At 66.9% G+C, this 53,907-nt stretch carries 55 protein-coding genes, 2 tRNA genes and 2 pseudogenes (2 of these 59 cut by a window edge); 23 read left to right on the top strand and 36 right to left on the bottom strand.

Going from position 1 to position 53,907, the window contains the following annotated elements:
* Nucleotides 1–116, top strand: partial view of an ArsC family reductase gene (locus ACXAGF_RS01345; RefSeq protein WP_475013903.1) — the end only. 235 nt of this gene lie to the left of the window's left edge; only the last 116 of its 351 coding nucleotides appear in the window; its start codon lies off the left edge, out of view; its stop codon occupies nucleotides 114–116.
* A gap of 14 nt (nucleotides 117–130) precedes the next feature.
* On the opposite strand, the gene ACXAGF_RS01340 is transcribed toward ACXAGF_RS01345, so the two are convergent.
* The 10 genes from ACXAGF_RS01340 to pcaD all read right to left on the bottom strand — a co-directional run bounded on the left by ACXAGF_RS01340 (nucleotide 131) and on the right by pcaD (nucleotide 8,825).
* Nucleotides 131–847, bottom strand: coding sequence for an ABC transporter ATP-binding protein (locus ACXAGF_RS01340; RefSeq protein ID WP_475013901.1), 717 nt, complete (start codon nucleotides 845–847; stop codon nucleotides 131–133).
* Nucleotides 828–1,592, bottom strand: coding sequence for an ABC transporter ATP-binding protein (locus ACXAGF_RS01335; RefSeq protein WP_475013900.1), 765 nt, complete (start codon nucleotides 1,590–1,592; stop codon nucleotides 828–830). The genes ACXAGF_RS01340 and ACXAGF_RS01335 overlap by 20 nt, the downstream gene beginning before the upstream one ends.
* Nucleotides 1,589–2,596, bottom strand: a complete 1,008-nt coding sequence (locus ACXAGF_RS01330; RefSeq protein WP_475013899.1) for a branched-chain amino acid ABC transporter permease — start codon at nucleotides 2,594–2,596, stop codon at nucleotides 1,589–1,591. Before ACXAGF_RS01330 ends, ACXAGF_RS01335 begins: the two co-directional genes overlap by 4 nt.
* The gene (locus ACXAGF_RS01325; RefSeq protein ID WP_475013898.1) at nucleotides 2,597–3,460 is read right to left on the bottom strand and encodes a branched-chain amino acid ABC transporter permease; all 864 of its coding nucleotides are present in this window, start codon (nucleotides 3,458–3,460) and stop codon (nucleotides 2,597–2,599) included.
* A 160-nt stretch (nucleotides 3,461–3,620) separates the two neighbouring features.
* The gene (locus ACXAGF_RS01320; protein WP_475013896.1) at nucleotides 3,621–4,793 is read right to left on the bottom strand and encodes an ABC transporter substrate-binding protein; all 1,173 of its coding nucleotides are present in this window, start codon (nucleotides 4,791–4,793) and stop codon (nucleotides 3,621–3,623) included.
* A gap of 217 nt (nucleotides 4,794–5,010) precedes the next feature.
* Complete coding sequence (locus tag ACXAGF_RS01315; RefSeq protein WP_475013895.1) at nucleotides 5,011–6,072, bottom strand: 3-carboxy-cis,cis-muconate cycloisomerase; 1,062 nt, start codon at nucleotides 6,070–6,072, stop codon at nucleotides 5,011–5,013.
* Between the two features lie 146 nt (nucleotides 6,073–6,218).
* A complete protein-coding gene (gene pcaG, locus ACXAGF_RS01310; RefSeq protein ID WP_475013893.1) occupies nucleotides 6,219–6,833 on the bottom strand; it encodes a protocatechuate 3,4-dioxygenase subunit alpha in 615 nt (204 codons plus the stop codon).
* Nucleotide 6,834: 1 nt separating this feature from the next.
* Complete coding sequence (gene pcaH / locus ACXAGF_RS01305) at nucleotides 6,835–7,584, bottom strand: protocatechuate 3,4-dioxygenase subunit beta (protein ID WP_475013891.1); 750 nt, start codon at nucleotides 7,582–7,584, stop codon at nucleotides 6,835–6,837.
* Between the two features lie 31 nt (nucleotides 7,585–7,615).
* Nucleotides 7,616–8,020, bottom strand: a complete 405-nt coding sequence (gene pcaC / locus ACXAGF_RS01300) for a 4-carboxymuconolactone decarboxylase (RefSeq protein ID WP_475013889.1) — start codon at nucleotides 8,018–8,020, stop codon at nucleotides 7,616–7,618.
* Nucleotides 8,013–8,825, bottom strand: a complete 813-nt coding sequence (pcaD, locus tag ACXAGF_RS01295) for a 3-oxoadipate enol-lactonase (protein WP_475013888.1) — start codon at nucleotides 8,823–8,825, stop codon at nucleotides 8,013–8,015. Before pcaD ends, pcaC begins: the two co-directional genes overlap by 8 nt.
* A 114-nt stretch (nucleotides 8,826–8,939) precedes the next feature.
* Between pcaD and pcaQ the strand changes: the two genes are divergently transcribed.
* Nucleotides 8,940–9,866 carry a pca operon transcription factor PcaQ gene (gene pcaQ, locus ACXAGF_RS01290; RefSeq protein WP_475013886.1) on the top strand — a complete coding sequence of 309 codons (927 nt, stop codon included), beginning with the start codon at nucleotides 8,940–8,942 and terminating at the stop codon, nucleotides 9,864–9,866.
* Nucleotides 9,867–9,873: 7 nt separating this feature from the next.
* Here pcaQ and pobA read toward each other — a convergent pair whose 3' ends face one another.
* Nucleotides 9,874–11,046, bottom strand: coding sequence for a 4-hydroxybenzoate 3-monooxygenase (gene pobA / locus ACXAGF_RS01285; RefSeq protein WP_475013884.1), 1,173 nt, complete (start codon nucleotides 11,044–11,046; stop codon nucleotides 9,874–9,876).
* 119 nt (nucleotides 11,047–11,165) lie between these two features.
* Between pobA and ACXAGF_RS01280 the strand changes: the two genes are divergently transcribed.
* On the top strand, nucleotides 11,166–12,056 hold the full coding sequence (locus ACXAGF_RS01280; RefSeq protein WP_475013883.1) for a helix-turn-helix domain-containing protein: 891 nt from the start codon (nucleotides 11,166–11,168) through the stop codon (nucleotides 12,054–12,056).
* A gap of 72 nt (nucleotides 12,057–12,128) precedes the next feature.
* On the opposite strand, the gene ACXAGF_RS01275 is transcribed toward ACXAGF_RS01280, so the two are convergent.
* Nucleotides 12,129–12,884, bottom strand: coding sequence for an IclR family transcriptional regulator domain-containing protein (locus tag ACXAGF_RS01275; protein WP_475013881.1), 756 nt, complete (start codon nucleotides 12,882–12,884; stop codon nucleotides 12,129–12,131).
* A 159-nt stretch (nucleotides 12,885–13,043) separates the two neighbouring features.
* Between ACXAGF_RS01275 and ACXAGF_RS01270 the strand changes: the two genes are divergently transcribed.
* Genes ACXAGF_RS01270 through pcaF form a run of 3 tightly spaced genes read left to right on the top strand, consistent with a single transcriptional unit; the run spans nucleotide 13,044 to nucleotide 15,909 of the window.
* Nucleotides 13,044–13,901: a CoA transferase subunit A gene (locus ACXAGF_RS01270; RefSeq protein WP_475013879.1), complete on the top strand. Its 858-nt coding sequence runs from the start codon at nucleotides 13,044–13,046 to the stop codon at nucleotides 13,899–13,901.
* Between the two features lie 12 nt (nucleotides 13,902–13,913).
* Complete coding sequence (locus ACXAGF_RS01265; protein ID WP_475013878.1) at nucleotides 13,914–14,702, top strand: CoA-transferase subunit beta; 789 nt, start codon at nucleotides 13,914–13,916, stop codon at nucleotides 14,700–14,702.
* Between the two features lies 1 nt (nucleotide 14,703).
* A complete protein-coding gene (pcaF, locus tag ACXAGF_RS01260) occupies nucleotides 14,704–15,909 on the top strand; it encodes a 3-oxoadipyl-CoA thiolase (protein ID WP_475013876.1) in 1,206 nt (401 codons plus the stop codon).
* A 78-nt stretch (nucleotides 15,910–15,987) separates the two neighbouring features.
* Here the strand turns inward: pcaF and ACXAGF_RS01255 are convergent, their stop codons facing one another.
* Complete coding sequence (locus ACXAGF_RS01255; RefSeq protein ID WP_475013874.1) at nucleotides 15,988–16,896, bottom strand: ribokinase; 909 nt, start codon at nucleotides 16,894–16,896, stop codon at nucleotides 15,988–15,990.
* A 43-nt stretch (nucleotides 16,897–16,939) separates the two neighbouring features.
* Complete coding sequence (locus ACXAGF_RS01250; protein WP_475013872.1) at nucleotides 16,940–18,133, bottom strand: DNA recombination protein RmuC; 1,194 nt, start codon at nucleotides 18,131–18,133, stop codon at nucleotides 16,940–16,942.
* 143 nt (nucleotides 18,134–18,276) lie between these two features.
* Here ACXAGF_RS01250 and def point away from each other — a divergent pair, with 143 nt between their 5' ends.
* From def to truA, 3 genes are all read left to right on the top strand, one after another.
* Entirely contained in the window at nucleotides 18,277–18,801 is a 525-nt protein-coding gene (def, locus tag ACXAGF_RS01245; protein WP_475013871.1) for a peptide deformylase, read from the top strand.
* An 84-nt stretch (nucleotides 18,802–18,885) separates the two neighbouring features.
* Nucleotides 18,886–19,824 carry a methionyl-tRNA formyltransferase gene (gene fmt / locus ACXAGF_RS01240; protein ID WP_475013869.1) on the top strand — a complete coding sequence of 313 codons (939 nt, stop codon included), beginning with the start codon at nucleotides 18,886–18,888 and terminating at the stop codon, nucleotides 19,822–19,824.
* Nucleotides 19,824–20,567, top strand: a complete 744-nt coding sequence (gene truA / locus ACXAGF_RS01235; RefSeq protein WP_475013867.1) for a tRNA pseudouridine(38-40) synthase TruA — start codon at nucleotides 19,824–19,826, stop codon at nucleotides 20,565–20,567. The genes fmt and truA overlap by 1 nt, the downstream gene beginning before the upstream one ends.
* A 17-nt stretch (nucleotides 20,568–20,584) precedes the next feature.
* Here the strand turns inward: truA and ACXAGF_RS01230 are convergent, their stop codons facing one another.
* From ACXAGF_RS01230 to dapD, 4 genes are all read right to left on the bottom strand, one after another.
* Complete coding sequence (locus ACXAGF_RS01230; RefSeq protein WP_475013866.1) at nucleotides 20,585–21,181, bottom strand: hypothetical protein; 597 nt, start codon at nucleotides 21,179–21,181, stop codon at nucleotides 20,585–20,587.
* Nucleotides 21,168–22,361, bottom strand: coding sequence for a succinyl-diaminopimelate desuccinylase (gene dapE / locus ACXAGF_RS01225; RefSeq protein WP_475013864.1), 1,194 nt, complete (start codon nucleotides 22,359–22,361; stop codon nucleotides 21,168–21,170). Before dapE ends, ACXAGF_RS01230 begins: the two co-directional genes overlap by 14 nt.
* Before the next feature lie 123 nt (nucleotides 22,362–22,484).
* On the bottom strand, nucleotides 22,485–22,868 hold the full coding sequence (locus tag ACXAGF_RS01220) for a DUF805 domain-containing protein (protein ID WP_475013862.1): 384 nt from the start codon (nucleotides 22,866–22,868) through the stop codon (nucleotides 22,485–22,487).
* A gap of 3 nt (nucleotides 22,869–22,871) precedes the next feature.
* Nucleotides 22,872–23,729: a 2,3,4,5-tetrahydropyridine-2,6-dicarboxylate N-succinyltransferase gene (gene dapD, locus ACXAGF_RS01215; protein ID WP_475013860.1), complete on the bottom strand. Its 858-nt coding sequence runs from the start codon at nucleotides 23,727–23,729 to the stop codon at nucleotides 22,872–22,874.
* Nucleotides 23,730–23,961: 232 nt separating this feature from the next.
* Here dapD and ACXAGF_RS01210 point away from each other — a divergent pair, with 232 nt between their 5' ends.
* Complete coding sequence (locus ACXAGF_RS01210) at nucleotides 23,962–24,855, top strand: LOG family protein (protein WP_475013858.1); 894 nt, start codon at nucleotides 23,962–23,964, stop codon at nucleotides 24,853–24,855.
* Between the two features lie 57 nt (nucleotides 24,856–24,912).
* Here ACXAGF_RS01210 and ACXAGF_RS01205 read toward each other — a convergent pair whose 3' ends face one another.
* Entirely contained in the window at nucleotides 24,913–25,623 is a 711-nt protein-coding gene (locus ACXAGF_RS01205; protein WP_475013857.1) for a pyrimidine 5'-nucleotidase, read from the bottom strand.
* Nucleotides 25,624–25,721: 98 nt separating this feature from the next.
* Here ACXAGF_RS01205 and ACXAGF_RS01200 point away from each other — a divergent pair, with 98 nt between their 5' ends.
* From ACXAGF_RS01200 to ACXAGF_RS01190, 3 genes and pseudogenes are all read left to right on the top strand, one after another.
* Entirely contained in the window at nucleotides 25,722–26,627 is a 906-nt protein-coding gene (locus tag ACXAGF_RS01200; RefSeq protein ID WP_475013856.1) for an EamA family transporter, read from the top strand.
* Nucleotides 26,628–26,874: 247 nt separating this feature from the next.
* A pseudogene (locus tag ACXAGF_RS01195) lies at nucleotides 26,875–27,276 on the top strand (methylated-DNA--[protein]-cysteine S-methyltransferase); the annotation flags it as partial.
* Nucleotides 27,261–28,031 carry an isocitrate lyase/PEP mutase family protein gene (locus ACXAGF_RS01190; RefSeq protein ID WP_475013854.1) on the top strand — a complete coding sequence of 257 codons (771 nt, stop codon included), beginning with the start codon at nucleotides 27,261–27,263 and terminating at the stop codon, nucleotides 28,029–28,031. The pseudogene ACXAGF_RS01195 and the gene ACXAGF_RS01190, both read left to right, overlap by 16 nt.
* Before the next feature lie 32 nt (nucleotides 28,032–28,063).
* On the opposite strand, the gene argB is transcribed toward ACXAGF_RS01190, so the two are convergent.
* A complete protein-coding gene (argB, locus tag ACXAGF_RS01185; RefSeq protein WP_475013853.1) occupies nucleotides 28,064–28,954 on the bottom strand; it encodes an acetylglutamate kinase in 891 nt (296 codons plus the stop codon).
* Between the two features lie 249 nt (nucleotides 28,955–29,203).
* Here argB and ACXAGF_RS01180 point away from each other — a divergent pair, with 249 nt between their 5' ends.
* Nucleotides 29,204–29,914, top strand: a complete 711-nt coding sequence (locus ACXAGF_RS01180) for an anti-sigma factor (RefSeq protein WP_475013851.1) — start codon at nucleotides 29,204–29,206, stop codon at nucleotides 29,912–29,914.
* Nucleotides 29,915–30,051: 137 nt separating this feature from the next.
* On the opposite strand, the gene ACXAGF_RS01175 is transcribed toward ACXAGF_RS01180, so the two are convergent.
* From ACXAGF_RS01175 to rpmH, 6 genes are all read right to left on the bottom strand, one after another.
* A complete protein-coding gene (locus ACXAGF_RS01175; RefSeq protein ID WP_475013849.1) occupies nucleotides 30,052–30,591 on the bottom strand; it encodes a DUF1269 domain-containing protein in 540 nt (179 codons plus the stop codon).
* A 197-nt stretch (nucleotides 30,592–30,788) separates the two neighbouring features.
* Entirely contained in the window at nucleotides 30,789–31,442 is a 654-nt protein-coding gene (yihA, locus tag ACXAGF_RS01170; RefSeq protein ID WP_475013847.1) for a ribosome biogenesis GTP-binding protein YihA/YsxC, read from the bottom strand.
* 75 nt (nucleotides 31,443–31,517) lie between these two features.
* Complete coding sequence (locus ACXAGF_RS01165) at nucleotides 31,518–32,426, bottom strand: DMT family transporter (protein ID WP_475013845.1); 909 nt, start codon at nucleotides 32,424–32,426, stop codon at nucleotides 31,518–31,520.
* Between the two features lie 143 nt (nucleotides 32,427–32,569).
* A complete protein-coding gene (gene yidC / locus ACXAGF_RS01160; RefSeq protein WP_475013843.1) occupies nucleotides 32,570–34,354 on the bottom strand; it encodes a membrane protein insertase YidC in 1,785 nt (594 codons plus the stop codon).
* Nucleotides 34,354–34,743, bottom strand: coding sequence for a ribonuclease P protein component (gene rnpA, locus ACXAGF_RS01155; protein WP_475013842.1), 390 nt, complete (start codon nucleotides 34,741–34,743; stop codon nucleotides 34,354–34,356). Before rnpA ends, yidC begins: the two co-directional genes overlap by 1 nt.
* Nucleotides 34,744–34,776: 33 nt before the next feature.
* Complete coding sequence (gene rpmH, locus ACXAGF_RS01150) at nucleotides 34,777–34,914, bottom strand: 50S ribosomal protein L34 (protein ID WP_475013840.1); 138 nt, start codon at nucleotides 34,912–34,914, stop codon at nucleotides 34,777–34,779.
* A 360-nt stretch (nucleotides 34,915–35,274) separates the two neighbouring features.
* On the opposite strand from rpmH, the gene ACXAGF_RS01145 reads away from it, so the two are divergent.
* From ACXAGF_RS01145 to ACXAGF_RS01135, 3 genes are all read left to right on the top strand, one after another.
* A complete protein-coding gene (locus tag ACXAGF_RS01145; RefSeq protein WP_475013839.1) occupies nucleotides 35,275–37,278 on the top strand; it encodes a methyl-accepting chemotaxis protein in 2,004 nt (667 codons plus the stop codon).
* Nucleotides 37,279–37,521: 243 nt separating this feature from the next.
* Nucleotides 37,522–38,988: a sensor histidine kinase gene (locus tag ACXAGF_RS01140; protein WP_475013837.1), complete on the top strand. Its 1,467-nt coding sequence runs from the start codon at nucleotides 37,522–37,524 to the stop codon at nucleotides 38,986–38,988.
* Nucleotides 38,989–39,093: 105 nt separating this feature from the next.
* Nucleotides 39,094–39,170: transfer RNA gene (locus ACXAGF_RS01135), tRNA-Arg, on the top strand.
* A gap of 412 nt (nucleotides 39,171–39,582) precedes the next feature.
* On the opposite strand, the gene ACXAGF_RS01130 is transcribed toward ACXAGF_RS01135, so the two are convergent.
* From ACXAGF_RS01130 to ACXAGF_RS01115, 4 genes and pseudogenes are all read right to left on the bottom strand, one after another.
* Nucleotides 39,583–40,152 carry a hypothetical protein gene (locus ACXAGF_RS01130; RefSeq protein ID WP_475013835.1) on the bottom strand — a complete coding sequence of 190 codons (570 nt, stop codon included), beginning with the start codon at nucleotides 40,150–40,152 and terminating at the stop codon, nucleotides 39,583–39,585.
* A gap of 158 nt (nucleotides 40,153–40,310) precedes the next feature.
* Nucleotides 40,311–40,933: pseudogene (locus ACXAGF_RS01125) on the bottom strand (recombinase family protein).
* Between the two features lie 291 nt (nucleotides 40,934–41,224).
* Nucleotides 41,225–41,300 (bottom strand) — tRNA-Ala (locus ACXAGF_RS01120).
* A gap of 146 nt (nucleotides 41,301–41,446) precedes the next feature.
* On the bottom strand, nucleotides 41,447–41,836 hold the full coding sequence (locus ACXAGF_RS01115; RefSeq protein ID WP_475013833.1) for a TIGR02300 family protein: 390 nt from the start codon (nucleotides 41,834–41,836) through the stop codon (nucleotides 41,447–41,449).
* A gap of 311 nt (nucleotides 41,837–42,147) precedes the next feature.
* On the opposite strand from ACXAGF_RS01115, the gene aroA reads away from it, so the two are divergent.
* The 3 genes from aroA (at nucleotide 42,148) to rpsA (ending at nucleotide 46,054) form a co-directional block, all read left to right on the top strand.
* Entirely contained in the window at nucleotides 42,148–43,506 is a 1,359-nt protein-coding gene (aroA, locus tag ACXAGF_RS01110) for a 3-phosphoshikimate 1-carboxyvinyltransferase (RefSeq protein ID WP_475013831.1), read from the top strand.
* Between the two features lie 95 nt (nucleotides 43,507–43,601).
* Nucleotides 43,602–44,231, top strand: coding sequence for a (d)CMP kinase (gene cmk, locus ACXAGF_RS01105; RefSeq protein WP_475013829.1), 630 nt, complete (start codon nucleotides 43,602–43,604; stop codon nucleotides 44,229–44,231).
* 116 nt (nucleotides 44,232–44,347) lie between these two features.
* Nucleotides 44,348–46,054, top strand: a complete 1,707-nt coding sequence (gene rpsA, locus ACXAGF_RS01100; RefSeq protein WP_475013827.1) for a 30S ribosomal protein S1 — start codon at nucleotides 44,348–44,350, stop codon at nucleotides 46,052–46,054.
* A 100-nt stretch (nucleotides 46,055–46,154) separates the two neighbouring features.
* Here the strand turns inward: rpsA and ACXAGF_RS01095 are convergent, their stop codons facing one another.
* The gene (locus tag ACXAGF_RS01095; RefSeq protein WP_475013825.1) at nucleotides 46,155–47,726 is read right to left on the bottom strand and encodes a DNA polymerase III subunit gamma/tau domain-containing protein; all 1,572 of its coding nucleotides are present in this window, start codon (nucleotides 47,724–47,726) and stop codon (nucleotides 46,155–46,157) included.
* Between the two features lie 371 nt (nucleotides 47,727–48,097).
* Between ACXAGF_RS01095 and ACXAGF_RS01090 the strand changes: the two genes are divergently transcribed.
* Entirely contained in the window at nucleotides 48,098–48,421 is a 324-nt protein-coding gene (locus ACXAGF_RS01090; protein ID WP_475013823.1) for a DUF6665 family protein, read from the top strand.
* Nucleotides 48,422–48,448: 27 nt separating this feature from the next.
* Here ACXAGF_RS01090 and ACXAGF_RS01085 read toward each other — a convergent pair whose 3' ends face one another.
* Both ACXAGF_RS01085 and ACXAGF_RS01080 read right to left on the bottom strand, forming a co-directional pair.
* Entirely contained in the window at nucleotides 48,449–49,492 is a 1,044-nt protein-coding gene (locus tag ACXAGF_RS01085; protein WP_475013821.1) for a hypothetical protein, read from the bottom strand.
* 94 nt (nucleotides 49,493–49,586) lie between these two features.
* Nucleotides 49,587–50,213, bottom strand: coding sequence for a ribonuclease D (locus ACXAGF_RS01080; RefSeq protein ID WP_475013819.1), 627 nt, complete (start codon nucleotides 50,211–50,213; stop codon nucleotides 49,587–49,589).
* Between the two features lie 123 nt (nucleotides 50,214–50,336).
* Between ACXAGF_RS01080 and ACXAGF_RS01075 the strand changes: the two genes are divergently transcribed.
* Both ACXAGF_RS01075 and ACXAGF_RS01070 read left to right on the top strand, forming a co-directional pair.
* Entirely contained in the window at nucleotides 50,337–50,648 is a 312-nt protein-coding gene (locus ACXAGF_RS01075; protein ID WP_475013817.1) for a hypothetical protein, read from the top strand.
* 66 nt (nucleotides 50,649–50,714) lie between these two features.
* A complete protein-coding gene (locus tag ACXAGF_RS01070; RefSeq protein ID WP_475013815.1) occupies nucleotides 50,715–51,746 on the top strand; it encodes a hydroxyacid dehydrogenase in 1,032 nt (343 codons plus the stop codon).
* 5 nt (nucleotides 51,747–51,751) lie between these two features.
* Here ACXAGF_RS01070 and ACXAGF_RS01065 read toward each other — a convergent pair whose 3' ends face one another.
* The 3 genes from ACXAGF_RS01065 to ACXAGF_RS01055 form a co-directional block, all read right to left on the bottom strand.
* Nucleotides 51,752–52,501 (bottom strand): type 1 glutamine amidotransferase, encoded by a 750-nt coding sequence (locus ACXAGF_RS01065; RefSeq protein WP_475013813.1) that lies wholly within the window; start codon nucleotides 52,499–52,501, stop codon nucleotides 51,752–51,754.
* Between the two features lie 210 nt (nucleotides 52,502–52,711).
* Complete coding sequence (locus ACXAGF_RS01060; protein WP_475013811.1) at nucleotides 52,712–53,140, bottom strand: RbsD/FucU family protein; 429 nt, start codon at nucleotides 53,138–53,140, stop codon at nucleotides 52,712–52,714.
* Nucleotides 53,140–53,907 carry the 3' portion of an ROK family transcriptional regulator gene (locus ACXAGF_RS01055; protein ID WP_475013809.1) on the bottom strand. 459 nt of this gene lie beyond the right edge of the window, so the window shows 768 of its 1,227 coding nt (coding positions 460–1,227); its start codon lies off the right edge, out of view; the stop codon is at nucleotides 53,140–53,142. The genes ACXAGF_RS01060 and ACXAGF_RS01055 overlap by 1 nt, the downstream gene beginning before the upstream one ends.

The following is a 53,907-nucleotide window of genomic DNA, read 5'->3' as shown; positions in this document are numbered from 1 at the left end:
CGACGGCGCTGATGATGGCTCAGCCCTCGATGATCAAGCGGCCGATCCTCGAGTTCGACGGCGGGGTCATGGCCGGCTTCAAGCCCGACCTCTACGCGGCGGCCCTTGCCGCCTGACGGCGGCGCAGGCGCTAGTGCAGGCCGCCGACGCCGAGCAGGGTCTCGACCGCGTGCGGGTCCGCCAAGAGATCATCCGGGGTGCCGGACCAGGCGATGCGACCGCGCTCGAGGATGAGGATCTGATCGGCGAAGTCGAGCGCGCTCTGGATGCGCTGCTCGACCAGCAGGATGGTCATCTCGCCCGAATCCGCCAGCGAGTGGAAGGCGGCCATCAGTTCCTCGCAGATGACCGGCGCCAATCCCTCCAGCGGCTCGTCCAGCAGCAGCACCGACGGCCTGCCGAGGATCGTGCGCATCGTCGTCAGCATCTGCTGCTCGCCGCCGGACAGTTGCGAACCGAGGTTCCGGCGCCGCTCCTTCAGCCGCGGGAACATCGCGTAGGCCTCCTCGATCGCCGCCTTCGGCCGGTCCTTCAGCCCGACGAACAGGTTCTCCTCCACCGTCAGCGTCGGAAAGACGTCGCGCGACTGCGGCACGTAACCCAGACCCTTGCGGGCGCGCGAAGCGCTGTCGAGGGCGGTGACGTCGGCGCCGTCGATGCGGATCGCGCCGCGGTAGCGCCGGGTCTGGCCGGCCAGCGTCGCAAACAGCGTCGACTTGCCCATTCCGTTGCGACCGAGGATGCCGAGTCGCGCACCGGCCGGCGCGACGAGCGAGATCTCCTCCAGCACGCGGGTCTGGCCGTAGCCGGCGCAAAGGTCGGCAACCTCAAGCGACGCTGCTGGCATCGGCGTAGCTCCCAAGATAGGCCTGACGGACGCGGGCGTTGCCGCTGACCTCGGCCGGAAGGCCATCGAAGATGATTTCGCCGGCCGCCAGCACCACGACGCGGCCGGCGAAGCGGAAGATCAGGTCCATATCGTGGTCGATCATCAGCACGGCGAGGTCGGATGGCAGCTCCGCCAGCGCCCGTTCGATGCGGGCGGTGTCGCTCTGCGGCACGCCGGCGGCGGGTTCGTCAAGCAACAGCACCCTCGGCTTCAGCGCCAGCGCCAGCGCGAGCTCGAGCAGGCGCTGCTGACCATAGGCGATCTCGTCTACCGGACGCCGCGCGAGTTCGGACAGGCCAAGGGTGGACAGCAGGTGCCGCGCCTCGGCCATCACCGCCGGCATGGCGCGATGGCTTCCGACCATACGGCCCGATCGCCCTTGGCGCTGCAGGATAGCCAGGGCCAGATGTTCCTCCGGCGTCATTTCCGCAAACAGCCGGGTGACCTGGAAGGAGCGGACAAGGCCGCGCCGGACCCGGTCCGTCGCGTCGAGCGCGGTGACGTCCTCGCCGGCGAGATGAACGCTGCCGGAACTGGGCGTGAGAGCACCGGTGACGAGATTGACGAAGGTGGTCTTGCCGGCACCGTTCGGACCGATCAGGGCGACACGTTCGCCCGGCGCCATCGCGAGCGAAACGTCGTTGGCGACTCGCAGGCCGCCGAAGGTCTTGCCGAGGTTGCGCACTTCGAAGATCGGGCTCATTCCGGTCTCCTCGCACGGCGCTCGAAATGGGAGGCCACGGTGCCATAGAGGCCGCGCGGGGCGAACAGCACGACGGCGATCAGGAGCGCGCCGACGATCGTCAGCCAGTGAAACGGATTGGCGGCCGAGACGACGTCCTCGAACCACATGAAGGACAGCGTGCCGACCAGCGCGCCGGCGAGCGAGCCGGTGCCGCCGAGGACCAGCATGACCAGCGCTTCCGCCGACAACGTGAAGGAAAGGCTGTCGAGGCCGACGACCTGGGTGGCGATCGCGCTGAGCGCGCCGCCCGCCCCGGCGACCGTGCCGGCGATCACGTACATCTTCAGCAGCGTGCGGTTGACGGACGCCCCCATTGCGCGGACCCGGACCGGATCCTGCCGGATACCGCGGCACAGCATGCCGAAGGGCGAGCGCACCAGCTGGCGCAGCAGCACAAAGACCACGAGTAGCAGCACGATGCCGAGCACATAGGCGGTGCGGCCCCACAGGTCGAAGCCGAAGAGGCCAAACACCGGATCGGGGGCAATGCCGGCAAGCCCGTCGCTGCCGCCGGTCCAGCCCGACGCCTTGTTGGCGGCCTCATGAGCGAGGTGGATGATGGCGATCGAGAGGACGAGCTGCGGCAGTCCGTGCGCCCGCAGGATGACCACACCTGAGACGAGACCGGCGGCTGCACCGACGAGAAGGCCGACCCCCAGCATGGCGATCGGATCGGTGATCCCGAAATGGACCGCGGCGATGCCGGCGCCGTAGGCGCCAGCACCGAAGAGTGCGGCATGCCCGAGTGTCGCGACGCCGCAATAGCCGGTCACCAGGTCGAGCGACAGTACAAGCAGCGCGATCGACGTGATCCGCGTCAGGAGCGCGAGGTTGTTGGGGAAGAGGACGTAGCCGGCGACCGCGGCGGCGACGATCACGAGGATGCCGAGCGCGTCGCGTGTCAGGCGCGCGCGCCGGTCGGCGGCCGTGGTGGCGAGGTCAGGATTCATGACGACCGTCATTCACCTGGCCCTCCCGGCAAGGCCGCGCGGGAAAAGGCAGACGATGGCGATCACCGCCAGGTAGAAGAAGAACTCGCCGAACTCGGGCACCAGGTAGCGTCCGGCCGTGTCGATCGTGCCGAGCAGCAGGCAGGCGGCGAGCGCACCGGGAATGGAGCCAGCGCCGCCGACCGAGACGACGACGAGGAAGGTCACCATGTAGCGCAGGGCGTAATAGGGCTCGATCGGCAGCAGTTCGGCGCCGATCACGCCGCCAAGGGAGGCCAGTCCGACGGCGATGGCAAAGCTCACGGCATAGACAATCTGCGTGCGCACGCCGAGGGCGCGGGCCATGGCGGCGTTGTCGACGGCAGCGCGCAGCTTCACGCCGAAGGCGGTGCGCTCGACGAAGATCCACAATCCGAGGGCGACGACGGCCCCGAAGGCGATGGCGAACAGGCGGTGGGCAGCGATGCTGCGGAAGCCAAGACTTACCGATTGCTGCAATTCCGCCGGGAGCGGAATGGTCTTCAGCGTCGGCCCGAAGACATAGTTGGCGATGCCGATGATGCAGAAGGTGATGCCGATCGTCATCAGCACCTGCGTCAGTTCCGGCGCACCGTAGATGCGGCGGAACAGGAGCCGCTCGATCGGGATCGCAATCAGGATCGTGCCGGCGACGGCGAGCAGGACGGCGAGCGCATAGGCCAGGCCCAAGTCCCGCGCCGCGTAGGAAGCGATGTAGCCGCCGATCATTGCGAACGCGCCGTGGGCAAGGTTGACGACACGCATCAGCCCCATCGTCACCGACAGGCCGATGGAGATGACGAACAGCACCATGCCATAGGCAAGCGCGTCGACTGCAATGCTGAAAACCGTCTGCATGATTCCATCCTGGGGGTTTGCTCGAAGCGTACATCCGCGCCGGCGCCCGGCGCCACCGCCTTTCGCGCTTTCGTCCCCCTCATGGGGAAAACCGGGGGCGGCATACCCCTTCTCCCCGCCGCCAAGCGGGGAGAAGGGCAGGCGACCGCGACGAACTGCCTCATTTCGCCGCGGCGAGCCCCGGATCACCCTGGTTTTCGAAGGTCTGGACTTCCTTGTTGTAGTAGGTGCCGTCATCGGCCCTGGCGACCTCGCGCAGATAGATATTCTGCGTCACGTGCCGGCTCTCCGGGTCGATGGCGACGGGACCGCGCGGGCTTTCCCAGGACAGGCCCTTGACCGCCGCGACCGCCTTCTCCGCGTCCTGCTCGCCGCCGGTCGCCTCGATCATCTTGTAGATCACGTGCATGCCGTCATAGGCGCCGACCGCCGGGAAGGAAAGCTCCGCCGGACTGCCGATCGCCTTCGCGGCGGCCTCGACGAATGTCCGGTTCTCGTCGCTGTCGTGCGAAACGGCGTAGTGGAAGGTCGTCTGAAGTCCGAGCGCCGCCTCGCCCAGTGCCGGCAGGTCGGATTCCTGCGTCAGATCTCCGGGCGCGAAGAACTTGATCCCCCCGTCCTTCAGGCCGTTTTCGTTGAAGGATTTGACGAAGCCGAGCGTTGTCGGGCCGGAGGGCAGGAAGGCGAATACGCCATCGGCGCCGGAATCCTTGATGCGCTGCATGATCGGCGAGAAATCGTTCGTCTGCAGCGGCATGCGGATCGTCTCCACGACCTCGCCGCCGGCGACCGTGAACGCCGCCTTGAAGGCGCTTTCGGCATCGACGCCCGGGCCGTAGTCGCTGACCACCGAGATGACTTTCTTCACGCCGGAATCGTAGGCGACCTGGGCGATCGGCGTGGACGTCTGCCAGGTGGTGAAGGAGGTGCGCACCACATAGGGGCTCTTGGTGACGATCGCCGAGGTCGCGGCGTTCATGATGACCATCGGCACGTTGGCCTGCTCCAGCAGCGGCGTCGCCGCCATCGCATCCGGCGTGAAGTAGAAGCCGGCAAGATACTGCACGCCTTCCTTCACCACCAGTTCCTGCGCGAGCGCCTTCGACTGGGCCGGATCGGGCGTCGGAACGTCGCGATAGACGATTTCGACGGTATCCTCGCCGACCGTGTTGCCGTTGAGCGCCATGTAGGCGTCGATGCCGGCCTTGAAGTTCTTGCCCTGCAGCGCAAACGGGCCCGAGAACGGGCCGATCACGCCGACCTTGATCGTGTCGGCATGGGCGACGCCGCCCATCAACACGGCCGCGAAGGCGGCAACCGCAAATTTCCTCATGTTATCCTCCCGTTAAACCAGCTCTTCCGGCCGGTCGTCATCCCGCGACGGCAGCATTGACCGCTGCCAGATTGGCAGAAGAAACGGTAATGTAAAAATGAAAAACTGCCCCATCGCCATAACCGGAAGGTTATGAAAATCACCGGCCGGAACCCGGTCGCGGATGGGGGACGGCGAATCCGGGCGGCAGGCCGCGGCCCCGCTCCGGCGAAATTTCTCAGCCCCGATGCGCGCCAAGGCCGTCGATGGCATGCACCAGACTGCCGGCCAGGCGGGTCGCAGCGCCGGCGGCGACCACGAGTTGCGGCATCAGCATCCACTCCAGCGTCCAGGCGCTTCCCGAACGCTCCTGCTCGTGCACCAGTCCCTGGTGGAGCCCTGCAAGCGCGGTGGCGCTGAAGCGGGCCAGCGTGACCAGCGCCTCGGCGGCAACCGGGTTCTGCTTGTGCGGCATGGCCGAGGAGGTGCCGCCGCCGGACATTGCGATCTCGCTACCGTCCTGCGCCATCAGCGCAATGTCCTGGCCGAACTTGCCGAGGCTTCCGCTGACGAGCGCGAGCGTATCGGCGAAAACGACCAGCCGGTCGCGCTGGCTGTGCCACTGCGGCACGTCGGCGAGCCCCAATGCGTCGGCCAGCAGCGCCCGCAAAGCCGGCCCCTTGTCGCCGAACATCTCCAGCGTGCCGGCGGCCCCGCCGAACTGCAGCGGGAACCGTCGTTCGATCGCCATGTCGAGATCCTCGATCTGGCGCTCGAGCGGCAGCCGCCAGGCGGCGATGCGATCGGAGACGGTGATGGCGATCGCGGCCTGCATGCGGGTGCGCCCCATCAGGGGGCGTTCGCCAAACCGCGCGTCGAGTTCATTCATCGCCTCGACGATCCGGCCGAGGCGATGGACAAGGATGCTGCCGACGCGGGCGAGCCGCACCATCAGGGCGCTGTCGACCACGTCCTGACTGGTGGCGCCGACGTGGACGTGCCCGGCGACGTCGGTACCGACGGCGCGACGCAACTGACGCACGAATTCAGGGACGACGACGCCGTCCCGGGCAACGCCGAGGCGAAGGGCGGCGACATCGGGCGCGAACTGGTGGGCAACGTCGGCGATGGTCGCCGCCGCAGCCAAGGGTATGATGCCCTCGGCGGCCTGCGCACGGGCCAGCGCGACCTCGAAGGCCAGCATCGCCTCCAGCTCGGAGGCGGCGGAAAAGAGGTCGGAGACCTCCTCGTCGCCGAGCAGGCCGGACAGGTAGGGATGGTCGAATGGAGATACGGTCATCGCGCTCGTCCCAGGTTTCGCTGCGGCCGGCATCGGCTTCGCTTGCCGAGTCCCCATCAGGCGGCGCGCGGATCGCGAGGCGCAGTCAGTCGGCTAGGATGGCACAAGCAGGGCCTTCCTCATAGCCCGCCGCCCCCGCCCGGTTGCTAGATGTCGAAGAAGACCGTCTCGTGCTCGCCCTGAAGATGAATGTCGAACCGGTAGGACGTGCCGTCGGCGCGGGCGATCAGGGTCGGAACGCGCACGCGGTGTTCGATGCGTGCCAGCACAGGATCCTCGGCATTCGCCGTTTCCTCGTCGCCGAAATACATCCGCGTGTTGAGACCGAGGTTGATCCCACGGGCGACGATCCAGAAATTGATGTGGGGAGCCATGGGGCGGCCGTCTCCGAAGGGAACGCGGCCGGGCTTGATCGTTTCGAAGCGGTATTCGCCGGTTTCCCCGTCGAGGGCGCTGCGTCCCCAGCCGGAAAAGTCCGGGTCGGCGGTTCCGCGCCGTTCGGACGGACTGTTGTAAAGGCCGGCGGCGTCGGCCTGCCAGATCTCGACCAGCGCATCCTTGAGCGGCGTTCCCGTGCCGTCGAGCACCCGTCCGGTCACGGTGATGCGGCTGCCGCGCGTCTTGGCGTTGACCATCGCCGCACCGAGGTCGGTGGCGTAGACGCCCTCGATGCCGGCGGTGTTCGGGGTGAGACCGATATGGACATAGGGTCCCGCCGTCTGCGAGGGCGTTTCCTTCAACTGGTTCAGCGGCTGCACCATCTCAGTTGCCCTCCCGCCGGTTCTCGAACAGCGTCGAGCGACGACCGCGCAGCACGATGTCGAACCGGTAGGCCCGCGCGTCCATCGGGATCGTGTTGGCCCAGTCGAGCGCGGCGATCAACTGTTCGACCGCATCCCGGTCGGGGATGGTCGCCACGATCGGGCATTTCCAGATCATCAGGTCGCCCTCGAAGTACATCTGCGTGATCAGCCGCTGGGCGAAGCCATGGCCGAAGACGGAGAAGTGGATGTGCGCCGGACGCCAGTCGTTGACGCCGTTCGGCCAGGGATAGGGACCGGGCCGGATCGTGCGAAAGGCATAGCCGCCGTCCGCGTCGGTGATCGCCCGACCGCAACCGCCAAAATTGGGATCGAGCGGGGCGAGATAGGTCTCCTTCCTGTGGCGGTAGCGCCCGCCGGCATTGGCCTGCCAGAACTCGAGCAGGGCGCCGGGAACGGGACGGCCGCGCTCGTCGAGAACACGGCCATGGACGATGATGCGCTCGCCGATCGCGCTCTCGCCCGGCCTTGCGAAGTTATGGATCAGGTCGTTGTCGAGTTCACCGAGGACGGAATGGCCGAAGACCGGGCCGGTGATCTCGGAGAGGGTGCCGTCGAGCGACAGCAGCGCCCGCTGCGGCGAGCGCAGCACCGAGGTCTTGTAGCCCGGCGTGAGCGCTGGCGGATGCCGGCCGCGGTCGCGCGGGAAAAAGGGGCTGGTCTCCGGCTTGCGGCTGAGTCGGTCGGTCATCGCGTGGCGTTGCTCCTTGCTCACTCCTGCCTCAGGCCCCCTGTCCGGCGTCGAGTTCGGCGAACACCTGCTTGGCGATCTTGATCGCGCGGTTGGCGGCCGGAACGCCGGCGTAGATCGCCACGTGCAGCAGCGCCTCGCCGATGTCCTCGCGGCTCGCACCGGTGTTGGCAGTGGCGCGCACGTGCATCGCCACCTCCTCGTCATGGCCGAGGGCGGCCAGGAGCGCGATCGTTACCATCGAGCGCTCGCGCGGCGTCCAGGTGGAGCGCGACCAGACGGTGCCCCAGGCGCCCTCGGTGATCAATTCCTGAAATGGCTGATCGAAGTCGGTCGCCGTCGCCTGGGCGCGGTCGACGTGGGTGTCGCCGAGCACCTTGCGACGCGTGACCATGCCCTGGCGATAGCGATCGGAAAAGGTGTGCGCATCAGCCATGAGGCCTGTCTCCGTGGGCCAGGGGATCGATGAACGCCCGCAGCAGACCGGTCAGGGCCTCGGGCTGCTCGACGCAGGGAATGTGGCCGGCGTCGCGGATGACCTCGTAGCGGGCGCCGGGAATGAGCTTCGCCATCGCCAGTACCAGTTCGGGCGGAGTTGAGCCGTCCTGCTCGCCGACGACGCACAGCGTCGGCACGGCGATCTTCCGCGCCACTTCCGTGAGGTCGGCGTCTCGGATCGCGGCGCAGGTCGCGGCGTAGCCGGTCACCGGTTGGCGCATAAGCATGTTGCGGTAGCCGTGATAGGCGGTGTTCTCCGGTCGCCGGAAAGCGGGCGTGAACCAGAGCTGCATGACGGCATCGACGATGCTCTCGATGCCGTCGCGTTCGACCGTTTCGATGCGGCCGTTCCAGCTTTCTTGCGTGCCGATCCTGTGGGCGGTGTCGCAGAGCACCAGCGCCTTCACCAGGTCCGGGCGAGCGGCATACACCCCCTGCGCGATCAAGCCGCCAACCGAAAGCCCGACAAGCACCGCCTGCCGGACGGCGTAGCGATCGAGCAGGCCGACGAGATCGCTGACGTGGTCGTCCATCGAATAGGGAGCCTGGCCGATATCGGACAGGCCATGGCCGCGCTTGTCGTAGAGGATCACCGCATAGTCACCGGCGAGCCGGACAATCACGTCGCGCCAGATGCGGAAGTCCGTGCCGAGCGAGTTGACGAAGACGAGGACGGGTCGACCCTCCGGTCCGCCGATGAGCTGGTGATGTAGCGCGATGTCATTGACGCGAGCGAACTGCACGGGACGCCTCCTCCTGAACTCGCACAGTGATCTCTTGATTTGGTTAGGTAAAATGATATTTCGTGCAGTTTATCTAACCTCGGAGTTATGAATCCTCCGCCGGAGACCCGTGCCATGGTCGACAGCCGCATCAAGTTCCGCCATCTGCAAACCTTTGTCGAGGTCGCGCGGCAGAAGAGCGTGATGAAGGCGGCCGAACTCCTGCATGTCAGCCAGCCGGCGGTGACGAAGACCATCCGCGAGCTGGAGGAGGTGCTTGGCGTCTGCGTGTTCGAGCGCGATGGGCGCGGCATCAAGATCACCCGCTACGGCGAGGTCTTTTTGCGCCACGCCGGGGCGGCGCTGACGGCGCTAAGGCAGGGCTTCGATTCCATCTCGCAGGCGCGCCACGGCGACGGGCCTCCGGTCCGCGTCGGCGCGCTGCCGACGGTGTCCACCCGCATCATGCCGCGCGCGATCGCGCTGTACCTGCGCGAGGAAACCGGCGTGCGCATCAAGATCGTCACAGGCGAGAATGCCGTGCTGCTGGAGCAGTTGCGCGTCGGCGACCTCGACCTTGTCGTCGGGCGGCTGGCGGCGGCGGAGAAGATGGCCGGCTTCTCCTTCGAGCACCTCTACTCCGAGCAGGTCGTGTTCTGCGTCCGGGCCGGCCACCCGCTGCTGCGGGCGCGGCAATCGGTCTTTGCCGGCCTTGCCGATCATCCGGTGCTGATGCCGACGCGGGGATCGATCATTCGCCCCTTCGTCGAACGGCTGCTGATCGCGAACGGCATCGCCAACCTGCCGAACCAGATCGAGACCGTTTCGGACGCGTTCGGGCGCGCCTTCGTGCGGGCGAGCGATGCGATCTGGATCATTTCCGCAGGTGTCGTCGCCGACGACCTCGAGGACGGGCTGCTGCGGACGCTGCCGGTCGACACCAGCGAGACCAAGGGGCCGGTGGGCCTGACCATGCGCACCGACGCCACGCCGTCGCTGCCGCTGTCGATCCTGATGCAGACGATCCGCGAGGCCGCGCAGGAGGTAGCGGCCAAGAGGTAGGTGCTTGCTAGTAAGGCAGCCCCACATAGTTCTCGGCCAGCGCCGTCGCGGCGGCGCGGGAGTGGGTGAGGTAGTCGAGCTCGGCCTCCTGGATCCGCTGGTCGAAGTCGCTCATCTCGGGAAAGCGGTGCAGCATCGTTGTCATCGACCAGGAAAAGCGCACAGCCTTCCAGACCCGCGACAAGGCCTGGGCCGAGTAGGCGTCGATGCCGGCGTCGGATCCCTCCCGGTAGTGCTCGAGCAGGCCGGCAAAGAGGTAGTGCACGTCGCTGGCCGCCAGGTTCAGCCCCTTGGCGCCGGTCGGCGGCACGATGTGGGCGGCGTCGCCGACAAGGAACATGCGGCCGAAGCGCATCGGCTCGGCGACGAAGGAGCGCAAGGGCGCGACCGACTTTTCGAAGGACGGCCCCGTGACGAGCGCCTCGGCGTGGTGGCGCGGCAGACGGCGGCGGAGCTCATCCCAGAACCGCCCGTCCGACCACGCCTCGATCCGCTCGTCGAGCGAACACTGGATGTAGTAGCGGCTGCGGGTGTGCGAGCGCATGGAGCAAAGCGCAAAGCCGCGCGGATGGTTGGCGTAGACCAGTTCGTGGCTGACCGGCGGAACCTCCGCCAGGACGCCAAGCCAGCCGAAGGGGTAGACCTTCTCGAAGGTCCTGATGGCGCGCCGCGGCACCGCCCTGCGGCTGGCGCCATGAAAACCGTCGCAGCCGGCGATGAAGTCACAGTCGAGGCGGTGGATGACGCCATCTTTTTCATAGGTGACGAACGGCGCCCGACCGTCGAAACCCTGCGGAGCAACATTGGCCGCCTCGTACACCGCTGGCGTGCCGAGTTCGGCACGTCGGTCGATCAGATCGCGCGTCAGCTCCGTCTGACCGTAGACCATCACGCGCTTGCCACCGGTGAGACCGAACAGGTCGATGCGATGATCGCGGTCGTCGAAGGCAAGCGAGAAGCCGCCATGCGGCAAACCCTCGGCATGCATGCGCGCGCCGACACCGGCCCGGTCTATCAGGCCGACCGTCCCCTCCTCCAGCACCCCGGCGCGCACGCGGGCGAGAACATGCTCCCTGCTGGCGCGCTCGAGAATGACGTTGTCGATGCCGGCATCGGTCAGGAGCTGGCCGAGCAGCAGCCCCGAAGGGCCCGACCCGATGATGACGACCTGGGTGCGCATGTGGTTCCCGCCTGCCGAACTTGTCGTTTGCACAAATTGTGAGAAGAGCGGCGGACGGCGGCAATGGACTTCCGCGCCGGTTTATTGCACAAATCGAACATTCGATTGGGAGCATGGCGATGGAAGGGGCCGTTCCGACCTACGATCTCTATGGCGAAAGGCCGACCAGCGGAGCCGGATTCTGGCTGCATTGCGAGACGATTCCGGCCCGCAGCAGCATGCACCACTGGGAGATCGGCCTGCACCGCCACGAGCGCCTCTTCCAGATCCTGTTCGTCGCGCACGGATCCGGCGACGCCCTGTTCGGCGATGAAGTTGTGCGGATCGCACCTCCGGCGGTCGTCACGATTCCGCCTGCAGCCGGGCACGGCTTCCGCTTTTCGCCGGACATCGACGGCTTCGTGTTCACCATGCCCGCCGCCCATCTGCGCACCGTGCCCGGCGACCGCAGCCGGCTCGGCACCTTCCTTGCCGAGCCGGCGGTGACGCACCTCGACGCCGGCAGTCCCGATGCCCGCCATGTGGGCGATACGCTCGGCCGGCTCGGGGCCGAGTGGCTGGCGCGCCGCAGCGCCCGCACCGACCTGATGGAGGCCTATCTGACGACGGCGCTGATCCTGGTCGCGCGGCTCAACGACACGGACGAGGAGGCGGCCGTCGACAACCAGAACGAACGTCGACTCGAGCGGCTCACGGCGCTCGTCCACCAACATTTCCGCTCGCACAAGCCGGCCGCCTTCTATGCGGCCGCGCTCGGCATCTCGCCGACGCACCTCAATCGCATCGTCAGGAGCATGACCGGTGCGGGCGCGCACGAATTCATCAACCGCAAGCTCTTGGAGGAGGCGAAGCGCGAGTTGGCGTTCACGTCGGCCACCGCGCAGGACATCGGCTTCCGCCTCGGCTTTACCGATCCGGCCTATTTCTCGCGCTATTTCCGCCGCCACACCGGGTTGACGCCGAAAGAGTGGCGGGAAACGCAAAGGCCGGCGGTCTCGCGCCATCGCTGAGAGGCGGACGGAAAACGCGCCGGCCGCACGGCGAAACGGGCGGGCGCCGGCATCTCTGAGCGGCCGGGCCGCTTACGGCAGCAGCGGGCGCAGCGCGGCCTGAACCGCGCGCATGGCCGGCAGCAGGCGGGCGGTCATGTCCGCAACCGGCACGGCCGCGGCCGGCGCGCCGATGTTGAGGGCGGCGACGACGCGGCCGCGAAGGTTTTCGAGCGGCACGGCGATCGAGCGCAAGCCGATCTCGAGTTCCTGGTCGATGACGGCATGGCCCTGGGCCCGGACCCGGGCGAGCTCCGCCATCAGCATGTCGGGATCGGTCATTGTATGGACCGTGTTGGCCCGGCGGCTCGACGCCAGGATCAAGGCGCGCGCCTCGGCCTCGGGCAGTGCGGCCAGGAGCACGCGGCCCATGGAAGCGCAGTATGCCGGGAGCCGCGAACCCGGCATCAGGCTGATCGACATCACCCGCCGCTGCGCGGCACGCGCGACATAAACAATTTCGGCGCCGTCAAGCACCGAAACGGAGGCACTCTGCCCGACCGTTTCCGACAGCCGGTCGATATGGGGCTGCACCAGGCGCGGCAGCGGGGTGGCGGCGAGATAGGCATGACCGAGGCGCAGGATGCGCGGGGTCAGCTCGAAGAACTTGCCGTCATAGGCGGCAAATCCGAGTTCGGCCAGCGTCAGCAGGCAACGCCGCGCGGTGGCGCGATCCATCCCCGTCGCCCTGGCCACGTCGGCGATTGCCAGTCGCGGCCGATCCTCGCCGAACGCCTCTATCACCTTCAGCCCCTTGGCAAAGCCGCCGACGAAGTCCGTATCGCGCATCCCATCCTCCAGAATCACTTCATTTTGTGCGATATTTGAACAAATGTCAATTATCGCACAAAATGGTTTGACCGGCCTGGCGTTCGAGCGCCTATTTGCCGCGTCCCGTACCGGGCGGGCACAGGTCGCGCCCGCCGCCGGGGATGAAGAGGAGTCGACATGGCGAAGATCACGTCACTGGCCGAGGCGATCGCCGACAATGTAAGCGACGGCGATACCATCGCGATGGAAGGCTTTACTCACCTCATCCCCTATGCCGCCGGGCACGAGATCATCCGGCAGGGCCGGAAGGACCTGTTCCTGATCCGCATGACGCCGGATCTGATCTACGACCAGCTGATCGGCGTCGGGGCGGCACGCGGGATGAAGTTTTCCTGGGGCGGCAATCCCGGCGTCGGTTCGCTGCACCGCTTCCGCGACGCGGTCGAGAACCGGTGGCCGCGGCCGCTCGAGATCGAGGAACACTCGCACGCGGCGATGGCCAGTTCCTACGAGGCCGGGGCGGCCAACCTGCCGTTTGCGACCTTTCGCGGCTATCTCGGCGCCGACCTGCCGAAGGTGAACCCGAATATCCGCACCGTCACCTGCCCGTTCACTGGCGAAGTGCTGGCCGCCGTGCCGGCGATCCGGCCGGACGTCTCGGTCATCCACGCCCTGAAGGCGGACAGGAAGGGCAACGTACTGCTGGAGGGCATCGTCGGCGTGCAGAAGGAAGCGGTGCTCGCTGCGAAGCGCTCGGTGGTGACGGTCGAGGAGATCGTCGACGAACTGAACCCGCCATCCCCCAACGCCGTCGTGCTGCCGGGCTGGGCGATCACAGCGGTCTGCGCCGTTCCGGGCGGCGCCTTCCCATCCTATGCACACGGCTACTACCCGCGCTCGAACGCCTTCTACCTCGCCTGGGACGAAATCGCCCGCGACCGCGACTCGTTCCTGGCCTGGATCGCGGAGAACGTGATGCAGGCGACGCCGGCAGACTTCGCCCGGCACGCCAAGAAGCCGGGCAAGACGGCGTAAGGAGCGACGAACATGAGCGAGCATTTCACGCCCACCGAAATGATGATTATCGCCGCGGCCCGGGCGCTGACGAACGAGGACGTCTGCTTCGTCGGCATCGGCGCACCGTCCGCTGCCTGCAACCTCGCGCGGTTGACGCATGCGCCGGACATCACCCTGATCTACGAGAGCGGCACCGTCGGCACCCGGCCGGACGTGCTGCCGCTTTCGATCGGCGACGGCGAACTGTGCGACACGGCGCTGTTCACCGTGTCGGTGCCGGAGATGTTCCGCTACTGGCTGCAGGGCGGACGCATCACCACCGGCTTTCTCGGCGGCGCCCAGATCGATCGCTTCGCCAACCTCAACACCACCGTCGTCGGCGCCTACGACAGACCGAAGGTGCGGTTGCCGGGCGGTGGCGGCGCCCCCGAGATCGCCTCGAATTGCGGGCGGATCTTTATCACCATGGCACTGTCCGGGCGCGGCTTTGTCGACAGGCTACCCTTCGTCACCTCGATGGGACACGGTGAGGGCGGCGACCACCGCGAGCGGATCGGCCTGACGACCCGCGGCCCGTCGCGGGTCATCACCGACCTCTGCGTCCTCGAGCCCGACCCGCAGTCGAAGGAGCTTGTCGTCACCTCGATCCACTCGGGCGTCTCGCGCGCGCAGATCGCCGAGAACTGCGGCTGGCCAATCCGATTTGCCGGCAACGTCACCGACACGGCGGTCCCGACGGAAACGGAACTCACCGTGCTGCGCGACATCGACGCGCGCACGAGGAAGGCCCATGCGGGCGACCGAGCCGAGGCGGTATGAGATGACCGAGGCCTTCATCTGCGACTACGTCCGCACCCCGATCGGCCGCTTCGGCGGCGCGCTTTCCGCCGTGCGCGCCGACGACCTCGGCGCGATCCCGCTGAAGGAGTTGATGGCGCGCAACGTCGCCGTCGACTGGGAGGCGGTTGACGACGTGTTGTTCGGCTGCGCCAACCAGGCCGGCGAGGACAACCGCAACGTCGCCCGCATGTCGGCGTTGCTCGCCGGTCTGCCGGTCGGCGTCTCCGGCGCGACGATCAACCGCCTTTGCGGCTCCGGCATGGACGCCGTCATCATTGCCGCCCGCGCCATCAAGGCTGGCGAGGCCGAACTGATGATCGCCGGCGGCGTGGAAAGCATGAGCCGCGCGCCCTTCGTCATGCCGAAGGCGGACACCGCCTTCTCGCGCCATGCCGAGATCCACGACACCACGATCGGCTGGCGCTTCGTCAACCCGCTGATGCAGGCGCAGTACGGCATTGATTCGATGCCGGAGACGGGCGAGAACGTCGCCGAGGAGTTCCGGGTCAGTCGGGAGGACCAGGATGCCTTTGCCGTTCGCAGTCAGTCCAGGGCGGCGGCGGCGCAGGCGAGCGGACGGCTGGCGCGGGAGATCACGCCGGTGACAGTCGCAAAGCGCAAGGGCGATCCGGCGATCGTCGACAAGGACGAGCACCCGCGCGCCACCACTCTCGAGGCGCTCGCCAGGCTGGCAACCCCCTTCAGAAGGAACGGCGGCACGGTGACGGCGGGCAATGCCTCGGGCGTCAACGACGGAGCGGCGGCACTGATCGTGGCGTCCGAGGCCGCGGCAAAGGCGCACGGACTGACGCCGATCGCCCGCATCCTTGGCGGCGCAACGGCCGGCGTACCGCCGCGCGTCATGGGCATCGGCCCGGTCCCTGCATCACAGAAGCTGATGACCCGGCTCGGCCTGTCACCGGACCGGTTCGACGTGATCGAGATCAACGAGGCCTTCGCCAGCCAGGGCCTGGCGACGCTGCGCGGGCTCGGCATCGCCGACGACGACACCCGCGTGAACCGCAACGGCGGCGCGATCGCGCTCGGTCACCCGCTCGGCATGACTGGCGCGCGCATCACCGGCACGGCCGCACTGGAACTGCGCCTCTCCGGCGGCAGGCTGGCGCTGGCGACCATGTGCATCGGCGTCGGACAGGGAATTGCGATCGCGCTGGAACGGGTCTGAACTCGCCGTTCGACCGCGCGCTCGGATGGCGACGGGGCGGGTTCACACCGCCTTGGCGGCCGCGCCTGCTTGTCGAGATCAACGCGCCTGCATTTCCGCGTCGACCTGGGCCGCTTCCGGGATCGACGGCTGGGCGCCGCGCTTGAGGCAGGCGAGCGAACCGGCAATCGCGGCGCGGCGCAGGCAGTCGGCGAAGGCAAGCCCGGCATCGATCGAGGCGGCAAGGTAGCCGCAGAAACTGTCGCCGGCGCCGACGGTGTCGACCGGCTCGATCTTCAGGCCGGGGGCGCGGAACACCGTGCCCTTGCGGATGGCGATGACGCCGTCGGCGCCGAGGGTGACGATGATCGTCTGGCCGGTCTGCTCATGGATCGCGCGCATCTCCGCCTCGCGCTCATCCGCAGAGAGGCCCGACTTGCCGGCAAACAGCTCGAACTCGGTCTCGTTTGTGACGACGATATCCGCCTTGGCGCCGAGCCTGCGGGCATCCGCCGTGAGCGGCGCAAGGTTGATCATGGTCGTGACGCGCCGGGCCTTGGCGGCGTCGAGCGCCGCCTCCACCGCTTCCGCCGGCACTTCCAGCTGCAGCATCAGCACGTCGCCGGCCGCCATCTGCGCGACGGCGGCCTTGGCCTCGACCGACGTGACGTCGCCGTTCGCGCCGGCGACGATGACGATCACGTTCTCGCCGTCGTCGGCGACGAGGATGTGTGCGGTGCCGGTGGGCTCGTCCGCCACCTTGACGAGATCGAGGTTTACCGCCGCCTGGGTCAGCAGGACGAGCGATTCTGCGGCAAAGGCGTCGCCGCCGACGGCACCCGCCATGCGGACGCCGGCGCCGGCGCGGCGGGCCGCCAGCGCCTGGTTGGCGCCCTTGCCGCCGGCGGCCGTGGTGAATGTGTGGCCGGGAACGGTCTCGCCCGGCTTCGGCAGGCGCTCGGTCGTGGCGATGAGATCCATGTTGATGGACCCGAAAACGGTGATCATGGGCTGGGTTCCTGTCTGGCCTCGGCGGACACTGCCCGCGCGATCAGTCCTCGTCAACCACCCGCAGCTTCAATTGACCGGTGCGGCCCTCCACCGCCCGTTCGGGCGGGGCTTGGGCCGCCACGTCGAACTCCATTTCGCCGATACGCGCGCCGCGCCGGGCCAGCTTTTCCGTCGAGGTGAGGATCTGGTCGACATCTTTCTGGGCAGAGGTAAAGTGGCCGTGCAGCTTGCGCACGCGCTCGTCGAGACGCGTCATGTCCTCCATCAGCCGGATCACCTCGCCCTGAATGACGTGGGCCTGCTCGCGCATGCGCTGGTCCTTCAGCAGCGCCTGCAACACCTGGATCGACAGCAGCAGCAACGACGGCGAAACGATGACGACGCGGGCGCGATGGGCGCGCTGCACGATCGCCTCGAACTGCTCGTGGATGGCGGCAAAGATCGACTCGGAGGGGACGAACAGGAAGGCCGTGTCCTGGGTCTCGCCGGGCAACAGATACTTTTCCGCGATGTCGCGAATGTGGACCTCCATGTCCCGGCGGAACTGCTGCGCCGCGAGCCTGGAAGCCTCGCCACCGTCGGCGGCGCCCATCGCATTCCATGCCTCGAGCGGAAACTTGGCATCGACCACCAGCGGCGGCTGGCCGTTCGGCATGCGGATGGTGCAGTCCGGCCGGCTGCCGTTCGCAAGCTGCGTCTGGAACTGATAGGCGCCGAGCGGCAGGCCGTCGGCGACGATCGCTTCCATCCGCGCCTGGCCGAAGGCGCCTCGGGTCTGCTTGTTCGACAGGATCGCCTGCAGCCCGACGACGTCCTTGGCCAGCGACTGGATATTGGCCTGCGCGGTGTCGATCACCGCGAGCCGCTCCTGCAGGCGGCGCAGATTCTCGTGGGTCGACCGCGTCTGCTCGCTGATCGACTGGCCGAGCCGCTGCGTCAGCCCGTCGAGACGCTGGTTGATCGCCTGGTTGGTCTCCGCCTGCCGCGCCCCGAACACCTCGGCCATGGCGGCGATGCGCCCCTGCATCTCGCTCTGGGCGCGCAGCAGTTCCGCCAGCCGCGCCTCCGCCGCCGCTCCGGCCTCGCGTTGGCGAAGGGTGGCCCGGCGCGCGACGAACACCCAGGCCATCACGGCGAGCATGGCCATGGCGCAGGCGAGCTGCAGCGCCGGGTCGCGGGCCAGCGCCCCGACCAGCCGAATCAGCGCGCCATTAAGCAAGGGATCCAGGTTCATGCGGGCACCATAACATCATTTCGATGCGAAGATAGATCATAACGTGAACAAACACGCCCACCACTGCAAATGCCGGCGCGTACGGCCCGGCAAGGCGCCGCAAGGCAATTGAAAGCTGTCCTGCAAACCGTTAAGTGAGGCGCATGACGATCAAACCGCTGATTATCCTGCCCGATCCCATCCTGCGCGAGGTCTCCAAGCCGCTGGAGGCGATCAACGACGAGACGCGCCGCCTCGCCGACGACATGCTGGAGACGATGTACGACGCGCCCGGCATCGGGCTCGCGGCGATCCAGATCGGCGTGCCGCGCCGGATGCTGGTGCTCGACGTCTCCAAGGACGGCGAGGACAAGATGCCGCTGGTCTTCATCAATCCCGAGATCATCAAGGCGTCCGACGCCCGCTCGGTGTACGAGGAGGGCTGCCTGTCGATCCCCGACTACTACGCCGAGGTCGAGCGCCCGGCCGAGATCACCGTGCGCTACCTCGATCGCGAGGGCACCGAACGGACGATTGACGCGGACGGGCTGCTGGCCACGTGCCTGCAGCACGAGATCGATCACCTCGATGGCGTGCTCTTCATCGACCACATCTCCAAGCTCAAGCGCGACATCGTGATCCGCAAGTTCGCCAAGGCTGCGAAGATGCGCGGGTCGAAGGCGATCTGAGCCGGCCAACCTGGCCGCAAGGCGCTTGAACGGAGCGCGCAGCCCGTTTGACGGGACACGACAGCACGACGGGAGCTTGACCGCATGGCGCTTCGCATCATCTTCATGGGCACGCCGGACTTCGCCGTTCCCACCCTTAACGCGCTCGCCGCGGCCGGCCACACGATCGTGGCCGCCTATTCGCAGCCGCCGCGCCCGGGCGGGCGGCGCGGGCTGGAACTCAAGAAGTCGCCGGTGCACCAGGCGGCCGAGCGGCTCGGCAGCCCGGTGTTCACGCCGCTGAATTTCAAGGCCGAGGAAGACCGTGCCGCCTTCCGCGCGCATGATGCGGACGTGGCGGTGGTCGTCGCCTACGGCCTGCTGCTGCCCGAGGCGATCCTGGGCGGCACGCGGCTCGGCTGCTACAACGGCCATGCCTCGCTGCTGCCGCGCTGGCGTGGCGCCGCGCCGATCCAGCGGTCGATCATGGCCGGCGACACCGAGACCGGCATCATGGTGATGAAGATGGACAAGGGCCTCGACACCGGCCCGGTGGCGCTGACGCGGCGGGTTGCGATCGGCCCCGAGACGACCGGCGGCGAACTGCATGACGCGCTGATGGCGGCCGGGGGCGATCTGATGGCCGCGGCGATGGCCCGGCTCGAGGCCGGCGACCTGCCGCTGACGCCCCAGGCTGAGGACGGCATCGTCTATGCCGCCAAGATCGACAAGGGCGAGACCCGCATCGACTTTACCCGTCCCGCCGCCGCCGTGCACAACCACATCCGCGCGCTGTCGCCGTTCCCCGGCGCCTGGTTCGAGCTTGCGGTCGCCGGGAAGGCCGATCGCGTCAAGGTACTGGGATCGCGGCTCGCCGGTGGGTCGGGCCGGCCCGGCACCGTGCTGCCTGGCGACGGACTGGTGATCGCCTGCGGCGCCGGCGCCGTCGCGCTGACGCGGCTGCAGAAGGCCGGCGGCAAGCCGCTCGCGGCGGCGGAGTTCTTGCGCGGCACGCCCGTCGCCGCCGGCACGGCGCTCTGCTGATGCCGCGCTTCCGGCTGGTCATCGAATATGACGGGACACCCTATGTCGGCTGGCAGCGGCAGGAGAACGGCCGGTCCGTGCAGGCCGCGGTGGAGCAGGCCATCCTGTCGCTGACCGGCGAAACGGTGTCGATCCGCGGCGCCGGCCGCACCGATTCCGGCGTGCATGCGCTGGGCCAGGTCGCCCATGCGGACCTGTCGCGGGCGTGGAAGGACCACACGCTGAGAAACGCGCTCAACGCCCATCTGGCCCAAGCCCGCGACCGCGTCGCGATTCTCGATGCCACGCAGGTGGACGATACCTTCGACGCCCGCTTCTCGGCGCTGCGCCGCCACTATCTCTATCGCATCATCGCCCGCCGCGCGCCGCTGGCGCTGGAGGCCAGGCGCGCCTGGTTCGTGGCCAAGCCGCTCGACCACGCGGCGATGCACGCGGCGGCACAGGTGCTGGTGGGCAAGCACGACTTCACCACCTTCCGCTCCGCCCATTGCCAGGCCAACAGCCCGGTGCGCACGATCGACCGGCTCGACGTTTCCCGCAGCGGCGACCTGATCGAAATCAGGGCAACCGCGCAGAGCTTCCTGCACAACCAGATCCGCTCCTTCGCCGGGACGCTGAAGCTCGCCGGCGAGGGAAAATGGAGCGTCGACGACGTGCGGGCGGCGCTTGCGGCACGCGATCGCAAGGCCTGCGGGCCGGTGGCGCCGCCGGACGGGCTGTATTTCCTGCAGGTCGACTACTGACGGCGATCGCCGGCCGCTCAGGCCGGCAGGGTACCGAGCAGCATCTGCAGCCCCTGTCCGGCCAGAAGCGGCGGCAGCACGAACAGCGCCGTCAGCGTCGCCGCGAGCAGGGCCTGCTTGCCGAGGCACATCCACAGCAGCCGGTACTGCACCACGATACTGGCGCCGAACACCGCATAGAGCAACAGCCCCGAGACCGCGGCGAAGGCCGGCACCATCAGCGCGATCGCAAAGGGGATGGCGGTGGCATAGGCGAAGGGCACGGCAATCCAGTTGCTGGCGATGATCATCGTCGCCAGATGCCGGGCATAGCCGAGCGGGCGCGCGAGCACCGCGATCAGCACCAGCGGCAGCAGCCAGCCGGCGACATCAATGACGAACATCTTGAGTATGAAGCCGACGCCGGCACTGGTGCCCTCGGGCATGCGCCCGAGATAGTAAAGGCGCCAGGACGCCCAGATGACGGCCAGTGCCGGCAGCACCCAGGCGAAGGCCCAGAACGAACGAGCCAGGCCCCGCCAGCTCAGGTCGAGCCAGCGGAAACCCTCCGGCTTTTGCCGCACCAGAAACCATATGCCCGTCAGGTAGTGAAAGACCTCGTCAAGCCCCGGCATCACCGAACCAGCGCGAAATGAAGGTTTCGTAGATCAGCGTCAGCGTCTCCAGATCGGCAACCGCGACGCGCTCGTCGACCATGTGCATCGTCTGGCCGACAAGGCCGAACTCGACCACCGGGCAATAGTCCTTGATGAAGCGCGCGTCCGACGTGCCGCCGGTGGTCGAGAGCTTCGGCACCCGCCCGATCGAGGCCTCGATCGCGCCGGAAAGTGAAGCGATCAGCCGGTCGTCGTGCGTCAGGAACACATGGCTCGGCCGCTCGGCCCACTTGATCTCGTAGCGGACCGGCGCGCGACCGGGGCGCAGGCGTTCGTCCGCGGCCGCCGCATCGAGCCGGCGCACGATCTCGGCCATGACCGATTCGGCGGTCCAGCCGTCGTTGAAGCGGATGTTGAAGCTGGCCGTCGCCCTGGCCGGAATGACGTTGACCGCCGGATTGCCGACGTCGATCGTCGTCACCTCGAGATTGGACGGCTGGAAGTCGGCGGTGCCGGCGTCGAAGGGCGGGTCCATCAGCGCCCCGGCCAGCGCGACGATGGCGCGGACCGGATTGTCGGCCAGATGCGGGTAGGCCGCGTGCCCCTGGACGCCGAACACGGTGACGGCGCCGGAAACCGAGCCGCGCCGGCCGATCTTGATCATGTCGCCGAGCCGGTCGGGATTGGTCGGCTCGCCGACGAGGCAGGCGTCCCAACGCTCGCCGCGCGCGGCCGCCCATGCCAGCAGCTTGCCCGTGCCGTTGACCGCGGGCCCCTCCTCGTCGCCGGTGACAAGGAAGGAAACCGAACCTGGCGGCGGGCCGTGCCGTTCGATGTGGCGGGCAACGGCGGCGACGAAACAGGCAATGCCGCCCTTCATGTCGACCGCGCCGCGCCCATACATCTCGCCGTCGGCGATCACCGCGGAGAAGGGCCCGTGCGACCATGCCGACGCCTCGCCCACCGGCACGACATCGGTATGACCGGCAAACATCAGGTGCGGCCCGCCCGTTCCGATGCGGGCGTAGAGATTTTCCACATCCGGCGTACCCGGCTCCGACATCACCACCCGCTCGACGGCGAAGCCGAGCGGAACGAGCATCGTCTCGAGCGCCGCCAGCGCGCCGCCTTCGGCGGGGGTAACGGACGGGCAGCGGATGAGGGTGGCGAGGTTGTGGACGGGATCGGTCGTGGTCATGTGCGAAACTGCCTGCCGGCGGGTTAGTCGCGCCTGCGGCGCGGCCGGACTCAACATCCGCTCTAGCTTATCGTGCCCGCGCTGTCATCACCCTTGGGCTCCGGCCGGACGCGCGGCGGGCGGCTAGTCCTTCGGCCGGTTGCTGACCGCGCCATGGGCATTCGCACCGGGCGTGCCGGGCCAGACCATGAAGGCGATGAGCGCGAAGATCGAGATTGCCGGCACGAACAGGCACAGCACGAGCGGCGCCGGCAGCGCCATGTCGTGCAGGCGCTTGATCGACAGCGCGACGGAGGAAACGGTGGAGACGACGCCGACGGCGAAGAACAGAAGCGTCCAGACGGCGGCGGCCGGTTCGTCCTGCGGCGTCAGCACCACCCGCGTCAGGCAGGCGCCCGCCAGCATCATCCAGAAGCCCCAGGCCAGCGCATAGGGCAGCCGCGCGAGCCGGCCGGACCAGCCGAAGAAGAGCCATGTCAGGCCCGGAGGCTGGCCCGCGTCAGCCATGGATCAGTCCCGCAACAGCTCGTTGATGCCGGTCTTGGAGCGGGTCTTCTCGTCGACGCGCTTGACGATGACGGCGCAATAGAGGTTGGGCGCGGGCTGCCCGTTGGCCATGGTGCCGCCCGAGGGCATCGAGCCGGCGACGACGACGGAATAGGGCGGAACCTCGCCGTAGGTCACCTCGCCGGTGGCGCGATCGACGATCTTCGTCGACTTGCCGATGAAGACGCCCATGCCGAGAACCGACCCCTCGCGCACGATGCAGCCCTCGACCACTTCCGAGCGCGCGCCGATGAAGCAGTTGTCCTCGATGATGGTGGGGCCGGCCTGCATCGGCTCGAGCACGCCGCCGATGCCGACGCCGCCGGAGAGGTGCACGTTCTTGCCGATCTGGGCACAGGAACCGACCGTCGCCCAGGTGTCGACCATCGTGCCCTCGCCGACATAGGCGCCGAGATTGACAAAGGAGGGCATCAGGACCGCGCTCGGGGCGATGTAGGCCGAGCGGCGGACGACGCAGTTGGGCACGGCGCGAAACCCGGCCTTCTCGAATTCGTTGACGCTCCAGCCGTCGAACTTGGAGGGAACCTTGTCCCACCACACCGACGCGCCGGGACCGCCGGGGATGATCTCCATCGGATTCAGCCGGAACGACAGCAGCACAGCCTTCTTCAGCCACTGATTGACAATCCAGTTGCCGTCCGCGCCCTTCTCCGCCACGCGCGCCCTGCCGCTGTCGAGCAGGTTCAGCGCCGCCTCGACGGCGTCGCGGACCTCGCCGCGGGTCCCGGTGTTGATCGTGTCGCGTTCTTCGAAGGCGCGCTCGATGGCGGCGGACAGGGAAGCGAGATTGGAGCTGTTCATCGGAATTCCTTAAACTTCGGCCACTATCGTGACGTATCGGGATGCCGGGAGGGGTGCACGTTTTTCCGGCAGCAGTCCTAGAGCATGATCCCGGAAAGTTGAAGCCTTTTTCCGGCAGATGATGTCGCGACGGCGCCGGCAAGATGCTACAGCCGACCGTTGCCCCGAACGAGCGAAGCGGGTCCGCTCCGGCCAACCCGGCCGGCCGGCTGATCCATGGATGGAAGAAGACATGGCACGACTGAAGAAAAAGAATCTCCGCCGCAAGAGTGGAGTGTGGGATCCCCTCGCCGACAGCGCGTTCGACAAGGACCGTGCGTCGGTCGTTCCCCGGACGCCGCAGTCGATGTCCCCGGCCTACCGCCTGGCCTATGTCGACGACGAGTTTCTGTGCCGCGAGGAGTTGCGGCCGGTGCGCCTGCAACTGGAGCTGCTGAAGGTCGAGATGATGCTGGCCGAGCGCGGCATCACCTCCACCGTGGTGATGTTCGGCGGCGCGCGCATTCCCGCGCCCGGCCTCGAGGCCTGGGCGGCTCGCAACGAGACGCAGCGACGCAATCTCGAGGCCGCTTCCGTCTACTACGAGGAGGCACGAACCTTCGCCCGAATGTGCTCGGAGCGCTCGGCAGAGACCGGGTACACGGAATTCGTCGTCGTCACCGGCGGCGGCCCGGGCGTGATGGAGGCCGGCAACCGCGGCGCGGCCGAGGTCGGCGCCCCGTCCATCGGGCTGAACATCGTGCTCCCGCACGAGCAGGCACCGAACGTCTACGTCACCCCCGACCTGAGCTTCAACTTCCACTATTTCGCCGTGCGCAAGATGCATTTCCTGCTGCGCGCCAAGGCGGTGACGGTGTTCCCCGGCGGCTTCGGAACGCTCGACGAGCTGTTCGAGACGGTCACGCTGATGCAGACCGGGCGCATGGCACTGGTGCCGCTGATCCTGTTCGGCAAGGAATTCTGGCGCTCGATCATCAACTTCGAAGCGCTCGCGGAGTTCGGCACGATTTCGCCGGACGACATCGAGCTCCTGCACTTCGTCGACACCGCAAAGGAGGCCTGGGAGGTCATCGACGCCTTCTATGCGGATCTCGACACCGAGGCCGCGGAGACCACGGCGAAGTGACGCCGGACCCGGCCGGACCGCGTCCGGCCGGCCGCTCCTAATCTTGCAACGCCCAGCTCACGCGCCAATCAGGCGAGCGAGAAAGCCGGCAAGATCCGACGTCGTGTAGTCAATGTGCCGGTCGGCGTCGGTCTTCTTCTCCCAGGCGTCGACGAACTCGTGCCCCTCGTCGCGCGGGACGAGCAGGACGGTCGTCATGCCGAGCGTCTTCGGCACCAGGAGATTGCGGGGAAGATCTTCGAACATTGCCGCATGTGCTGTGTCGACGCGGTGCAGCGCCATGAACTTGTCGTAGGTGCTGCCGGCCGGCTTCGGCACATACTCGGCGGCGACGATGTCGAAGATGTCGTCAAAATGATCAAGGATGCCGAGCGCGCGCGCCGTCATCTCGGCATGCCTGACGCTGCCATTTGTGAAGATGAACTTCCGACCCGGCAGCGCCCGGATCGATTCGCCCAGCGCCGGATCGGGCGACAGCACACCGTAGTCGATGGCGTGGGCCCGGTCGAGGAAGTCGGTCGGGTCGATGCCATGGTGAAGCATCAGCCCCTGCAGCGTCGTGCCGTGCTCATGGTAGTAGCGCTTCTGGATGGCGCGGGCGTCCTCGCGCGACAGACCGAGCAGTTCGGAGACGTAGCCGGTCATGTTGCGGTCGATCTGGGCGAACAGGTCGACATGGTGCGGATAGAGCGTGTTGTCGAGATCGAACACCCATTCGGAGACGTGAGCGAAATCGGACTTGGTCGGAATGCGGTGCGCTTCGGTCATGGGCGCCCTTATGACACGGACGCAACAAGAAGCAAAAAGGATTCGTGGCCGTCCGCGCGACGATGGATTCGCACCGGCCGGCATGCTAGCCGGCAGGCATGGAAGCCTGGGTCGTCATCACCATTTTCGCCGCGTTCCTGCAGAACCTGCGCTCGGCGCTGCAGAAGTATCTGCGCAGCAGCCTCGGCACCACCGGAGCCAGCTTCGTCCGCTTCGGCTACGGTTTTCCGGTCGCGATAGCGTATGCGGCAGCGCTCCACTACCTCGCCGGCTTCGCCATTCCCCGGTTCAGCCCGGCATTCGCCCTATGGTCTGTCGTTGGCGGGCTTTCGCAGATCTTCGCGACAATCCTGCTCGTCTATCTCTTCTCGCTGCGCAACTTCGCCGTCGGAACGGCCTATTCCAAGACGGAGCCGGTGCAGGCGGCAATCTTCGGCCTGCTCCTGCTCGGCGAACGGCTGACGCCGGGCGCCGTCGGCGCGATCGGCGTCGGCGTCGCCGGCGTGATGACGATCTCGGTCGCGCGCATGCCGCTGTCCTGGCGCAACCTCTTCGCCGCGATGGCCGGCAGGACGGCACTGGTCGGGATCGCCTCGGGCGCGCTCTTCGGCATCTCCGCCGTATCCTACCGTTCCGCCGCGCTCTCGCTCGGCGGCCCCGACCCGATCATGCAGGCGGCGGTGACACTCGCCTGCGTCACCACCTTCCAGACGGCCTTCATGCTGGCCTGGATGCTCTTGAAGGACCCGACCGAGATCGCAAAGGTTGCCCGCTCCTGGCGCTCCTCGTCGCTGGTGGGGCTGGCCGGGGTGACCGGATCGGCCTGCTGGTTTACAGCCATGGCGCTGCAACAGGTGGCCTATGTCCGGGCGCTCGGCCAGATCGAACTGGTCTTCACCTTTGCCGCCTCCGTGTTCGTCTTTCGCGAACGCGTCAACCGCATGGAAGTGGCCGGCTGCCTGCTGATCGTTACCGGCATCCTGCTGCTGTTGATTTGGAAATGAGGACGTCGCGGCCGCGTTGATGCCGGACGCCCCGCGCGATATGGTAGTCACACCGCAGTTCGGGCGCCCGGCGCTCACCCATTGGAAGGCACCGTTCATGTCGTCCGGACAGGAAACACTCCATGCGGACTGGCTCGACACACCGCTCGGCCGGATGGCGGTGGTCGCCGACCAGACGCACCTACACCTCCTCGAATACCGTGTCCCCTCCGCGCTGGCGGAACTGGCGGCCGTCATCGGTCGCCCGGTCGCGGCCGGCCGGACGCCGGCGATCGACCGGATCGAGTCCGAACTCATCGAGTACTTCGCCGGCAGATCGGGCCAGTTCCAGACGCCGCTTGCCCTCGATGGCTCGCCGTTCGAGAGGAAGGTCTGGCAGGCGCTGCTCGCCATTCCGCTGGGGGAAACCCGATCCTACGGCGACATCGCCCGCGAGGTCGACACGATCGACAGCGTACGCGCGGTGGCGCGGGCGAACGGCAGCAACCGGATCGCCATCCTCGTCCCCTGCCACCGCTGCATCGGCTCGGACGGCTCGCTCACGGGCTATGGCGGTGGCCTGTGGCGCAAGCAGTGGCTGTTGCGGCACGAAGGCAAGATGCGGCCGGTCGGCCTTTTCGCAAGGGAGCAGTCGTGGAACAGAAACTGAAGGCGACGACGTTTGCAGCGCTGCACAGGAAGGGCGACCCGCTCGTGCTGTACAACAGCTGGGACGCCGGCAGCGCCAGGGCCATTGCCGCCGCCGGCGCCAACGCGATCGCCACCGGCAGCTGGTCGGTGGCCGCCGCGAACGGCTACCCGGACGGCGAGGCGATCCCGCTGCTGCGCCTTGCCGAAGTCGTCCGCTCGATCGTCGACGCGACGCCGCTGCCGGTGACGATCGACTTCGAGGGCGGCTACGCCGTCGACGCGGACGAGGTCGCCGTCAACGTGGCGCGGATCGTCGATGCGGGTGCTGCCGGCATCAACTTCGAGGACCAGGTCGTCGGCGGCACGGGCCTGCATCCGCTCGACTTGCAGGCAGGGCGCATCCAGGCGATCCGCGCCATGGCCGACCACCGCGATATGCCGTTCTTCATCAACGCCCGCACAGATCTGTTCCTGCAGGCGCCGGACATCCGCCGGCACGCGGCACTGGTGGCCGCGGCGATCGAGCGCGGACAGGCCTATGCGCAGGCGGGCGCCAGCGGCTTCTTCGTGCCCGGGCTTGCCGACCCCGAACTGATTGGGCGCGTCTGCGAGGCGGTGGCGCTGCCGGTCAACGTCATGATGCGCCAGGGCGCACCGGAGGTTGCGACCCTTGGGAAACTCGGTGTCGCGCGCGTCAGCTACGGGCCCGGCCCCTATCGCGCGATGATCGAATGGCTGACCCGGCAGGCAGGCGGCATTTACGGCAATGAATGAGCGGAAGCCCGGCAACGGGCTCCCGTGCTTCGTCAGGGAACGATCAGCGTTCCCGCGCCGCGCTCGGTGAAGATCTCGAGCAACACCGAATGCGGCGTCTTGCCGTTGAGGATGACCACGCCCTGCACGCCTGCCTTTATGGCCTCTATGCAGGTCTCGACCTTCGGGATCATGCCGCCCGAGATCGTGCCGTCCTTGATCAGGGCGCGGGCCTCGGCAACCGACAGCTCCTTGATCAGCTCGCCCTGCTTGTTAAGCACGCCGGGGACGTCGGTCAGGAACAGCAGGCGCGTCGCGTTCAGCGCGCCGGCGATGGCGCCGGCAAAGGTGTCGGCGTTGATGTTGTAGGTGTGGCCGTCGCGGCCCGGCGCCACCGGCGCGATCACGGGGATCATCTCCGACTTTGCAAGAAGATCGATCAAGGTGCGGTCGACCTCGACCACCTCGCCGACGAAGCCGAGGTCGAGGATCCGCTCGATGTTGCTGTCGGGGTCGATGACGGTCTTCTTCGCCTTCTCGGCGAAGACCATGTTGCCGTCCTTGCCGCACAGCCCGATGGCCCACTCGCCGGTCTGGTTGATGAGCGCGACGATCTCCTTGTTGATCGCGCCCGCCAGCACCATTTCGACGATCTCGACCGTCTTCTGGTCGGTGACGCGCAGGCCGCCCTCGAACTTCGATTCGATGCCCATCTTCTCCAGCATCGAGCCGATCTGCGGCCCACCGCCATGGACGACGATGGGATTGACGCCGGACTGCTTCAGAAGCGCGATGTCGCTGGCAAAGGCCCGGCCCAGCTCCGGATTGCCCATCGCGTGACCGCCGTACTTCACCACGATCGTCTTGTTCTCGTAGCGCTGCATGTATGGCAGCGCCTGCGTCAGCAGCCGGGCCTGGGTTTCGCTGTCGGTCAGGGTCGTCATGGAGGGCCTCGCAAATGTGTCGGCGTCTGTTTAACCCATGTCTGATGTCGATGGAATGATGAAGCTGCAACAGTTGTCCGCCCTTGCGGCCAGCGGGCGGACGGCGGGCACGAACACCAGTGGCAAGCCGCACGGAGGAAGCATATGATATCCTTGGCGACAGCGGCCCCGCGCCGGGAAACCGCAGTCCGCCCGACCGAAGGGTATTTCGGCCCGGCCCCTGGTAACGATCGAGAAGGTGCCCGGACCATGACATCGTCCGACCAGAACAGCAGGGATCCCCGCCGCGACGAGGTGATCGCCGGCGAATACGTGCTCGGCGTTCTGTCGGCGGAGGAGCGCCGCAAGGTCGAGGACCGGCTGCGCCGCGACCGCGCCTTCGCCGCCGTGGTCAACCGCTGGGAGGAAAATCTGCTGACGATCAATGAGGAGCTGGGCATGTCGGCGCCGGGTGCGCAGGCCTATGTCTCCTCCGGCCGCAGCGGACCAAGGGCGCCGGTCGATGGAGCCGATCCGCGGGGCCTCCGAAGGACCCTCGCCTTCTGGCGCTCGATCGCGCTCGCGGCGCTGGCGGCGCTTGTCCTCGTAGCCGCATCGGATCTCTTCACCACGCCGCCCTCTGGTCGGGCGCCGATTGCCGAGCTCGCCGGCGACGACAGCCCGATCAACCTGGTGGCCTACTACGACCCGACCGGGGGTGTACTGAGCCTGTCGCCCGCGCCGACGCGGCGCGACGGCGCGAAATCGCTCCAGCTCTGGCTGGTCGAGGACGGCGTCCCGCCGATCTCGCTCGGGGTGCTGCCGGCCTCGGGCGAGGGCACCGTCGTCATTCCGGACAACAGGCGCGCCCGGCTCGCCCGTGGTGCCACCCTCGCCATCAGCGTCGAGCCGCCGGGCGGCTCGCCCACCGGCTCCCAGACCGGCCCCGTCATTGCCGCCGGCGAGAGCCGGCCGTTCTGAGCCGCGGCGCGATCACCCGCCCGCGTTCATTCCTCCCTTGCCGCCGCCGACGGGCCGCGGACCGGTGCGCACGTCCGGCCGCAGCCTTTGCCAAACCGGCCCCCGGTCTGCGACGACCGGGGCTGGGCGACCAGCGATCAGGACGCCGCCGGCGCCGCTGTTGTGCCGGCGACGCCGGATAAGGCCTCCTGCAGCTTCTTTTCCTGCTCCGGCGACAGCGACGTCTTCAGGACCCGGCCGCGCAGCCCGTCCAGCTCGGCCAGGACCTTTTCCGGCTGCACCTTGCGGACAAGGATGAACAGGGCTGAGGAGTTATTCGGGATCGTCTCGCCGAGCGACTTGATGAAGTTGTCGTCGATGCCGTAGTCGGCCAGCGAGCCTGAGAGGGCGCCGGCACCGGCGCCAACGGCGCCGCCGATCGCGAAGCCCGCCAGCGGGTTGAGGAACAGTAGGCCGACGAGACCGCCCCAGAGTGCGCCCGAAAGCAGACCGGAAGAGGCGCCGATCGCCATCAGGTTCATGCTCTGCTTGAGATGGACCTTGCCCTTCTCGTCACGGACGACGACGACGGCGTCTTCGAGATCGATCAGGTATTCCTTCTTCATGCCGTTCAGCTTCACGAGCACCTTGTCGGCCTCGTCCGGGGCGTCGAATCCTATGACGATCAGATCGGACATGCGCTCACTCCCTCCATCGTTCGCGGCCAGCACCGACCGCCTCCCTCGCGCAGGGTGGTCCCGAGTTGCGATCCTCGAGCCCCTGCCCGCCACAAGCGTCCTTCGCGGGTCCTTCCGGACCCGCGGGCTCGGTAGGAGATAGGGCAGGTTTCATGCCGGGCCAGTGACGCCGGGAACTTAATCCGACCCCATGGCGGTCAGCGGGTGATTGTTTCCTCGATCGCAGCGCGCAGGGTGTCGAGCCCCCTGCCCTTCTCGGACGAGGTTGCGAGCACTTCGGGATAGGCCGCGGGGCGCTTGCGGATCTTTTCCGTCGTCTCCGCGAGCAGCCGTGGCACGCCGGCGTCCTTGATCTTGTCCGTCTTGGTCAGGACGAGCTGGTAGGAGACGGCGGCCTTGTCGAGAAGCTCGAACACCTCCTCGTCGTTCTTCTTGACGCCATGGCGGCTGTCGATCAGCACATAGACCCGCTTGAGCGTCGAGCGACCGCGCAGGTAGTCGAATACGAGCTTCGTCCAGGCGTCGACCTGCTCCTTCGGCGCCTGTGCGTAGCCATAGCCCGGCATGTCGACGAGCGCCATCGGCGGCAGATCGCCGTCGGCACCGGAGTAGCCGTCGGGCACGAAGTAGTTCAGCTCCTGGGTGCGGCCGGGCGTGTTGGATGTGCGCGCCAGTCCCCTATGGCCGACCAGCGCGTTGATCAACGAGGACTTTCCGACATTCGACCGCCCGGCAAAGGCGACCTCCGGCGGGCCTTCCGGCGGCAGGAATTTCATGGCCGGAACGCCACGGATAAAAATCCACGGCCGGCCGAAGAGCGGCTTTTCGTCGGCGGACTTCATTGGAGTCATTGACTGGTCTTCCCGAGCTGTTCGGCCCGGCTTCACGGTTTTGTCCGGCAATGTCAAGCGCCAAGCCGTCCGGCATCAGCGGCGGCGCTGGCGCAGCATCTCCACGCCGAGATAGCCGAGAAGGGCCGAAAGGACTACGGCGCCGCCAACCACGGTCAGCTCCCGCGGGATCTCGCCGTGGAAAAACGCGACCCACAACGGCCCCAGCACGGTCTCGGCGGTTCCGAGCAGCGCGGCCAGCGCCGAGGGGATCAGCCGCGCGCCGGTCACGAACAAGGCGAGGCCGAGGCCGAAATTGAATGCCCCGAAGACGACGAGGATGCCGAGATCGGCGGCCGTCACCGTGAAGCTCTCGGCCTGCGTCGCCGCCACCGTCGCGGCGAGAACAGACCCGACGAAGACGGCCGGCGTCATCCGCACGTGCGAATAGCGACGGGTGATGACCGTCGCCGTGGCGAAGGCGCCGGCGATCAGTACCGCCAGCGCGTCGCCAACCGGAGAAACGCTGCCGGTGATCGAATCCGATACCATGATGCCGACGCCGAAAAGGACGAGGACGATGGCGACCCAGGTATGGGAGGCGATCCGTTCGCGAAATATCAGCCAGGTCATCAGCGCGGCAATCAACGGCACCGAGGCCTGGACCAGCAGGATGTTGGCGACGGTCGTATGCGCGAGGGCGATGATGAAGGCGCTGGAGGCGGTGGCGAAGCAGACACCGACCGCAAGGCCGGGCGCCCCCATTGCCGCAAACAGCCGCGACGTGCCACGGACGCCATCGCGCAGGAGCATAAACCCCAGCAGAAACAGGGCTGCGAACAGCGCCCGCCAGAACACGATGGTCCAGCCGTCCGTCACGTCGAGGTAGCGCGCCAGCATGCCGCCGAAACTCCAGACAACTGCCGAGCCAAGGACGAGCGCGGCGCCGTAGCCCTGGCGGGCGTCGGGCATGGCAACGGCCGGCGGTGCTACGGGTGCGGACATGGAGAACTCACGGAATCGGGTGGACGATTTTTGGCACGGCCCAGACCCGGCGGCGCGTGCGTGCGCGACGCCGGCGTGTCGCTAACCGGGGCCTGCCGCCAAAGAAAAAGCCCCGGTCGAACCGGGGCTTCGGGTTGTCACGGCTACTTGGCCGGATCGGGTTTCTTGTTGAACATCCCCTTGAGGTTGCTGAACAGCTCCACCTTCACGCCGTGGCGCTTCATGATGACGGCCTGCTGGATGATCGACAGCAGATTGTTCCAGGCCCAGTAGATGACGAGCCCCGCCGGGAAGCTCGCCAGCATGAAGGTGAACACCACCGGCATCCAGGTGAAGATCATCGCCTGGGTCGGGTCCGGAGGAGTCGGGTTCATGCGCATCTGCAGGAACATGGTAATGCCCATGACCAGCGGCCAGACGCCGATCAGCAGCATCTGCGGAACTTCGAACGGAATGAGACCGAACAGATTGAAGATCGAGGTCGGATCGGGCGCCGACAGGTCCTGGATCCAACCGAAGAACGGCGCGTGGCGCATCTCGATGGTGATGTAGATGACCTTGTAGAGCGCGAAGAACACCGGAATCTGCAGAAGGATCGGCCAGCAGCCGGCGAGCGGATTGATCTTCTCGTCCTTGTAGAGCTGCATCATCGCCTGCTGCAGGCCCATCTTGTCGTCGCCGAACTTGGCCTTCAGCTCCTCCATCTTCGGCTGCAGCCGCTTCATGTTCGCCATCGAAGCATACTGCTTGCTCGCGAGCGGGAAGAACACGCCCTTGACGACGATCGTGGTGATGAGGATAGCCACGCCGAAGTTGCCGAAATAGCGGAAGAAGAAGTCCAGCATCTGGAACATCGGCTTGGTGAAGAACCAGAACCAGCCCCAGTCGATCATCAGGTCAAAGCGCGGAATGTCGAGCGAGGTCTGATACCCGTCGATCACCGGCACCTCCTTGGCGCCGCCGAACACAAGGTTCTTGACTTCGCCCTTCTGACCCGGCGCGATCGTGAGCGCGTCCTGGCGGAAATCGGCCTGGAAGCGCGGCCGACCATCGGTGAAATGCGAAAAGCGCGTCTCGTAGGGGACCGCCTGCGGCGGGATGAGCGCGGTCGCCCAGTATTTGTCGGTGATCCCGAGCCAACCGCTGGTGGCGCGGCCCGGCGCGATCGTCGTATCGTCCTCGGCGTCGGAGTAGCTAACCTCATGCAGTCCGAGTTCGCCGAGATAACCGATGAAGCCCTCGTGCAGCACATAGATGCTCGGCGTCGTCGGCTTGGCGAAGCGGGTGATGCGGCCGTAGCTGGAGAGCGACACCGGGGCGCCGCTGCCGTTCTCGATCGAGTCGGTGACGGTGAACATGTAGTGTTCGTCGACCGAAATGGTGCGTACGAACCTGACGCCCTTGTCGTTGACGTAGCTCAGCGTTACCGGCGTCGCGGTCGTCAGCTTGCCGCTGCCTTCCTGCGTCCACACCGTCTGCGGGCCCGGCACCTGGCCGGTCGTTTCGGACCCGACGTAACCGATCTCGGCAAAATAGCCATTCTCGGATTCTGCCGGGCTCAGCAAGCGGATGATCGGGCTCGACCTGTCGACGGTTTCATGGAACTCCCGCAGCTTGAGGTCGTCGAAGCGAGCGCCGGTGAGGTTGATCGACCCCAGCAGGGCGCCGGTCTCGATCGGAATGCGCACCGACTGGGCGACCGCCTCCCGGCCTTCCGGGGCCGTGCCGGGAACCGCAGCGCCGGTCGGGCTCGCCGCCGTCGCGGCCGCACCCGCGGCCGTTTCCGGCTTGGCCTTGTCCAGTTCCGCCTGCATCTCGGCGACTGCGCGCTCGCGCTCGATCTTCGGACTGACGTAAAGGAACTGCCAGGCGATCAGGATCAGCACCGACAGCGCAATCGCCACGAAGTAGTTGCGGTTGTTTTCCATCATTCTTTCCCGGGGCCAGCGCCGGCCGTCCGCTTGTGTTTCTGCCTGTTGCTGATGCGCTCGCGAAGGCGGTCCTTGAGCTCGGAGAAGGGCGCCCGAAGTATCTCGCGTCTGGCGACAATGACATAGTCGTGTCCGGGCTCCATTGCAAACCCGGCAGAAAGCCGCACCGCCTCCTTCAGGCGCCGGCGCATGCGATTGCGCTCGACGGCGTTGCCATGCTTCTTCGTGACCGTGAAGCCGACGCGCGGCGGGGTATCCGGCTCGTGCCGGTCGCGCATCTCCAGGAGGAACAGCGGCCCTTTGCGCTTGTCGCCCTCCCGGACAAAAAGAAACTGCGGGCGGCTTTTCAGCCGTCCGACAGTCGGTTTTTCGTCATTCTTCGACATTGCCCGGCAATCTCGCTTCGGGCAAGCGCGGCCTTAGGCCGAAAGACGCTTGCGGCCGCGTGCACGGCGTGCCGCAAGAACCGCGCGACCGCCCTTGGTGGCCATGCGGGCACGGAAGCCGTGGCGACGCTTGCGAACAAGCTTGGAAGGCTGAAAGGTACGCTTCGACATTTATTTTAATACCGCGGTGTGCGGCCCTTCTTGGGTTTGCGTTAAGCAAGGAGCGTTACGTTGACGGACATCGCGGCGACCGTCGGGTCACCGGTCCGAACGTGGGCGGCTTATAAGGGCAAAGCCGCGGCGGAGTCAATTCCGGCCCCCGCCCACCGCCCAAGCGCGAGCCGGCAGCGTGGCGCACAGGCCCTGATTGCAGACCGGACGGCCCGCCCCAGGGGCTCACGCGACGTTAGCCGAAGCCCTTGTTTTTGCGAAATAAAGCGCTATCGAATTTCCGCACTCACTAAAATTCTTATTAACCTTTAACAAGCAAGCTCCGGGCATCAGCTACAGGGTGCCATCGGGAGTCCGCGCATGAAGATACGTACCAAGATCTGCCTCGTCGTCGGGGTCATGGGGTTGATCTCGATCCTCATAGGCGGCATCGCCCTCGGGGTCGTCAACCAGTACGACGCCAGGCTCCGGCAATACGAGAACGCCGCGGACCGCGCCTATCTCGGCGAACATCTGAACCGACAGGTGACGGCCGTCGTCATGGAATCGCGCGGCGTCTACAGCGCGCCCACGACCGAGAAGGCCCAGAAGTTCGCCGACGGCATCGTCAAGGAACTCGCCGGCATCGACGCCACGCTCGCCGCCTGGCGGCCGAAGGTGCCGGAAGCGCAACTGCCGGCCTTCGAGGCCATTGTCGGCCGCGCCGCGGAATTCCGGACCTTCCGCACAGAGACCGCGCGCCTCGGCACGCAGGTGTCGCCGCAGGCCGCCAACGAACAGGGCAACAACGACGCCAACCGCGCCAACCGCAAGGCGTTCCAGCAGGAGATCGACGCCGTCGTCGAGACGGACCGGCAGAACCTGGACACGATCAAGGCCGATATCAGCCGGTTCGAGACGCTGATGCTGACGCTGGTGCTGGCCACCGTCGGCCTCGGCCTTGCCGCCGGCGGCGGCGCGGCCTTCTACGTCGCCACCAGCGGTCTCAGCCGGCCGATCCAGGACGTGACCGCGACGATGAAGCAACTCGCCGCCGGCGACCTGTCGACCGAGGTCCCCTACGCCGGCCGCAAGGACGAGATCGGCGACATGGCGGCCGCGGTCGCCGTGTTCCGCCAGAACGCCATCGCCGTGCGCGACCTGAACGCGCAGGACCAGGCACTGCGCGAAAAGAGTGCCGACCTGCAGTCGAGCATCGCCACCGTTGTGCAGGCCGCCGCGGCAGGCGACTTCACCCAGCGCATCCACAAGGACTACGGCAACGACGACCTCAACCGCTTCGCCGCCAGCGTCAACGAGCTGGTCAGCAGCGTCGACACGGGCATCAACGAGACCCGCCGCGTGATTGCGGCGCTTGCCGAAGGCGACCTTACCGGGACCATGGACGGCAGCTTCCACGGCGCCTTCGCCGAACTGCAGACCAACGTCAACAACGCGCTGGCGACGCTGCAGAAGGCGATGCGCGACGTGCGCGTGTCGACCGATTCGATCAACGCGAACTCCGGCGAACTGCGCACGGCCTCGGACGACCTTTCCAAGCGCACCGAGCAACAGGCCGCGGCGCTGGAGGAAACCTCCGCCGCCCTGGAAGAGATCACCGCCGCCGTGAAGAATTCCACCGAGCGGGCGCAGGAGGCGACCGTGATGGTCGGTGAGGCGACGCGCAGCACCAAGCAGTCCGGCGAAGTGGTCCGCAACGCGATCGACGCGATGGGCCGCATCGAGCAGGCCTCGAGCGAGATCACCCAGATCATCAACGTGATCGACGAGATCGCCTTCCAGACGAACCTGCTGGCGCTGAACGCCGGCGTGGAGGCGGCGCGCGCCGGCGATGCCGGCAAGGGCTTTGCGGTCGTGGCGCAGGAGGTGCGCGAACTCGCCCAGCGGGCGGCAAGCGCGGCCAAGGACATCAAGGGTCTCATCACCAAGTCCACCGACGAGGTGGCGGTGGGCGTCAAGTACGTGCAGGCGACCGGCGAGTCGCTGTCGGACATCGAGAGCCGCGTGCTGAAGATCAACGACTACATCCACTCGATCGCGACGGCGGCCAGGGAGCAGGCCACCGGCCTGCACGAGGTCTCCTCCGCGGTCAACCAGATGGACCAGGTGACCCAGCACAACGCGGCAATGGTCGAGGAGAGTTCGGCTGCGACCCACAAGCTGAAGGCCGAGGCCGACAGCCTGGCGGGCCTCGTGGCGCGCTTCCGGACGGGCGAGGCGCAGCCGGCTGTCATGCCGACGCAGCCGGCACATCGGCCGGTCGCCTCACCGGCGCGGCGCCTGGTCGGCAATGTCGCCCGCGCCTTCGGCGGCCGCGGCGGCGCCGCCCAGGCGGTGAGCCAGGAGGGCTGGGAAGAGTTCTGAACCGCCGCGACGGCGGCCGGAGGAGTGGCGGGGTGACGGACCGGGTCCGCCACCCCTTTTTGCTGCGTGTCGACGGGCCGGTCCGACCGGTTGATGCGATTGGAAACCGGCACCACATCCACTATGATGACCGCAGGTGTCGGGGCCGCAGTGCCGGCAAGGCGCCGGACAGCCAAGAGGGGCCCAGGCAGAGTCTCGCAATGCATGCCGCCACGCCGCCCGCGGCGTGGCCAGGAGTTTGCAATGAAGGAAAACCAAGGCTCGCCGATGCTGGGCGACGTGCCGATGCCGAGCAGTCTTTCCGGCCTCTCCGGCCGGCTTCTGCTGCTGACGGTCGTTTTCATCATGCTGGCCGAGGTGCTGATCTTCGTGCCCTCGATCGCCAGCATGCGGGTGCGATGGCTGACCGACCGGCTGAACACCGCCGCCGCTGCGGCGATCGTCGCCGACGGCTTTCCGCAGCAGGACCTCTCGCGCGCGCTGCAGGACGAGACGCTGCTCGCGACCGGCACGAAGGCGATCGCGCTGCGCCGGCAGGACGCCTCGCGCCTGATTGCGATCGCCGACATGCCGCCAAAAGTGGACGCGCAGTACGACCTCGCCGCGGTCGAGCCGGTGTCGGCGATCCGCGATGCCTTCGACACCCTCGTGTTCGGCGGCAAGCGGATCATCCGCGCCTATGGGCCGCTCGCCGACAGCGACGCGACGATCGAGATCGTGCTCGCCGACAAGGCGCTGCGCAAGGCGATGCTGGCCTATGCCCGCAACGTTCTGTTCCTGACGGTGATCCTTTCGGCTGTCACCGGCGGGCTGATCTTCTTTGCGATCAACCGGATGCTGATCCGGCCGATCCGCCGCATGACCAGCAGCATGCGCGACTTTGCCGCCGATCCGACCGATCCGGGGCGCGTGCTGCAGCCGTCGGCCGGGCACGACGAACTGTCGGTCGCCGGCGTCCATCTCGCGGAGATGCAAAGGGCGCTGCAGGGCACGCTGAAGGAGCAGAAGAACCTCGCCGACCTCGGGCTGGCGGTGTCGAAGATCAACCACGACATGCGCAACATCCTCTCCTCGGCACAGCTGATGTCGGACCGGCTGGCGGATGTCGACGATCCGGTGGTCAAGCGCTTCGCGCCCAAGCTCTTGCGCACGATCGACCGCGCCGTCGGCTACACGACCGACGTGCTCGCCTACGGGCGGATGCGCGAACCGGCGCCGCGCCGACGGTTCCTGCCGCTGCGGCCGCTGGTGGCGGACGTCGCGGAAATGCTGGCGATCGATCCGCACTGGGGCATCGATTTCGTCATCCAGGTCGACTCCAAGCTGGAGGTGGACGCCGACAGCGAGCAGTTGTTCCGGATCATCCACAATCTCTGCCGCAACGCCGTCGACGCGCTGACACAGCATCCGGGCCGCGACCGCGGCCGCCTGACCGTGTCGGCGGTACGGACCGGCAGCGTCGTGGCGATCACCGTCGACGACACCGGGCCCGGCATGCCGGCCAAGGCGCGCGAGAACCTGTTCGCCGCGTTCCGCGGCTCGGCCCGCTCCGGCGGCACCGGCCTTGGCCTGGCCATCGCCCGCGAACTGGTGCTGGCCCACGGCGGGACCATCGCACTGGCGGAGAAGGCCAGTGCAGGCACGCAGTTCCGCATCGAGCTTCCCGACCGTCCGGTGCCGCTGGCGGCTTTCCGCAACAAGGCGTCATGAGCGCCGCGCGGCGCCTGCATTTTTTTTCGGAAAGGCGCTTGCATTAAGCCGCGGGACCCTTTAGGAAATCGCTCGCAGCCGGGCGACACGCCCACCGCTGCAAACGCACCCGTAGCTCAGCTGGATAGAGCACCAGACTACGAATCTGGGGGTCAGGAGTTCGAATCTCTTCGGGTGCGCCATTTTCCCTAATAATTACAAATAGGTGAGAAGCCGCGTTTGGGCCGCACGTCGTCGGCGATATCCTGCGTAAGCCTGTGGTAAGCACCAACTCGCCGGAACGGAATGAAGCGTGGTCGGGTTGTTGACCGCACTGGTTTGAGAACCAGGCACGATGCATGCGGTTTGCAGACCCGAATGCCACCGCCAGCCGATCCCATCGCTACCTTTACGTGCACCAGCTGATAATTTCCCGTCATCTACTTGCGGTGAAAGTCGCTTGACCTCCTATTCGTGGCTTCAAGCGCGTGCCAAGAGGACAAGATGGCGCGCCGTCGCGTAGGAAGGTGGCACGTGACCACAAAGCCACACATAAACATTTCGCAGGGTTCTTGACGTCCCAGTCGCATGTCCGCTGACGACGCACTAACCCGCTCAATCGATCCTGCGCAGACTTTCTGCATAAACCCCTAGACTGGTACCACGACCGATGACGACGATGCGGTTACCGGGTGCGAGACCCTGCCTAAAGTCGTTTCGGACGCCGCAAACTCGGTCGAAGAGGAACGGAAGCCCTTGAAGTTCAAGCGGCGATTGGCAGCCTCTGGTATCGGGATGATCGGCACGCGCCACCACAAACGGAAGTTCGACTTGCTGACCCGCGATCAGCGCAAGGAGCATCGGGCCAGCAAGGACGATGACGTGTTTTCCAACGTAGTAACCGAGGAGCGCAGTGACCAAGACGCCCCAAGCGTTCTTCACAAAGCCACCCTCAGCCATATTTCTGGTTTTCAGGACGAGCCAGAGCAGCACCACCGAGGAGACTAGGCCAGCGGCAATTCCAGGCAGATTTGTCTCGGACGCCCATTCGATCGATGGCAGGAAGTCGAAGCCGAACATCGGGACGGCAATGGGCAAAATACCAAGCAGCAACCAAGCGACAAATATGATCCCAGTGGGTTTGCGAAGTGCCGGCCCAACCAGCTCTTCTTTTGAACCATCCATTGAACAGCACGCCGCTCTACCGATGACGTTTCCTATCGACAGCTTTGTGACACACCACCGGTTGCAGCTTCAAGATACAATGAGTGCGAGGCTTCATAATTGAGCGAGATGGAAAAGTCATAATCACCCCGCTCATAGGGACACAGCTAGTTTTTGACCTATGCCCTCTGATCAACCCTCCTGGCCAGCCGCGAAAGTGTCGAGCGTGAGCAGCGGGTTGCCTTGATGATACTGTTCCAGCTCTGACCACTGGCTAGCATCTGGACGATGGCAGCATTTCGCGCGGCATCCTTAGGCCGTCCCTTGTAGACGCCATCGGTCTTGGCCTTGGCGATGCCCTGCGCCTGCCGCCTCCTGCGGTCCTCGTAGTCCTTGCGGGCGATGGCTGCGAGCATGTCGAGCATCATCCCGTTGATGGCGTCGAGCATCCGGCTCTGGATGTCGTCCTTGTCAACCGTGGCCATCATCCACGATGTGGGAAGGTCCAAGGCCACCACCTTCACACGGCGCTGCTGTATCTCAGCCTTCAACCGCTCCCAGTCGGCAGTGTTGAGACGGCTCAAACGGTCCACCTGTTCGACCAGCAGGACATCGCCGGGGTGGCAGTCAGCCAGCAGCCGGAACAGTTCAGGGCGGGCCACGGAGGCACCGCTCTCGTTCTCGACGTAGCAGGCTGCGATCTTCAGGCCACGCTCGGCAGCAATGCGGAACAGGTCATCCCTCGCACGGCTGGCATCTTGGTCCTTTTGGTGTTGGCACGGAGATAGGCGCGGACATGCATGAGAAACCACTTCAGTTCGTTATAGGTGGTTCTCTTATTGGCGGTTCGCTACGGTTGTCAGCCGGCATCTATCGAACCGGTGAGAACCGTTGCTCGGCGCTGCATGGACACTGCCCTGCGATGCGGATGATCAACGCGCTGCAGGGTCGATATGGGGCCGCTGCCGTTTAACACAGGCGCGCACTAGAGACGCATGAAAATTGGTCTGAAACACTGGTCTGACTTGGTCTGAGCCATCGCCCAGTCAGCCGAGTAACTGCTTCTTTTGCTTTAATAGAATGACAAACGAGTTGGTGGAGCTAAGCGGGATCGAACCGCTGACCTCTTGCATGCCATGCAAGCGCTCTCCCAGCTGAGCTATAGCCCCATCGAGGGTCCGGCGTGGCCGGTTCCGGGATACCGAACCGGGTTTTCCCCGGCAGGTGCGGCTTCATACTTCCGGTTTCCGGAGATGGCAAGCCGAAAAATTCCGTTCCGGCCGAATTTTTTGAATTCGGCCGGAAATTCATGGGCTTATGCTTCCTCGTCGTCGCCGGTCACGCCGATAATGCCGCTCATGTCGTCATTGTCGTCGTCTTCATCCTGCTCGAGGAAAGTGTCGTCGTCGTCATCGCCGATCTCGACGTCGTCGTCATCGAGATCCGGCAGGTCGTCGCCGCCCGAAGCCTCGTCGTCGGCGTCCTCGAGCGAAACCAGCTCGACCTCGGTGTTCTCGGTATCGACCTCGTTGACCTCTTCCTCCTCGTCCTTCTCCAGAACGGCTGCTGCGGAGGTCTCCTCGAAGAAGGAGAGCGGGTAGGACTTGCCGGTGTAGGGCGAGACGATCGGGTCGCGGTTCAGGTCATAGAACTTACGGCCCGTTTCCGGGTCGATGCGCTTGGTTCCAAGTTCCGGTTTTGCCACAGTCAAAGCCTCTTGAATGGCCGAATATTGTCCGGCGGAGCCGGATAACCGGCAGATGGTCGGGAAAATGAATTAGCCGGTCCCCTTAATCGTGTTGCCCGCCGCTGTCAAAGCGAAACTTCGTCCCCTTCCGCGCCGCCGGGAACCGGTTGCCGGGGCGGCGGCTTTTTTGCCCGCCCGGTGGATGACGCTTGGCGGGCTTTGTGATACGCGCAAGCCTTCCGGCGCGGACAGCGCCCGGAACAGCACCGTTTCGGACCACCCAGCCCGGCCGCCGGCCGCGCGCTCTCTATGAATAGGAACCCGTTTCCATGTCGCATGGCGCCCAGGCAAAGCCCGCAACCGCCCGCAAGTCGAACGCCCTTGCCGGCACGGTCCGCATTCCGGGCGACAAGTCGATCTCGCACCGTTCCTTCATGTTCGGCGGGTTGGCCAGCGGCGAGACGCGCATCACCGGTCTGCTCGAGGGCGAGGACGTGATCAACACGGGCAAGGCGATGCAGGCCATGGGCGCCAAGATCGGCAAGGAGGGCGACACCTGGGTCATCAACGGCGTCGGCAACGGCGCGCTGCTGGCACCGGCCGCGCCGCTCGACTTCGGCAATGCCGGCACCGGCTGCCGCCTGACGATGGGTCTCGTCGGAGTCTACGACTTCGACTCCACCTTCGTCGGCGACGCCTCGCTGACCAAGCGGCCGATGGGCCGCGTGCTCAACCCGCTGCGCGAGATGGGCGTGCAGGTCAGCGCGGCCGAGGGCGACCGGCTGCCGGTGACGCTGCGCGGCCCGCGGACGCCGACGCCGATCACCTATCGCGTGCCGATGGCCTCGGCGCAGGTGAAGTCGGCGGTGCTGCTCGCCGGTCTCAACACGCCGGGCGTCACCACGGTGATCGAACCTGTGATGACCCGCGACCACACCGAGAAGATGCTCGCCGGCTTCGGCGCGAACCTGACCGTCGAGACCGCTGCCGACGGCGTGCGTACCATCCGGCTCGAGGGCCAGGGCCAGCTCACCGGCCAAGTGATCGACGTGCCCGGCGACCCCTCCTCCACCGCCTTCCCGCTGGTCGCCGCCCTGCTGGTGCCGGGATCCGACGTGACGATCCTCAACGTGCTGATGAACCCGACCCGCACCGGCCTCATCCTGACGCTGCAGGAGATGGGCGCCGAGATCGAGGTGCTCAATCCGCGCCTTGCCGGCGGCGAGGACGTGGCGGACCTGCGCGTGCGCCATTCGGCCCTGAAGGGCGTCACCGTGCCGGAAGAGCGCGCGCCGTCGATGATCGACGAATACCCGGTCCTCGCCGTTGCCGCCGCCTTCGCCGAGGGTGCGACGGTGATGAACGGGCTGGAAGAGCTGCGGGTGAAGGAGAGCGACCGCCTCTCGGCCGTCGCCGAGGGCCTGAAGCTGAACGGCGTCGACTGCGACGAGGGCGAGGCCTCGCTGGTGGTGCGCGGCCGCCCGGACGGCAAGGGGCTCGGCAACGCCTCGGGCGCGGCCGTCGCCACCCATCTCGACCATCGCATCGCCATGAGCTTTCTGGTGATGGGGCTGGTGTCGGAGCACCCGGTGACGGTGGACGACGCGACGATGATCGCCACCAGCTTCCCGGAGTTCATGGGCCTGATGGCGGACCTCGGCGCGCGGATCGAGCGGGAGGCTGACTAGGGTTGCGCGCTTCAGCGGCGAGGCGATCCCCGCTTGGCAGCACACCGCTTTTTCCGCTAAACGAGCGCAACGCCGTCCGCGGGTAAGGATGAAACATGACGACAATCGCCATCGACGGACCGGCGGCGGCCGGCAAGGGCACGCTGTCGCGCCAGATCGCCGAAACCTACGGCTTTCACCATCTCGACACCGGCCTGACCTATCGCGCCACCGCGAAGGCGCTGCTCGACCGCGGCCTGCCGCTTGAGGACGAAACGGTGGCCGCCGATGTCGCGCGGAACCTCGACCTGTCCGGCCTCGACCGCTCGGTGCTCTCCGCCCACGAGATCGGCGAGGCCGCCTCGAAGATCGCCGTGATGCCGGCGGTTCGCCGCGCGCTGGTGGAGGCGCAGCGGACATTTGCCGCGCGCCTACCGGGGACGGTTCTCGACGGCCGCGACATCGGCACGGTCGTCTGCCCCGATGCCACGGTGAAGCTCTACGTGACCGCGTCAGCCGAAGTGCGCGCGCGCCGGCGCTACGACGAGATCGTCGCCGGCGGCGGCGCGGCAAACTACGCGGCGGTGTTCGACGACGTGCGCCGCCGCGACGAGCGCGACATGGGCCGCGCCGACAGCCCCTTGCGGCCTGCGGACGACGCGCACTTGCTTGATACGTCCGAAATGGGTATAGAGGCGGCGTTTTCGGCGGCGAAAGCCATCATCGACGCTGCCCTCAACCAATAGAACGAAAGCCGTCCCCGCGCCGGATTTGCTTCCCAAAACAGGAAGCGGACGTGCCTCGTTCCTGATCAACGCTAACCCCCGGCGCCCGTGCCCGATCCGGCACACCAGGAGTTTTCATGTCCCAAGCCAATCCCACGCGCGAAGATTTCGCAGCCCTGCTGCAGGAATCCTTCGCCACCCATGACCTCGCCGAAGGCTATGTTGCCAAGGGCCTGATCACGGCCATCGAGAAGGACGTCGCCATCGTCGACGTCGGCCTCAAGGTCGAAGGCCGCATCGCCCTCAAGGAATTCGGCGCCAAGTCCAAGGACGGCACGCTGAAGGTCGGCGACGAGGTCGAGGTCTATGTCGAGCGCATCGAGAACGCCCTCGGCGAAGCCGTCCTGTCGCGCGAGAAGGCCCGCCGCGAAGAGAGCTGGGCCAAGCTCGAAGTCAAGTTCGAAGCCGGCGAGCGCGTCGAAGGCGTCATCTTCAACCAGGTCAAGGGTGGCTTCACCGTCGATCTCGACGGCGCCGTTGCCTTCCTGCCGCGTTCGCAGGTCGACATCCGTCCAATCCGCGACGTCACTCCGCTGATGCACAACCCGCAGCCCTTCGAAATCCTCAAGATGGACAAGCGCCGCGGCAACATCGTCGTTTCGCGCCGCACGGTTCTTGAAGAGAGCCGCGCCGAGCAGCGCTCCGAGATCGTCCAGAACCTCGAAGAGGGCCAGGTGGTCGACGGCGTCGTCAAGAACATCACCGACTACGGTGCGTTCGTCGACCTCGGCGGCATCGACGGCCTGCTGCACGTCACCGACATGGCCTGGCGCCGCGTCAACCATCCGTCGGAGATCCTGTCCATCGGCCAGCAGGTCAAGGTGCAGATCATCCGCATCAACCAGGAAACCCACCGCATCTCGCTCGGCATGAAGCAGCTCGAGAGCGATCCGTGGGACGGCATCGGCACGAAGTACCCGACCGGCAAGAAGATTTCCGGCACGGTCACGAACATCACCGACTACGGCGCGTTTGTCGAGCTGGAGCCGGGCATCGAGGGCCTGATCCACATCTCCGAGATGTCCTGGACCAAGAAGAACGTCCACCCCGGCAAGATCCTGTCCACGAGCCAGGAAGTCGACGTGGTCGTCCTCGAGGTCGATCCGACCAAGCGCCGCATCTCGCTCGGCCTCAAGCAGACGCTCGAGAACCCGTGGGAGGCGTTCGCGCACAGCCATCCGGCCGGTACCGAAGTCGAAGGCGAAGTCAAGAACAAGACCGAGTTCGGCCTGTTCATCGGCCTCGATGGCGACGTCGACGGCATGGTGCACCTGTCCGACCTCGACTGGAACCGTCCTGGCGAGCAGGTCATCGAGGAATACAACAAGGGCGACGTCGTCAAGGCTGTCGTTCTGGACGTGGACGTCGACAAGGAACGCATCTCGCTCGGCATCAAGCAGCTCGGCCGTGACTCGGTCGGCGAGGCCGCTGCTTCCGGCGACCTGCGCAAGAACGCGGTTGTTTCCTGCGAAGTCACCGCGGTCAATGACGGCGGCATCGAGGTGCGGCTCGTCAACCACGAGGACATCACCTCGTTCATCCGTCGCGCCGACCTGTCGCGCGACCGCGACGAGCAGCGTCCCGAGCGCTTCTCGGTCGGCCAGGTCGTCGACGCCCGCGTCACCAACTTCTCCAAGAAGGACCGCAAGATCCAGCTGTCGATCAAGGCTCTGGAAATTGCCGAGGAGAAGGAGGCCGTCGCACAGTTCGGTTCGTCCGACTCGGGCGCATCGCTCGGCGATATCCTTGGCGCCGCGCTGAAGAACCGCCAGGGCAACGAGTAATCGTTTCCTGTGATCCGAACCAGAAAGCCCGCGGGGAGCGCTCCCCGCGGGATTTTTTTGTGAGCGAAGCAAGCCTCCACCGGAGGACTGGACCGATGCGTCAGGTCCAGTAGTCGCCAAGTCTCTGGTAAAAGACGAAGCCTGGGTCGGGGGGACCGGCCAGCTCCTCGAGCTTGCGCCGCCGGCGCGCAAGGTCGGGATCCGCCTCCGCCGCCTGCTGCTGGTCGGCGGGCTCCTCTTCGGCGTCGCGCTCGTCCGCCCCGCCGTCTCCGGCCTCCTCGGACAGTTCCTCCTCGTCGGCCTCCTCGCGGGCCGGCCGGTCATTCGCCTCAAGTTCCTCCTGGGCCGGCAGATAGGGCACGAACGCGGCCGCCAGCCCCTCCCGCAGCATCGGCGCCGGCATCGGCCGTTCCGCCGTCCGCTCGGGCAGCGCCCCGGCATTGGCCGCGATCCGCACCGGCGCGTCGTCGCCTCGATCAGCTACATCCGCCGGCATCGTGTCGACGCCGGACTGCGGCGACGGCGCTGCGGTCGGGCGCGCGTCGGCGGCGACCTGGGCGGGCATCCCTGCACCAGGTTGTGCGCTCGCTCCCGCGTCGCGCGCCCCGGGATGGGAAGCCGACGGTTGTCCTGGCGGCGTCCCAGCCGCGGACCTTCGCGGCTCCGATGCCTCCGACGGCAATTCGGGCAGCGGCGCCTGCAGCAGCAGCCGCAGGATCAGGACATCGTCTTCGGTCAGACTGGTAATGGTGCGGGCGATCAGGCGCAGCACGTCCTGCGTCACCCTGACCTCCCCTGTGAGAATTTTCGGCTCGACCCCGGCAGCTCTTTCCGAATCAGCAGGGCCAGCCGGCGCGCTACCACCCCGATCGGCAAGGTGGAATTGAGGCCGGTTGGCCGGCTGAATGCCTTCCACTTGCCTCCGCGGTTCCACAGCCTCGTCGACGCGGCTGTCAGGTAACAGCACCGGCCGGGCCGTTTCCTGTGCCGGGCGTGGCGCGCCGGCGACCCTGTCCGTTGGTTCAGCCTCGCGCGGGCGCGCTCCGGATCCGCCTTCGAACAGCCGGCGCAATGCCGACTGAACGGAGCGCTCCTCGCCCGATGCGCCCCGTCCGGTCGGCGAGCCCGCATCCTGCCGGGCGACCGAGGCAGAGACGAGCCACTGCGCGTTGACTGCATACAAGCGCTGACCGGCACCGGCGGCGGCCGGGCTACCCGAAGCCCGGTCGCCGGCCGAAAGCAGCGCCTGTGCCAAGCGTTGAGCCTGCGGCCCTTGCGGACTGCGGAGCGCCTCCATCAGAACCTTTGTCGGGGCGGTCGAGATGGCAGCCGTCAGCAGCCGCTCGATCGCCGGGCGCATTTCGGCCGGCACGCGCGACAGGATCGCAGTCAACCGCCGCCATGCCTCGTTGCTCCTGCCGCCACCGGCCGGCAGCTCCTTCATCGCGGCGAACAGCAACTCCAGCAGTTGCCGGGTTCCGCTGCCGTTGTCACCGAGATCGCCGCCACCCTGCTCGAATTGCCGCATCATCGCTTCGATAAGGCGCAGGAGCAGCGCGGCGCGCAGATTGGCCAAGGCCTCCGGCGAAGGTGCAGGTCGTGCGCCGGCGCCGGCTTCGCCCTGCTCCTGGGGCGGCGGCATTTGAACCGACGTCGCAATGCGCGGCAGCATCACCATCTCCATTCAGCCGAGCGCTGCCGCTGGCAGGCGCAATGCCTCTCTCAAGCAATCCATCTTCAGGCAGGGAAGGCGTCATGCGCACCCACGGGCGTCTGCTGGCCGGAGGCCCCGCAAGTCGGAAGCGCCGCTGCGCCGTCGGCCGGGGCGCGGCGGCGCTGCCCACCGCCCGTCTGAATCCAGGCGGCCGGGCGGGTGCCGCACGGTACAGGTTGAACCAGAAATCGCATCGCGCGGTTAATTTATCGTAAAGCAATAGATGCCTGTCCCGCCGGCACGATTTTTTGCGGGGCGCGCCTTGTTCCTGCACGGGTGCTCGCCAAATGAGTCGGGCCGGCCTTCTCCTTAACGAAACTGGATCGCCCATGTCCGTTCGCCCCCCGCAATCGCTTTGGCGTCCCCCGCCCTCCGGGCTGAACGTGCTTGAGTACGAGCTGATGGCCGAACGCGCCGACGCGCTCGGCCGGTATGGCCTCAAGGTCGAGACGGCGCTCGCGCAACTGAGGCAGGAGAGCACGTCATGCGACCGCGACCGGCGAGAGGTGATGCTGGATGCGGCGGCGGACGCGGTCTGGGCCTTTTTCATCCAACGAGAAATCTGCGGGCTGCGCGACCAGCGCGACATCATCCGCCGCTACGACATTCCAAAGGCCGTTCTGGCCCGCGTCGGCATTGTCCGGAAGCGCTAGCGCCCGCGCGTCGGGTTCTGTCCGGCGTCACGCGGCGCGGCGCAAGAGGCCGTAGACGCCAATGTCGTCAACAGGGAGCTTCAGGATCTGGCGCTCGGTCATTGCGGCCTGCCGGCGTTCGTCGGCCTCCTCCGCCGCAGCGACGGTCTCATCGCCAGCATCCAGCTGGTCGCGCAATTCCTCCAGCTTGGCGGCGTTGCCAAGGTTCTGGATGTCGCGCCGGCGCTCCGCCCTGGTTTCCGCGTCCTCGACCCGGCCAGGTTCCGGCCGCGCCGCCTCGTCGCGCGCCAGTTCCTCGATCGTCTTGGGGGCGGCCACGTCCTCGAGCCGCTGGAGAACCTTGCGCATCTCCCGCGTCAGGCTCTTGTCGCCCTCGGCTTGGGTCGCCAGCGCATCCTTGACCTTGCGGGCGGCCTCGCCCCATGGGGTCGCGATCGCCGCGATCATGTCCTGAGCGGTCAGGCCGAGCTGCTTCAGCCCTGTCTTTGCCTCCAGGCTGGCGACACTGTTCGGCAGGGCCGCGCGCATCGACATCAGCGCCGCCGATATCCGGTCTGCAAAGTCCTCCTCATCACCGGTCAGCCCTGCCGCGCCGGCGATCCGGGCCGCCAGTTCCGCCATCGGCTTCGACGGCCCCGATGCTGTCCCCTTGAGGATCGAGACCACCTCATCCTGGCTGACCCCCAACGACGTCAGCGATATGCGGACGGGCTCGCCGAGCGCATCGACCCGGTCGAAGGCCAGCATCGTCACGGCGTCGCGCAGTCGGCCCGCGAAGGCCACCGCCGATTCGTCCCCGCCCTGGGCCAGTCCCAGCGCCGACGAGAACCGCGAGATCAGCGACGCCATCGGGTCGGGATCAGCCTTCATGGCGCCGAAGAAATGGGCGACGATCTTTTCCTGGGCGGCGATCGATGTCGGGTCGTAGGTTGCCCCGGCGACCCGCTCACCCTTGTCTTTGCCGCTCGCCTTTTGCTCCGCCTCCTTCCGTCGCGCCTCGATATCCTCGAGCATCGTACGAAGCTGGTCGGCCACAAAGGTGCCGACCGACTGCTGCAGGGGCGTTAACATGGAACTATCCTGGCCGGGCGATATGCTGCCGACGAGGATAGGGGCGTGCAGTTAAGCGGATGTTACCCGCATGCCCAAGGAATCCGGGCGGCGCTCAGCTGTGCGCAAAGATGTCGGTCTCTTCCCAGCCAAGCAGATCGAGCTTGGCGCGGGTCGGCAGGAAAGCGAAACAGGCCTCGGCATGCTGCAGCCGCCCGTCGCGCACCAGCCGCGCCATCAGCTTGTCGCGCAGCGCGTGAAGATGCAGCACGTCCGAGGCCGCATATTCGAGCTGTGCCGGCGAGAGCGTTTCCGCAGCCCAGTCCGAGGACTGCTGCTGCTTGGAGATGTCGACCTCGAGCAACTCCTTCAGATTGTCCTTCAGGCCGTGCCGGTCGGTGTAGGTCCGCGTCAGGCGCGAGGCGATCTTGGTGCAGAACACCGGCGAGCAGATAACGCCGAAAGTGTGGAACAGCACGGCGATGTCGAAGCGGCCGTAGTGGAAGATCTTCTGCCGCGACGGATCGCTGAGCATGGTCACGAGATTCGGTGCGCGCGTCTGGCCGGCGGCGATCTTGATCACGTCGGCCGTGCCGTCGCCGGGTGAGAGCTGGACGACGCAGAGCCGATCGCGCCGCGGGATCAACCCCAGCGTCTCGGTGTCGATCGCGATCGCCCCGGTGTAGCGCGCCGCATCGACCGCCGGAATGTCGCCCTCGTGATATCGTATTGCGTTTGCCATCATGAACCCCACATGCAACTGCCTTAGTCGTGAGAGCGCTATATCGCATGTTTGCCGGCCGGTGTACTGCAAAGCGCGATATTGCCGCTCCAAGCTCGATGGTCCGCCATGAACCCTTGCAAGATGCGCCCTGCGACGGCCTGCCTTGTCGCCCTTTTGCTGTCGGTCCCCGTGCCGGCACCGGCGCAACTGGTCGATCCCATCCAACGCGGGGAAAGACGCTACCCCTTCACCGACCTGCCCGGCGTCGCGACGCAGGGAGAGGCGGCCGCAAGGGACGAATTTTCCTGCTCGCGCAGCTATGACGACAGCGAGCGCCTGCGCTGGGGCGAGTTCCGCAAGCCGGTCTACACCTGCACCCAGAACGGCCGTACCTTCACCAGCGAATTCCCGCCGATCTCTCGCGAGCGGGAGATGAGGGGGCTGCCGCGGTAGCTGACAGCGGCGCCAATCGTGCTATCAATCCTCCCGAAAGCCGAGACGGCCACACGGGAGGAAGCAATGACGGACAGGACCAGGCCCCTGGTAATCAGCGCGCCGGAGCCGCGCACCCTGGAGCTGATCTTTGCGCCGGCGGCGCTACGGCGCCTGAGGGCCGCCTACCGGGTCGTCGAGGCTGATCCGCAGGAGATCGCCGCCCTCGGCGACGCCGTTCTCGCCGAGGCGCGTTACATCATCGGTCAGCCGCCGCTCTCCGCCGACACGCTGGCGAAAATGCCGGAGCTGCTGTGCATCCTCAACGTCGAGAGCAACCTGATCAACAACATGCCGTACGAGATCCTGTTTTCGCGCGGCATCCATGTCGTGACGACCGGGCAGGTCTTCGCCGAGCCGGTCGCCGAGCTCGGCCTCGCCCTGGCGTTGAATCTCGCCCGCGGCGTGATCGATGCCGATCTGGACTTCCGCAAGGGGCGCGAGCGCTGGGGTGGAGAAGGCAATGCCTCCGCGCGCCTCTTGTCCGGCTCCGACATCGGCATCGTCGGTTTCGGCGACCTCGGCCGGGCGCTCAACCGGGTGCTGTCCGGCTTCCGCGCCCGCATCCGCGTGTACGACCCCTGGCTGCCGCCGTCGATGCTTGAAGAGGCAGGCGTGGAACCGGCGCAACTCGAGACCGTCCTGTCCGAAAGCGACTTCGTCTTCGTGGTCGCAGCCGTCACCAGCGAAAACAAGGGTTTCCTCGACGCCGAGGCTTTCGCGCGGATGCGCGAGGGCGCGGCGCTGATTCTGCTCAGCCGAGCCGACGTGGTCGACTTCGACGCACTGATGGCCGCGGTGGCACGCGGCCGGATCGTGGCGGCAAGCGACGTCTTTCCGCAGGAGCCGCTGGCCGCGGATCACCGGGTGCGCGGGCTGAGCGGCTTCATCCGTTCGGCCCACCGTGCCGGCGCGCTCGATTCCGCCTTCAAAAAGATGGGCGACATGGTGCTGGAAGACATGGACCTGATGGACCGCGGCCTGCCGCCGATGCGCTGCAAGCGCGCCGAGCGTGAAACGGTCGCTCGGATGCGCTCCCGACCCGTCAGCGTCAACTGACGCCGTCAGGCAGCCGAGCAGGCCTCGTCTTCGCCGGTGGCCGCCCGGCTGCCGGCCGGGATCGTCGCGACCCAGGCCCGGGCGATCGCCAGGCCCGCCGCGTCGGCCGCCGGGCCATAGGCGGCCGCGAATTCGTCATGCCGGTCGAGCCAGCCGGGCGCCATGCGCTCGATCTGCTCGGCAAACAGGTCTCGCCAGTATTCGGCGACCGTGCGGTCGACCTCGAAGTGGAACTGCGTGCCATAAGCGGCGCGGCCGACGCGAAAGGCCTGGTTGGAGGCTGCGGCGTTATGGGCCAGACGCCTGGCTCCTTCCGGCAGGGTGAAGGTGTCGCTGTGCCACTGGAACGCCGGGAAGGTGGCGCCGACCCGGGCGAGCAGAGGGTCGGCCAGGCCCTCGTCGGTCGGATGAACGTCGCACCAGCCGAACTCGACGGCGGCGCCGAGCTGGTTGGTCGCGCCATAGCCGCGCGCCAGAAGCTGGCTGCCGAGGCAGACGCCGAGCACTGACCGGCCGGCGTCGCCGTAGCAGCGCATCAGCGCGGCAAGACCGGCAAGATAGGGATGCCTCGCGTCGTCGATCGCCGATTGCGGTCCGCCCATCACGACCAGAGCGTCATAGCCGCCCTCGCCGGCCGGCAGCGCCTCACCGGCGTGCGGCCGGCACAAAACGATCTCGGCCCCGGCTTCCCTCAGCGCACGCTCCACCAGCCCGAGGGCCGTGATCCGGTCGTTCTCGACGACAAGCACCCGCATTCATGAGCCTCCCTGTTTGCCGGACAGAAGCACGCGCGGGCCCCACAATCAAGGCGACAGAAAAAGAGAGCCCGGCTGCAGGAGCAGCCGGGCAAGTCGGGGAGGATATGGAAATGACTGCGGTTCGGTGAGGCGGCTCACCTCTTGCAGTAAGGAAAGAATTACACGCTCTCCCGCGCGCGGCTGTTCCCTGCGGAACAGGGCGAGCGATCACGGGCGGATCACACCCTTGCGCAAGATGACATTGGCGTAGAGACGCCGCTCGCTCGTCTGGACCACGCTGTGGGCGGCACGGACACGCGGATAGAATTGGTCGCCCGGCAACGGCACGACCGCGAAACCGGCCGCGTGCCGGGCACAGACCGCGACGATCTCCTCATGCACGGGATCGAGCCGGTCCGGCGCCTGCCCCACGGTGGAACGAAAGATCGCTTGCTCGACGAAGTCGTCGATCGGCAGGACGGCGAGGACCGCATCCAACACCGGGATGAGCGCGAGGCCGTCCAGCCGGATCAATCGGCGGGCGTGCTCCAGCCCGGGGTAGTTGCCGTCAACGATCGCGATCTCGTCGCCGTGCCCCATCGACCGCAGCGTGGAAAGGAGCTCCGGGCTCAGGACGGGATCGATCCCCTTCAGCATCAGGCCGGCTCCTTGAAGAGGACGTTCTGGTCGAGATGGTAGCGGGCGAAAAGCGGCAGGCTGGCCGCGCCGATGGTCCGGGCGTGGCTGCCGGCCTCGCCCTCCAAAAGTTCCGGCATGATCACGCCCTGCAGATCGTGCTGGCCGAGCGCGGACTGCGTCGCCACGACGATGCGCGCGCGCACCCAGGCCGGAAAGCCTCCATCGATCACCGCGGCGGAGAAATCGATGACCGACGCGGCCGCGACCACCGCCTGGGCTAGCGCGGCGGCGGTGTCCTGGATCCAGGTTTCCAACGGCGCGCCGAAGTCTATCCAGTCGTCCGGCGAGTACCAGAGCGGCCGGGGATCGATCCCGTGGGCGCGCAGATGGTTCTCCAACACGAATATCGAGGCGATCTTCAAGAGCTGGACGGTCCTGCCGTCGCGGCGCTGGACCGGCAACGGGCCGATCGCGCCGGCAGTCCCGGTGCGGCCGGAAAACAGCGCGGAGTTGAGGACGACGCCGCCGCCGATGAAGGAGCCGATGAAGAGATAGAGGAAGTCGGGATAGCGCTGGCCGAGACCGAAGACGAGTTCGGCCGCGCAGGCGCTGGTAGCGTCGTTCTGCAGGAATACCGGGTGCGACACATGCGCGGACACCTCGCGCTGCAGGTCGACACCGCGCCACCGGTCCATGTCCGCCTGCGGCGCACCGACCTCGTCCGCCCAGTTCCACAGCTCGAACGGCGTCGCGATGCCGATGCCGGCGACGCGCTGGCGCTGCTT

The organism is Mycoplana sp. ABR4_002 (assembly GCF_056159645.1).
The sequence above is the reverse complement of the archived record's forward strand: the minus strand, read 5'-3'. Positions and strand labels throughout refer to the sequence as shown.

What these genes read in the sequence shown, in the direction of transcription:
- def (WP_475013871.1), top strand. Translation starts at nt 18,277, where the DNA reads ATGACGATCAAACCGCTGATTATCCTGCCCGATCCCATCCTGCGCGAG.
- ACXAGF_RS01080 (WP_475013819.1), bottom strand. Translation starts at nt 50,213, where the DNA reads ATGGCAAACGCAATACGATATCACGAGGGCGACATTCCGGCGGTCGAT.
- truA (WP_475013867.1), top strand. Translation starts at nt 19,824, where the DNA reads ATGCCGCGCTTCCGGCTGGTCATCGAATATGACGGGACACCCTATGTC.
- dapE (WP_475013864.1), bottom strand. Translation starts at nt 22,361, where the DNA reads ATGACCACGACCGATCCCGTCCACAACCTCGCCACCCTCATCCGCTGC.
- pobA (WP_475013884.1), bottom strand. Translation starts at nt 11,046, where the DNA reads ATGCGCACCCAGGTCGTCATCATCGGGTCGGGCCCTTCGGGGCTGCTG.
- ACXAGF_RS01085 (WP_475013821.1), bottom strand. Translation starts at nt 49,492, where the DNA reads ATGTTAACGCCCCTGCAGCAGTCGGTCGGCACCTTTGTGGCCGACCAG.
- ACXAGF_RS01175 (WP_475013849.1), bottom strand. Translation starts at nt 30,591, where the DNA reads ATGTCCGATCTGATCGTCATAGGATTCGACGCCCCGGACGAGGCCGAC.
- argB (WP_475013853.1), bottom strand. Translation starts at nt 28,954, where the DNA reads ATGACGACCCTGACCGACAGCGAAACCCAGGCCCGGCTGCTGACGCAG.
- pcaC (WP_475013889.1), bottom strand. Translation starts at nt 8,020, where the DNA reads ATGGCTGATGCGCACACCTTTTCCGATCGCTATCGCCAGGGCATGGTC.
- ACXAGF_RS01255 (WP_475013874.1), bottom strand. Translation starts at nt 16,896, where the DNA reads ATGATCACCGTTTTCGGGTCCATCAACATGGATCTCATCGCCACGACC.
- rnpA (WP_475013842.1), bottom strand. Translation starts at nt 34,743, where the DNA reads ATGTCGAAGAATGACGAAAAACCGACTGTCGGACGGCTGAAAAGCCGC.
- ACXAGF_RS01070 (WP_475013815.1), top strand. Translation starts at nt 50,715, where the DNA reads ATGACGGACAGGACCAGGCCCCTGGTAATCAGCGCGCCGGAGCCGCGC.
- ACXAGF_RS01270 (WP_475013879.1), top strand. Translation starts at nt 13,044, where the DNA reads ATGGCGAAGATCACGTCACTGGCCGAGGCGATCGCCGACAATGTAAGC.
- ACXAGF_RS01220 (WP_475013862.1), bottom strand. Translation starts at nt 22,868, where the DNA reads ATGGCTGACGCGGGCCAGCCTCCGGGCCTGACATGGCTCTTCTTCGGC.
- ACXAGF_RS01200 (WP_475013856.1), top strand. Translation starts at nt 25,722, where the DNA reads ATGGAAGCCTGGGTCGTCATCACCATTTTCGCCGCGTTCCTGCAGAAC.
- ACXAGF_RS01090 (WP_475013823.1), top strand. Translation starts at nt 48,098, where the DNA reads ATGTCCGTTCGCCCCCCGCAATCGCTTTGGCGTCCCCCGCCCTCCGGG.
- ACXAGF_RS01145 (WP_475013839.1), top strand. Translation starts at nt 35,275, where the DNA reads ATGAAGATACGTACCAAGATCTGCCTCGTCGTCGGGGTCATGGGGTTG.
- ACXAGF_RS01095 (WP_475013825.1), bottom strand. Translation starts at nt 47,726, where the DNA reads ATGCTGCCGCGCATTGCGACGTCGGTTCAAATGCCGCCGCCCCAGGAG.
- rpmH (WP_475013840.1), bottom strand. Translation starts at nt 34,914, where the DNA reads ATGTCGAAGCGTACCTTTCAGCCTTCCAAGCTTGTTCGCAAGCGTCGC.
- dapD (WP_475013860.1), bottom strand. Translation starts at nt 23,729, where the DNA reads ATGAACAGCTCCAATCTCGCTTCCCTGTCCGCCGCCATCGAGCGCGCC.
- ACXAGF_RS01265 (WP_475013878.1), top strand. Translation starts at nt 13,914, where the DNA reads ATGAGCGAGCATTTCACGCCCACCGAAATGATGATTATCGCCGCGGCC.
- yihA (WP_475013847.1), bottom strand. Translation starts at nt 31,442, where the DNA reads ATGACTCCAATGAAGTCCGCCGACGAAAAGCCGCTCTTCGGCCGGCCG.
- ACXAGF_RS01325 (WP_475013898.1), bottom strand. Translation starts at nt 3,460, where the DNA reads ATGCAGACGGTTTTCAGCATTGCAGTCGACGCGCTTGCCTATGGCATG.
- rpsA (WP_475013827.1), top strand. Translation starts at nt 44,348, where the DNA reads ATGTCCCAAGCCAATCCCACGCGCGAAGATTTCGCAGCCCTGCTGCAG.
- ACXAGF_RS01250 (WP_475013872.1), bottom strand. Translation starts at nt 18,133, where the DNA reads ATGAACCTGGATCCCTTGCTTAATGGCGCGCTGATTCGGCTGGTCGGG.
- fmt (WP_475013869.1), top strand. Translation starts at nt 18,886, where the DNA reads ATGGCGCTTCGCATCATCTTCATGGGCACGCCGGACTTCGCCGTTCCC.
- ACXAGF_RS01315 (WP_475013895.1), bottom strand. Translation starts at nt 6,072, where the DNA reads ATGACCGTATCTCCATTCGACCATCCCTACCTGTCCGGCCTGCTCGGC.
- pcaH (WP_475013891.1), bottom strand. Translation starts at nt 7,584, where the DNA reads ATGACCGACCGACTCAGCCGCAAGCCGGAGACCAGCCCCTTTTTCCCG.
- pcaG (WP_475013893.1), bottom strand. Translation starts at nt 6,833, where the DNA reads ATGGTGCAGCCGCTGAACCAGTTGAAGGAAACGCCCTCGCAGACGGCG.
- ACXAGF_RS01130 (WP_475013835.1), bottom strand. Translation starts at nt 40,152, where the DNA reads ATGGATGGTTCAAAAGAAGAGCTGGTTGGGCCGGCACTTCGCAAACCC.
- ACXAGF_RS01165 (WP_475013845.1), bottom strand. Translation starts at nt 32,426, where the DNA reads ATGTCCGCACCCGTAGCACCGCCGGCCGTTGCCATGCCCGACGCCCGC.
- pcaQ (WP_475013886.1), top strand. Translation starts at nt 8,940, where the DNA reads ATGGTCGACAGCCGCATCAAGTTCCGCCATCTGCAAACCTTTGTCGAG.
- ACXAGF_RS01330 (WP_475013899.1), bottom strand. Translation starts at nt 2,596, where the DNA reads ATGACGGTCGTCATGAATCCTGACCTCGCCACCACGGCCGCCGACCGG.
- yidC (WP_475013843.1), bottom strand. Translation starts at nt 34,354, where the DNA reads ATGGAAAACAACCGCAACTACTTCGTGGCGATTGCGCTGTCGGTGCTG.
- aroA (WP_475013831.1), top strand. Translation starts at nt 42,148, where the DNA reads ATGTCGCATGGCGCCCAGGCAAAGCCCGCAACCGCCCGCAAGTCGAAC.
- cmk (WP_475013829.1), top strand. Translation starts at nt 43,602, where the DNA reads ATGACGACAATCGCCATCGACGGACCGGCGGCGGCCGGCAAGGGCACG.
- pcaF (WP_475013876.1), top strand. Translation starts at nt 14,704, where the DNA reads ATGACCGAGGCCTTCATCTGCGACTACGTCCGCACCCCGATCGGCCGC.
- ACXAGF_RS01340 (WP_475013901.1), bottom strand. Translation starts at nt 847, where the DNA reads ATGCCAGCAGCGTCGCTTGAGGTTGCCGACCTTTGCGCCGGCTACGGC.
- ACXAGF_RS01275 (WP_475013881.1), bottom strand. Translation starts at nt 12,884, where the DNA reads ATGCGCGATACGGACTTCGTCGGCGGCTTTGCCAAGGGGCTGAAGGTG.
- ACXAGF_RS01075 (WP_475013817.1), top strand. Translation starts at nt 50,337, where the DNA reads ATGCGCCCTGCGACGGCCTGCCTTGTCGCCCTTTTGCTGTCGGTCCCC.
- ACXAGF_RS01180 (WP_475013851.1), top strand. Translation starts at nt 29,204, where the DNA reads ATGACATCGTCCGACCAGAACAGCAGGGATCCCCGCCGCGACGAGGTG.
- ACXAGF_RS01060 (WP_475013811.1), bottom strand. Translation starts at nt 53,140, where the DNA reads ATGCTGAAGGGGATCGATCCCGTCCTGAGCCCGGAGCTCCTTTCCACG.
- ACXAGF_RS01210 (WP_475013858.1), top strand. Translation starts at nt 23,962, where the DNA reads ATGGCACGACTGAAGAAAAAGAATCTCCGCCGCAAGAGTGGAGTGTGG.
- ACXAGF_RS01205 (WP_475013857.1), bottom strand. Translation starts at nt 25,623, where the DNA reads ATGACCGAAGCGCACCGCATTCCGACCAAGTCCGATTTCGCTCACGTC.
- ACXAGF_RS01140 (WP_475013837.1), top strand. Translation starts at nt 37,522, where the DNA reads ATGAAGGAAAACCAAGGCTCGCCGATGCTGGGCGACGTGCCGATGCCG.
- ACXAGF_RS01320 (WP_475013896.1), bottom strand. Translation starts at nt 4,793, where the DNA reads ATGAGGAAATTTGCGGTTGCCGCCTTCGCGGCCGTGTTGATGGGCGGC.
- ACXAGF_RS01230 (WP_475013866.1), bottom strand. Translation starts at nt 21,181, where the DNA reads ATGCCGGGGCTTGACGAGGTCTTTCACTACCTGACGGGCATATGGTTT.
- ACXAGF_RS01065 (WP_475013813.1), bottom strand. Translation starts at nt 52,501, where the DNA reads ATGCGGGTGCTTGTCGTCGAGAACGACCGGATCACGGCCCTCGGGCTG.
- ACXAGF_RS01335 (WP_475013900.1), bottom strand. Translation starts at nt 1,592, where the DNA reads ATGAGCCCGATCTTCGAAGTGCGCAACCTCGGCAAGACCTTCGGCGGC.
- ACXAGF_RS01280 (WP_475013883.1), top strand. Translation starts at nt 11,166, where the DNA reads ATGGAAGGGGCCGTTCCGACCTACGATCTCTATGGCGAAAGGCCGACC.